Source organism: Pseudoalteromonas sp. Xi13 (genome assembly GCF_003952205.1).
Classification (GTDB): Bacteria; Pseudomonadota; Gammaproteobacteria; order Enterobacterales; family Alteromonadaceae; genus Pseudoalteromonas; species Pseudoalteromonas atlantica.
The window spans coordinates 1,465,343-1,523,013 of sequence record NZ_CP034439.1 but is presented as its reverse complement, the minus strand read 5'-3'; the positions used below and the strand labels follow the sequence as shown (position 1 = coordinate 1,523,013).

At 39.3% G+C, this 57,671-nt stretch carries 49 protein-coding genes (1 of these 49 cut by a window edge); 7 read left to right on the top strand and 42 right to left on the bottom strand.

Annotated features, from left to right (window positions below; genetic code table 11):
• The 7 genes from EJ103_RS06900 to EJ103_RS06870 form a co-directional block, all read right to left on the bottom strand.
• Nucleotides 1-279 carry the 5' portion of a hypothetical protein gene (locus EJ103_RS06900; protein WP_126006686.1) on the bottom strand. 813 nt of this gene lie to the left of the window's left edge, so 279 of the gene's 1,092 nt are visible here — the first part of the coding sequence; the start codon lies at nucleotides 277-279; its stop codon lies beyond the left edge, outside the window.
• A gap of 64 nt (nucleotides 280-343) precedes the next feature.
• Complete coding sequence (locus EJ103_RS06895; protein WP_126006684.1) at nucleotides 344-3,367, bottom strand: hypothetical protein; 3,024 nt, start codon at nucleotides 3,365-3,367, stop codon at nucleotides 344-346.
• A 525-nt stretch (nucleotides 3,368-3,892) separates the two neighbouring features.
• Nucleotides 3,893-5,059: a 2-methylaconitate cis-trans isomerase PrpF gene (gene prpF, locus EJ103_RS06890; RefSeq protein WP_126006682.1), complete on the bottom strand. Its 1,167-nt coding sequence runs from the start codon at nucleotides 5,057-5,059 to the stop codon at nucleotides 3,893-3,895.
• Between the two features lie 12 nt (nucleotides 5,060-5,071).
• The gene (acnD, locus tag EJ103_RS06885; RefSeq protein ID WP_126006680.1) at nucleotides 5,072-7,681 is read right to left on the bottom strand and encodes a Fe/S-dependent 2-methylisocitrate dehydratase AcnD; all 2,610 of its coding nucleotides are present in this window, start codon (nucleotides 7,679-7,681) and stop codon (nucleotides 5,072-5,074) included.
• Nucleotides 7,682-7,797: 116 nt separating this feature from the next.
• Entirely contained in the window at nucleotides 7,798-8,925 is a 1,128-nt protein-coding gene (prpC, locus tag EJ103_RS06880; protein ID WP_126006678.1) for a 2-methylcitrate synthase, read from the bottom strand.
• 47 nt (nucleotides 8,926-8,972) lie between these two features.
• The gene (prpB, locus tag EJ103_RS06875) at nucleotides 8,973-9,851 is read right to left on the bottom strand and encodes a methylisocitrate lyase (protein ID WP_055253209.1); all 879 of its coding nucleotides are present in this window, start codon (nucleotides 9,849-9,851) and stop codon (nucleotides 8,973-8,975) included.
• 268 nt (nucleotides 9,852-10,119) lie between these two features.
• Nucleotides 10,120-10,806 carry a GntR family transcriptional regulator gene (locus EJ103_RS06870; RefSeq protein WP_024032638.1) on the bottom strand — a complete coding sequence of 229 codons (687 nt, stop codon included), beginning with the start codon at nucleotides 10,804-10,806 and terminating at the stop codon, nucleotides 10,120-10,122.
• A 265-nt stretch (nucleotides 10,807-11,071) separates the two neighbouring features.
• Between EJ103_RS06870 and rsmF the strand changes: the two genes are divergently transcribed.
• On the top strand, nucleotides 11,072-12,523 hold the full coding sequence (gene rsmF, locus EJ103_RS06865) for a 16S rRNA (cytosine(1407)-C(5))-methyltransferase RsmF (RefSeq protein ID WP_126006677.1): 1,452 nt from the start codon (nucleotides 11,072-11,074) through the stop codon (nucleotides 12,521-12,523).
• A 220-nt stretch (nucleotides 12,524-12,743) separates the two neighbouring features.
• Here rsmF and EJ103_RS06860 read toward each other — a convergent pair whose 3' ends face one another.
• The 19 genes from EJ103_RS06860 to galU all read right to left on the bottom strand — a co-directional run bounded on the left by EJ103_RS06860 (nucleotide 12,744) and on the right by galU (nucleotide 32,666).
• On the bottom strand, nucleotides 12,744-13,463 hold the full coding sequence (locus EJ103_RS06860) for a VpsP family polysaccharide biosynthesis protein (RefSeq protein ID WP_164521614.1): 720 nt from the start codon (nucleotides 13,461-13,463) through the stop codon (nucleotides 12,744-12,746).
• Entirely contained in the window at nucleotides 13,456-14,184 is a 729-nt protein-coding gene (locus EJ103_RS06855) for a CpsB/CapC family capsule biosynthesis tyrosine phosphatase (RefSeq protein WP_126006675.1), read from the bottom strand. The genes EJ103_RS06860 and EJ103_RS06855 overlap by 8 nt, the downstream gene beginning before the upstream one ends.
• 11 nt (nucleotides 14,185-14,195) lie before the next feature.
• Nucleotides 14,196-16,418 (bottom strand): polysaccharide biosynthesis tyrosine autokinase, encoded by a 2,223-nt coding sequence (locus tag EJ103_RS06850; protein WP_126006673.1) that lies wholly within the window; start codon nucleotides 16,416-16,418, stop codon nucleotides 14,196-14,198.
• A 20-nt stretch (nucleotides 16,419-16,438) separates the two neighbouring features.
• Entirely contained in the window at nucleotides 16,439-16,963 is a 525-nt protein-coding gene (locus EJ103_RS06845; RefSeq protein WP_126006671.1) for a polysaccharide biosynthesis/export family protein, read from the bottom strand.
• Nucleotides 16,963-18,180: an outer membrane beta-barrel protein gene (locus EJ103_RS06840; RefSeq protein WP_126006669.1), complete on the bottom strand. Its 1,218-nt coding sequence runs from the start codon at nucleotides 18,178-18,180 to the stop codon at nucleotides 16,963-16,965. Before EJ103_RS06840 ends, EJ103_RS06845 begins: the two co-directional genes overlap by 1 nt.
• Nucleotides 18,164-19,567, bottom strand: a complete 1,404-nt coding sequence (locus EJ103_RS06835) for an undecaprenyl-phosphate glucose phosphotransferase (RefSeq protein ID WP_126006667.1) — start codon at nucleotides 19,565-19,567, stop codon at nucleotides 18,164-18,166. The genes EJ103_RS06840 and EJ103_RS06835 overlap by 17 nt, the downstream gene beginning before the upstream one ends.
• A gap of 237 nt (nucleotides 19,568-19,804) precedes the next feature.
• The gene (locus EJ103_RS06830) at nucleotides 19,805-20,191 is read right to left on the bottom strand and encodes a 3-phosphoshikimate 1-carboxyvinyltransferase (protein WP_126006665.1); all 387 of its coding nucleotides are present in this window, start codon (nucleotides 20,189-20,191) and stop codon (nucleotides 19,805-19,807) included.
• 40 nt (nucleotides 20,192-20,231) lie between these two features.
• Nucleotides 20,232-21,200, bottom strand: coding sequence for an acyltransferase (locus EJ103_RS06825; RefSeq protein WP_126006663.1), 969 nt, complete (start codon nucleotides 21,198-21,200; stop codon nucleotides 20,232-20,234).
• Nucleotides 21,193-22,359, bottom strand: a complete 1,167-nt coding sequence (locus tag EJ103_RS06820; protein WP_126006661.1) for an O-antigen ligase family protein — start codon at nucleotides 22,357-22,359, stop codon at nucleotides 21,193-21,195. The genes EJ103_RS06825 and EJ103_RS06820 overlap by 8 nt, the downstream gene beginning before the upstream one ends.
• Complete coding sequence (locus tag EJ103_RS06815; RefSeq protein WP_126006659.1) at nucleotides 22,356-23,396, bottom strand: glycosyltransferase; 1,041 nt, start codon at nucleotides 23,394-23,396, stop codon at nucleotides 22,356-22,358. Before EJ103_RS06815 ends, EJ103_RS06820 begins: the two co-directional genes overlap by 4 nt.
• Complete coding sequence (locus tag EJ103_RS06810; RefSeq protein WP_126006657.1) at nucleotides 23,393-23,962, bottom strand: serine acetyltransferase; 570 nt, start codon at nucleotides 23,960-23,962, stop codon at nucleotides 23,393-23,395. Before EJ103_RS06810 ends, EJ103_RS06815 begins: the two co-directional genes overlap by 4 nt.
• A 1-nt stretch (nucleotide 23,963) precedes the next feature.
• Nucleotides 23,964-24,899, bottom strand: a complete 936-nt coding sequence (locus EJ103_RS06805; protein WP_126006655.1) for a glycosyltransferase family A protein — start codon at nucleotides 24,897-24,899, stop codon at nucleotides 23,964-23,966.
• Nucleotide 24,900: 1 nt separating this feature from the next.
• Nucleotides 24,901-26,010: a glycosyltransferase gene (locus EJ103_RS06800; protein ID WP_164521613.1), complete on the bottom strand. Its 1,110-nt coding sequence runs from the start codon at nucleotides 26,008-26,010 to the stop codon at nucleotides 24,901-24,903.
• Nucleotides 26,010-27,161: a glycosyltransferase family 4 protein gene (locus EJ103_RS06795; RefSeq protein WP_126006653.1), complete on the bottom strand. Its 1,152-nt coding sequence runs from the start codon at nucleotides 27,159-27,161 to the stop codon at nucleotides 26,010-26,012. Before EJ103_RS06795 ends, EJ103_RS06800 begins: the two co-directional genes overlap by 1 nt.
• Nucleotides 27,158-28,261, bottom strand: coding sequence for an acyltransferase (locus EJ103_RS06790; RefSeq protein ID WP_126006651.1), 1,104 nt, complete (start codon nucleotides 28,259-28,261; stop codon nucleotides 27,158-27,160). Before EJ103_RS06790 ends, EJ103_RS06795 begins: the two co-directional genes overlap by 4 nt.
• Before the next feature lie 45 nt (nucleotides 28,262-28,306).
• Nucleotides 28,307-29,752 (bottom strand): lipopolysaccharide biosynthesis protein, encoded by a 1,446-nt coding sequence (locus EJ103_RS06785; RefSeq protein WP_126006649.1) that lies wholly within the window; start codon nucleotides 29,750-29,752, stop codon nucleotides 28,307-28,309.
• Nucleotides 29,743-30,642, bottom strand: a complete 900-nt coding sequence (locus EJ103_RS06780; RefSeq protein ID WP_126006647.1) for a sulfotransferase — start codon at nucleotides 30,640-30,642, stop codon at nucleotides 29,743-29,745. The genes EJ103_RS06785 and EJ103_RS06780 overlap by 10 nt, the downstream gene beginning before the upstream one ends.
• A gap of 2 nt (nucleotides 30,643-30,644) precedes the next feature.
• Complete coding sequence (locus tag EJ103_RS06775; protein WP_126006646.1) at nucleotides 30,645-31,649, bottom strand: NAD-dependent epimerase; 1,005 nt, start codon at nucleotides 31,647-31,649, stop codon at nucleotides 30,645-30,647.
• 123 nt (nucleotides 31,650-31,772) lie between these two features.
• Nucleotides 31,773-32,666, bottom strand: a complete 894-nt coding sequence (gene galU / locus EJ103_RS06770; protein ID WP_126006644.1) for a UTP--glucose-1-phosphate uridylyltransferase GalU — start codon at nucleotides 32,664-32,666, stop codon at nucleotides 31,773-31,775.
• A gap of 528 nt (nucleotides 32,667-33,194) precedes the next feature.
• On the opposite strand from galU, the gene EJ103_RS06765 reads away from it, so the two are divergent.
• From EJ103_RS06765 to EJ103_RS06750, 4 genes are all read left to right on the top strand, one after another.
• On the top strand, nucleotides 33,195-33,851 hold the full coding sequence (locus EJ103_RS06765; RefSeq protein ID WP_126006642.1) for a transglutaminase-like cysteine peptidase: 657 nt from the start codon (nucleotides 33,195-33,197) through the stop codon (nucleotides 33,849-33,851).
• A 25-nt stretch (nucleotides 33,852-33,876) separates the two neighbouring features.
• Nucleotides 33,877-35,880, top strand: a complete 2,004-nt coding sequence (locus EJ103_RS06760) for an EAL domain-containing protein (RefSeq protein WP_126006640.1) — start codon at nucleotides 33,877-33,879, stop codon at nucleotides 35,878-35,880.
• Nucleotides 35,881-35,903: 23 nt separating this feature from the next.
• The gene (locus EJ103_RS06755; protein WP_126006638.1) at nucleotides 35,904-36,455 is read left to right on the top strand and encodes a hypothetical protein; all 552 of its coding nucleotides are present in this window, start codon (nucleotides 35,904-35,906) and stop codon (nucleotides 36,453-36,455) included.
• Between the two features lie 97 nt (nucleotides 36,456-36,552).
• Nucleotides 36,553-37,860: an O-antigen ligase family protein gene (locus EJ103_RS06750; protein WP_126006636.1), complete on the top strand. Its 1,308-nt coding sequence runs from the start codon at nucleotides 36,553-36,555 to the stop codon at nucleotides 37,858-37,860.
• A gap of 888 nt (nucleotides 37,861-38,748) precedes the next feature.
• On the opposite strand, the gene EJ103_RS06745 is transcribed toward EJ103_RS06750, so the two are convergent.
• From EJ103_RS06745 to yceD, 14 genes are all read right to left on the bottom strand, one after another.
• Nucleotides 38,749-40,608 carry an alkaline phosphatase D family protein gene (locus tag EJ103_RS06745; RefSeq protein WP_126006634.1) on the bottom strand — a complete coding sequence of 620 codons (1,860 nt, stop codon included), beginning with the start codon at nucleotides 40,606-40,608 and terminating at the stop codon, nucleotides 38,749-38,751.
• Between the two features lie 3 nt (nucleotides 40,609-40,611).
• Nucleotides 40,612-41,391 carry a YchF/TatD family DNA exonuclease gene (locus EJ103_RS06740; RefSeq protein WP_029773701.1) on the bottom strand — a complete coding sequence of 260 codons (780 nt, stop codon included), beginning with the start codon at nucleotides 41,389-41,391 and terminating at the stop codon, nucleotides 40,612-40,614.
• A 352-nt stretch (nucleotides 41,392-41,743) separates the two neighbouring features.
• Nucleotides 41,744-42,070 (bottom strand): PilZ domain-containing protein, encoded by a 327-nt coding sequence (locus EJ103_RS06735; protein WP_004587696.1) that lies wholly within the window; start codon nucleotides 42,068-42,070, stop codon nucleotides 41,744-41,746.
• 11 nt (nucleotides 42,071-42,081) lie between these two features.
• A complete protein-coding gene (locus EJ103_RS06730) occupies nucleotides 42,082-42,996 on the bottom strand; it encodes a DNA polymerase III subunit (protein ID WP_126006632.1) in 915 nt (304 codons plus the stop codon).
• Nucleotide 42,997: 1 nt separating this feature from the next.
• Nucleotides 42,998-43,624: a dTMP kinase gene (gene tmk / locus EJ103_RS06725; protein ID WP_126006630.1), complete on the bottom strand. Its 627-nt coding sequence runs from the start codon at nucleotides 43,622-43,624 to the stop codon at nucleotides 42,998-43,000.
• A gap of 7 nt (nucleotides 43,625-43,631) precedes the next feature.
• Complete coding sequence (mltG, locus tag EJ103_RS06720) at nucleotides 43,632-44,618, bottom strand: endolytic transglycosylase MltG (RefSeq protein ID WP_126006628.1); 987 nt, start codon at nucleotides 44,616-44,618, stop codon at nucleotides 43,632-43,634.
• Nucleotides 44,612-45,415 (bottom strand): aminodeoxychorismate lyase, encoded by an 804-nt coding sequence (pabC, locus tag EJ103_RS06715; protein WP_126006626.1) that lies wholly within the window; start codon nucleotides 45,413-45,415, stop codon nucleotides 44,612-44,614. The genes mltG and pabC overlap by 7 nt, the downstream gene beginning before the upstream one ends.
• A 73-nt stretch (nucleotides 45,416-45,488) precedes the next feature.
• Complete coding sequence (gene fabF, locus EJ103_RS06710; protein WP_004587691.1) at nucleotides 45,489-46,727, bottom strand: beta-ketoacyl-ACP synthase II; 1,239 nt, start codon at nucleotides 46,725-46,727, stop codon at nucleotides 45,489-45,491.
• Between the two features lie 272 nt (nucleotides 46,728-46,999).
• Complete coding sequence (gene acpP / locus EJ103_RS06705) at nucleotides 47,000-47,236, bottom strand: acyl carrier protein (protein WP_004587690.1); 237 nt, start codon at nucleotides 47,234-47,236, stop codon at nucleotides 47,000-47,002.
• Between the two features lie 250 nt (nucleotides 47,237-47,486).
• Entirely contained in the window at nucleotides 47,487-48,233 is a 747-nt protein-coding gene (gene fabG / locus EJ103_RS06700) for a 3-oxoacyl-ACP reductase FabG (protein ID WP_126006624.1), read from the bottom strand.
• A gap of 11 nt (nucleotides 48,234-48,244) precedes the next feature.
• The gene (gene fabD / locus EJ103_RS06695) at nucleotides 48,245-49,171 is read right to left on the bottom strand and encodes an ACP S-malonyltransferase (protein WP_004587688.1); all 927 of its coding nucleotides are present in this window, start codon (nucleotides 49,169-49,171) and stop codon (nucleotides 48,245-48,247) included.
• A gap of 53 nt (nucleotides 49,172-49,224) precedes the next feature.
• A complete protein-coding gene (plsX, locus tag EJ103_RS06690; protein ID WP_004587687.1) occupies nucleotides 49,225-50,262 on the bottom strand; it encodes a phosphate acyltransferase PlsX in 1,038 nt (345 codons plus the stop codon).
• A gap of 11 nt (nucleotides 50,263-50,273) precedes the next feature.
• The gene (gene rpmF, locus EJ103_RS06685) at nucleotides 50,274-50,444 is read right to left on the bottom strand and encodes a 50S ribosomal protein L32 (RefSeq protein WP_004587686.1); all 171 of its coding nucleotides are present in this window, start codon (nucleotides 50,442-50,444) and stop codon (nucleotides 50,274-50,276) included.
• 10 nt (nucleotides 50,445-50,454) lie between these two features.
• Nucleotides 50,455-50,979 carry a 23S rRNA accumulation protein YceD gene (yceD, locus tag EJ103_RS06680; protein ID WP_004587685.1) on the bottom strand — a complete coding sequence of 175 codons (525 nt, stop codon included), beginning with the start codon at nucleotides 50,977-50,979 and terminating at the stop codon, nucleotides 50,455-50,457.
• 131 nt (nucleotides 50,980-51,110) lie between these two features.
• Here yceD and EJ103_RS06675 point away from each other — a divergent pair, with 131 nt between their 5' ends.
• Nucleotides 51,111-51,704 carry a Maf family protein gene (locus tag EJ103_RS06675; RefSeq protein ID WP_126006622.1) on the top strand — a complete coding sequence of 198 codons (594 nt, stop codon included), beginning with the start codon at nucleotides 51,111-51,113 and terminating at the stop codon, nucleotides 51,702-51,704.
• Here the strand turns inward: EJ103_RS06675 and EJ103_RS06670 are convergent.
• Together EJ103_RS06670 and rluC are read right to left on the bottom strand one after the other, a co-directional pair.
• Entirely contained in the window at nucleotides 51,701-52,360 is a 660-nt protein-coding gene (locus EJ103_RS06670) for an HAD-IA family hydrolase (RefSeq protein WP_126006620.1), read from the bottom strand. The genes EJ103_RS06675 and EJ103_RS06670 overlap by 4 nt on opposite strands.
• A complete protein-coding gene (gene rluC, locus EJ103_RS06665) occupies nucleotides 52,360-53,319 on the bottom strand; it encodes a 23S rRNA pseudouridine(955/2504/2580) synthase RluC (RefSeq protein ID WP_004587682.1) in 960 nt (319 codons plus the stop codon). Before rluC ends, EJ103_RS06670 begins: the two co-directional genes overlap by 1 nt.
• Before the next feature lie 756 nt (nucleotides 53,320-54,075).
• Here rluC and rne point away from each other — a divergent pair.
• Nucleotides 54,076-57,408 (top strand): ribonuclease E, encoded by a 3,333-nt coding sequence (rne, locus tag EJ103_RS06660; protein ID WP_126006618.1) that lies wholly within the window; start codon nucleotides 54,076-54,078, stop codon nucleotides 57,406-57,408.
• Nucleotides 57,409-57,671: the final 263 nt, after the last annotated feature.

Genomic DNA, 57,671 nt, shown 5'->3' with positions numbered 1-57,671 from the left:
TGCAGTATCGGGATCAAAATTAAGTACGTAGTCATAACGGCTCTGCAAACCAACTTTAAAATTGTTGTAACCCACGCCAATTTCAAAAATATTATAAGTAAATGCACTATCGCCAGACTTAATAGGCTCGTCAAAATCATCTACAAATGCTTGTACTGGCTGTGCCTCAGTGTAAATTTCGGCGTCAAAGTGAGTAAATATTTGAAATTGATTATTTGCAGAAGCTAGAGGTGAAAGTAGAGCAGTTGAAAATCCTAACAAGAGAATTTTTTTTTTCATAATTTAATCGCTTTCTATAAAAAAAGGGAAAAGCACACAGCTTTTCCCTTTTATAGTTTAAGTATTAGTTAGATGAGTCAATTAAAGTCACATCTGTGTATTCAATTACTTCATCATCAATGTAAGTAATTGAAACACCGTTTGTTACCTTAGTTGCTGTACCAAAGGTCATCATCATGCCATCGTACATAGCTTTAACATCGCCCATGTAACCAGCTGATTCAGTACCCGAGATAGACAGCGTGTAACCCATTGCAGCGTCGCCATTTACTTTAATTTCAAGCATGGTCATGTCTTCATCACCACTGCTATCCACCTCAGACATTACGCTAAAGTCTAAGTCGCCAGACATACCTGCTAGTTCTAGCATAGCCATGTCTGTCTCTTCCATGCCGCTTAAGTTAAGTGTACCCATAAAGTCTGAGTCACCGTCCATAATTTCAACACGGTTCCACGCTTGCGTCATCGTAAGCTCAGCGTCATCAACGGTATCTGCACTCACATCACCGTCAAACGTAAATACTAAACACGAATCAATTTGCGTAGAGTCAGTAATTGTACCATCAGCAAATGCTTGACACTCTTCAAGTGCATCTGCGGCTACATCACCCGTAACAAGCTCAACAGTTGCATCGGTTTCGGTATTTAGCATGCCGCCCCAAGCAACAACCAATTGGTTATCTTGATACGCTGCAGACGCTGTAATTTCGCTACCGGTCGTCGCATTAGTAAGCATTAGCGTTAAATCATCTAAGCTGTAGTCGTATGCCCATTCAGGATGCGTTGTTGAAGTACCTTCACCAGAGTTACCCATATCGGCAAGCTCTTCAAATACATCAAATAACACTTCAGCTGTGTCGTAAAGTGCATCACCACCGGTACTTGTTAATACTGTCATCGTAGAAAGAGATTCTGATGTTTCTTTAACAGATGCCGTTGCAACCGCCAGCTCTGCTTCTGCTTGAAGGCTAAGCGCAGTTACAAGTTGCTCGTTTGCAAGTTCAGCCTGAGTTTCAGCAGCTTCTGCCATCGTTTCTGCACTTTCAACTAAGTCAGCAGCTTCATCCATATCAGCTTCAGTTACTGCTACAGCTTTATATTCAGTTGCTGCTTCTAGTGCTTGTTCAATCGCAAGCTCTAGTGCATCTACAGCAGCAGAAAAATCTGACGCAGCAATTACCGCAGCATCAACTAATTCAACAGTTGCTTGTGCATCGTCACCCGAGTCAACAGCAGCTTGCGCATCAGCAAGTGCACTTGTTGAAGCAGCTTCTGCAGTATCTGCAGCGGCTTTCTTTTCATCTGCAACATCTGCAGTATTCAAAGCAATTTCTTTAGCGGCTTCTACTTCAATCTCATACTCAGTAATAGCGGCTTCTGCATCAAGTACTAACTGCGCAAGTGCTGCATCGTATGTACTTACGTTTTCTACTTCTACTAATGCTAATGCCTGTAGTGCAGTTGCAGAATCCTCTATGCCTTGGTAATCAGAGCTTTGAGCTACTAATAAAGACGCAGTGCTAACATAGCCTTGTGCTTGCACATAAACCTTGTTTGTTGCCGTTGCTAAATCCGCTGCTTCAGCTTCATTTTCAAGTGCAGCTACAGCCGCAACAAATTCAATTGCAGTAGCTGCGTCAGTTACGGCATCACCCATGTCTTGAACATCAGCAAGCATTTCTTCAGCAGTATCTATAGATGTTTGCAGAGCAGAAAGTTCAGTAGAAGATGCATCAATTTGCGCTGATAAAGCAACTGCTAAATCTGCAAAAAAGTCATCGCCTGCAACACACTCATCGCCAGTACAACCCAGCTCTTCTAGAGCTTCTTGCACAGTACCTGCAAGTTCTGCCAGCTCTGCATCGGTTGCCGCACCATTTTTAACTGCATTGTCTTTTGCTTCTTTTGCTTTAGCTGCAATACCAGCGGAGTTTTGTGCAAATGTAGCAATATCAGCAGCTGATGCATTAGGGTTATTTGCTAAGTAGGCTGCTTCTAATGCCGCTTTAATAGCATCTTCATCACCCGTTGCAATAGCTACAAACACGCTTGCAGTACTAGAAACGGCTGTTTGTAAGGTTGCTGCAATATCAGTTGTACTTAAAGTACCTGCTGCAATACCAGCTTTAATGCCCGCTATAGTATCAGAAATTGATGGTAAACCTTGAACCGAAGACGACAGCTGTGCAATCATCAACACGCCTTGCGAAAGGCTTTCTTCACCGTCTACATCACTTAAATCTACTGCACCACCGTTTGATAAGTCACCAATAAGCGCTGATAATAATACCGCTGCATCTGGTCCAAAAATTTGGATCACTGTATTTAAGCTTGTTGATGCAATAGCATCAGCGTCAACTTCACCTTCGGCTTCAAGTAGGGCTTGAGCAACCAGCGTAGTTAAAAATGTTACATTCGCTTTAAACGAACGTGCTACGTTTGCATCGCCTGCTGCGCCGCTCGTATCAGATGAGTCGGCTTCTGCTGCAGCTACATATTTAACAACAGAAAGCTCTAAGTCGGCTTTGTACCATTCACCAAACTCAATGTTAGTATCGCCATCGTTTACGTCATCTGCTTCTGGCGCATCATCGTAAGTTCCACAACCAACGTAAGCATCACAACGTAAGAAGCTATCATCGCCTTCTTCAGCAGTAGTCACTGTAATATATACAGGGCCTGTAAAGTCATCTTCAAGGTAAATGCTGTAGCTACCATTATCGCCGGTTACTAGCGCATCTGGGTTACCTGCTATTTTGCTAGCTTCTACTGCCGCATCTGCCGCATCTTGAGAAGTTGCTTCGCCGGTAAACGTTTCAGCTTCTGCTGATGCTTCTAATCTAAATGCAACTGGAACACTTTGCCCTGTTTCATCAAGTGTCATCACGCTAACAACGGCACCTTTCATTGCACCTTTAACAGCTTTACCTGTTATTTCTACGTTAAATTGAGCGTCATCAGATGAAGTAACAGATTCAACTGGAGGAACGTAAGTGTTTCTGTCGTTGTCTGAACCACAACCCGCTAAACCTAGTGTAAGTGCAACAGATGCTGCAATTGGGGTAATTTTAGTCATACGCTGTGCCATTTATTTCTCCTTGATAGCCTGCAATGAGTATCAGAAAATTATTTTATTAAATATACGCGTGAAAGTTTACAAAAAAACATAAACAGACACACAATAACAACCTTTGTTACTTATTGATTAAAGTAACATTAAGTAATGAGTTTTTGCTACATTTTTATACATTTCAAGTACAAATTTTTACCTAAATTTAAACGACGCTTCTTCATAGGCTTTACTATTTTTCAATAACATATGTTAAAACCATTAAGAAGCATCGCTCTGGCGTACCATATATCCACTATATTAAGTGAATATTACATTTAATTTAGTTTGTTAATAATATTCTTCAAGTAAATGCGTCAGATACGTTAAAAAAAAACCATCTAAGCGCTGATATAATGAAAAAGAATTAGTTTTGTAGGCTTTTTGGAAGGGGGATTTGTTAAACACAATGTTTGCGTTGTTTAGTTTTAAAACTAAACATTTTAAGAGTCAATAACCACTAGGGGTAGCGTTAATGACTCAATATAAAACGTTAAAATCGGCTTATTGCAAAGCCCTAACTACGCCCTCCATAAGCACACGAGCACTACGGCTCATACTTGCTTTGGTAACTTGCCAATCTCCAGCTGTTTTTTTAGCTTCTGCGCCTACTTTTAGCGTGCCAGAGGGGTGACCAAAGTTAACTTCGTTCAATGTCCCGCCACCTGCGGCCACATTAACAAGCGTACCTTCAATAGCGGCGGCTGCGCCAATAGCGACTGCGGCTGTGCCCATCATAGCGTGATGAAGCTTGCCCATAGACATAGCACGTACTAATAAATCAATTGTTGTAGCTTCAATAAACTTACCACTTGACGCGTTATAATCTAATGGCGCAGCCACAAAGGCTACTTTAGGTGTATGTTGGCGTGTTTGCGCTTCGTTAATATTAGCTATTAACCCCATTTTGACTGCGCCATAGGCACGAATAGTTTCAAGCTTTTTAAGTGCGTCAGTATCGTTATTAATATCGCTTTGCAGCTCAGTGCCACTATAGCCAATATCCGCGGCATTAATAAATACAGTAGGAATACCCGCGTTTATCATGGTGGCTTTTAAAGTACCAACACCTGGTACTTCTAAGTCATCCACTACATTGCCTGTCGGGAATAACGCCCCTTCACCATCTGCGGGGTTTAAAAACTCTAGCTTTACTTCGGCAGCAGCAAAGGTCACGCCATCAAGTTCAAAATCGCCAGTTTCTTGCACTTCGCCGTTGGTGATAGGCACATGAACTAAAATGCTTTTTTTAATATTAGCCTGCCATACACGTACCACAGCTACACCGTTATCGGGTACTGCGCTTTTATCAACTAAGCCGTTCGTTATAGCAAACGCACCTACTGCGCTGGATAAATTACCGCAATTTCCGCTCCAATCTATAAAGGGTTTATCTATTGCCACTTGGCCAAATAAATAATCCACATCGTGGTTAGGTTGCTCGCTTTTACTTAAAATAACCGTTTTACTAGTACTTGATGTTGCACCGCCCATTCCATCGGTTTGTTTGCCATATGGGTCGGGGCTACCAATTATGCGTAACAGTAAATTGTCGCGCGCCTCACCTGCCACTTGGGCAGGTTTGGGTAAGTCAGTTAACTTAAAAAATACACCTTTACTGGTGCCGCCGCGCATATAAGTTGCTGGTACTTTAATTTGTGGTTTAAACATAATGCACGCCCCTTATGCTGATTGCGTAGCTTCTAAAAAGTCTTGCGCAAAGCGCTGTAATACACCACCAGCGGCATAAATAGAAAGTTCTTCTTGGGTATCCAATCTGCATTTCATAGGTACTGTTAGAACCTCACCATTTTTACGTGTAATCACTAAATCAAGCGTTGCACCTGGTGTTGGCTCACCTTTTACATCAAAGCTTTCGCTGCCATCAATGTTAAGCGTTTTACGGGTAGTGCCCGGTTTAAATTCAAGCGGTAAAACACCCATACCAATTAAGTTAGTACGGTGAATACGCTCAAAGCCCTCTGCAGCTATAACCTCAACGCCTGCAAGCCTTACCCCTTTTGCAGCCCAATCACGCGATGAGCCTTGACCATAATCGGCGCCGGCTACAATAATGAGTGGTTGTTTACGCTGCATATAAGCTTCGATTGCTTCCCACATACGTGTGTTAGTACCTTGTGGCTCTAATCGTGCGTATGAACCTTGTTTAACTTCGCCGTTTTCATCACGCACCATTTCGTTTAACAATTTAGGGTTTGCAAATGTAGCGCGCTGCGCTGTTAAGTGATCGCCTCGGTGCGTTGCGTACGAGTTAAAATCCTCTTCAGGAACATTCATTTTAGTTAAGTATTCACCCGCAGCACTACTTGCCATAATAGCGTTTGAAGGCGATAAATGATCCGTTGTAATGTTATCGCCAAGTACAGCAAGGGCGCGCATGCCGGTCATGGTTCGCTCACCTGCAAGGGCGCCTTCCCAGTATGGCGGGCGGCGAATATAGGTACTTTGCTCGCGCCAATTGTATAGCGGGTCGTTGTCTTCACCGTAATCTACGGTTAAATCGAACATAGGTTCGTACACTTTTTTAAATTGCTCTGGCTTTACACTTTGTTTGATTACTTCATCTATTTCTTCATCACTTGGCCATAAGTCTTTTAGCGTTATATCGTTACCATTTTGATCTTTCCCTAGTACACCTTTTTCAATATCAAATCGAATAGTACCGGCAATAGCGTAAGCCACCACTAATGGCGGTGACGCTAAAAACGCTTGCTTAGCATACGGATGTATACGCCCATCAAAGTTACGGTTGCCCGAAAGTACCGCTGTTGCGTATAAGTCGCGATCAATCACTTCTTGTTGAATTACAGGGTCAAGCGCGCCGCTCATGCCGTTACAGGTAGTACAGGCAAAGCCCACAATACCAAAGCCAAGTTTTTCAAGTTCAGGGAGTAATTTCGCTTCTTCTAGGTATGATTGCACCGCTTTTGAACCCGGTGCTAATGACGTTTTAACCCACGGTTTGCGCATTAACCCTTTGGCATTTGCGTTACGCGCAAGTAAGCCGGCAGCAATTACGTTGCGCGGGTTACTGGTGTTAGTACAACTGGTAATAGCGGCAATAATACAGGCGCCATCTGGCATTAAGCCTTCTTCGTTTTCAACAACGCCTGATATACCTTCTTTGGCTAAATCGCTCGTGGATACACGACGATGTGGGTTTGAAGGCCCAGCAATGTTACGTCCAACGCTTGATAAATCAAATTTAAGCACTCGCTCATATTTTGCGGTTTTTAAACTATCGCTCCAAAGGCCAGCCGTTTTAGCGTAGTTTTCTACAAGCGCTATTTGCTCTTCATCACGCCCTGTTAAACGCAAATAATCAATTGTTTTATCGTCTATATAAAACATGGCTGCAGTGGCACCAAATTCTGGTGTCATGTTTGAAATCGTTGCTCTGTCGCCAAGGGTTAGTGCATCAGCGCCTTCGCCGTAAAATTCTAAATAGGTCGATACAACACGCTGAGCGCGTAAAAACTCTGTAATAGCCAGCACTATATCGGTTGCGGTAATCCCTGGCTGGCGAGTGCCTGTAAGCTCAACTCCTACTATATCAGGCAGGCGCATGTAAGAGGCGCGGCCAAGCATTACGCTTTCGGCTTCAAGCCCACCAACACCTACAGCAATTACGCCAAGTGCATCCACATGCGGGGTGTGGCTGTCGGTGCCAACTAAGGTATCGGGGAATGCAATGCCATCGCGGTTTTGAATAACAGGCGACATTTTTTCAAGGTTAATTTGATGCATAATGCCGTTACCAGGCGGAATAACATCAATATTTTTAAAGGCGGTTTTAGTCCAGTTTATAAAATGAAAACGGTCATCGTTGCGTCTATCTTCTATTGCACGGTTTTTTTCAAACGCGTCAGGGTCAAAGCCTGCATGCTCAACCGCTAATGAGTGATCAACAATTAGCTGTGTTGGCACAACCGGATTCACTTTTGCCGGATCCCCACCTTTTGCAGCTATTGCATCGCGCAGGCCTGCTAAATCAACTAATGCAGTTTGGCCTAAAATATCGTGGCACACCACGCGCGCCGGATACCACGGAAAATCTAAATCTTGCTTACGCTCAATAAGCTGATTAAGCGCATCGGTTAGCATATCTGGCTCACAGCGGCGCACTAAGTTTTCGGCAAGTACACGCGATGTGTAAGGCAATGTGGCATAAGCACCAGGCTTTATTGCATCAACGGCTTCTTGCGTATCGTAGTAATCCACATTTGAGCCGGGCAATGGTTTTCGGTATTGGGTGTTATTAATTATGGTCATAATATCTGTTCGCTAATAGGTGACGGGAAATAAAAGGCAAGAGGTGAGCGTATTGCTCACCCTATACCAATCCGCTTAATTAAGTATTATTACGGGTTGGTATTATGTGTAACTAATCAGCCTCTTGATTCAATTGGCGTGTAGCTGCGCGCCTCTGGTCCTGTGTAATCAGCACTTGGGCGAATAATACGGTTATTAGCGCGCTGCTCTTTAACATGTGCCGTCCAGCCTGTAACACGGCTCATCACAAATATTGGCGTAAATAACTTAGTTGGAATACCCATAAAGTGGTACGCCGATGCATGGAAAAAATCAGCATTACAAAACAGTTTTTTCTCGCGCCACATAACCTCTTCACACCTAACCGACACTGGGTAAAGCACATCATCGCCCACCTCTTTAGCTAGTTTTTCAGAGAACTTTTTAATAATAACGTTACGTGGGTCTGACTCACGGTAAATAGCGTGTCCAAAGCCCATTATTTTATCTTTACGCTCTAGCATACCCATGATTTCTTGCTCAGCGTGATCTGCACTTGTAAAACCCTGAATCATATCCATAGCGGCTTCGTTTGCACCACCATGCAGTGGCCCACGTAGCGTACCAATAGCGCCCGTTACACAAGAATGAATATCAGAAAGCGTTGATGCACACACTCTCCCAGTAAATGTAGAGGCATTAAATTCATGCTCTGCGTATAAAATTAGCGAGACGTTCATTACTTGCGCAAAAAGCTCGCTCGGTGCTTTGTCGTGTAAGAGGGTTAAAAAGTGCGCGCCCACTGAGTCGTCATCAGTTTTTGTTTCAATACGCACGCCATCGTGAGTAAAGCGGTACCAGTAACAAATAATACTTGGGAATACTGCAACCATGCGGTCAATCGCATCGTTTGCTTGGCTAAAATCAAGTTCCATTTCTAGGTTACCCAGCATTGAGCAACCGGTACGCATAACATCCATTGGATGCGCGTCTTTAGGAATATTTTCAAGCACGGTTTTTAGTGCATCTGGCAGGCCTCGTAAGCTTTTTAATTTAGCTTTATACTCGGCTAGTTCATTGGCTGTAGGTAGTTCGCCACGTGAAAGTAAAAAAGACACTTCTTCAAACTGTGCTTTTTCGGCAAGTTCGCTAATATCGTACCCACAATACGTTAAACCTGAGCCTGTTTGCCCTACTGTACATAATGCTGTTTGCCCTGCAACTTGCCCGCGTAAACCTGCTCCGCCTAATGCTTTATCTACCATGATCTTCTCCTATCTAAATTTGTGTGTGTTATCTATTTTAATAGTTATTATTTGTCAGATTTTGATGAAAAAAGGTTATCGAGTGTGTTTTCGTATGTGTGGTAATCTAAAAATTCGTAAAGCTCGGCGCGTGTTTGCATGTTCTCAATTTCGCTTTGCTGCGAGCCTTCATTTAAAATGGCAGAGTACACATTAAGCGCGGCTTTATTCATTGCTCTAAACGCACTAAGTGGATAAAGCACCATTTCAACACCTACCTCACTTAACTGCTCTTTGGTGTAAATAGGCGTTTGGCCAAACTCTGTAATATTAGCTAAAATTGGTACATTGATCGCTTTTGCAAATGCTTGGTAGTCGGCAAGGTCGTGCACGGCTTCTGCAAAAATAGCGTCAGCGCCCGCTTCAACACAGGCAGCTGCACGGTCAATCGCGGCGCTTAAACCTTCTTTTTGAAACGCATCAGTACGCGCCATAATGTAAAAATCGCTATCGGTTTTTGCATCAACTGCGGCTTTAATACGGTCGACCATTTCACCTTGGCTTACAATTTCTTTATTAGGACGATGGCCGCAACGCTTTTGCGCTACTTGGTCTTCAATATGAAAACCCGCTGCTCCTGCTTTGGTCATTTCTTTAACGGTACGCGCAATATTAAACGCCCCGCCCCAGCCTGTATCGGCATCTACCAGTAGTGGTAAATCGCTGGCACCAGTAATACGGCGAATATCTTCAAGTACATTATCAAGGCTGGTCATGCCTAAATCGGGCATACCGTAAGAGGCGTTCGCAACACCGGCACCTGAGAGATAAATAGCTTGGTGGCCCATTTTTTCAGCCATCATGGCTGTGTAGGCATTAATAGTACCCACTACTTGTAATGGGCGGTTATTCGCAATGGCCTGTTTAAATTTTAATCCTGCTGACATTATTTTCTCCTCACTTTGAACGGTTGCTACATGGAGTAACTTATATTTTTAATCTGACATTGAGACTGTTTAACTGTTACTAGCTTTAGCTTTTAGCTTTTATAAAATTTTTGTTTATGACAAATACCAATCTGTATGTGTATGAGGTCTATTTAACGCTAAGAAAATCGTTCTGTAACTAGGCAATAATTTTTATGTTTAGTGGTTCTAAATAAAAAATTCTTAACAACGTTATAGAGCGGTTTAATCAGTTAAATTGTTCGAATACTCATATTGATTGGTATACATCAAATTTGGTTTGAATATTTGCTTGCGATGCACTGATATGTCGTTTCATCAGCATTTCGGCAAGTTCACCATCGTGGTTTTCTATCGCGTTAATAATAGCTAAGTGCTCGTCAAACGCTTTTGATACGCGCGGACCTACCATGCCCATTTGTACACGGTACATACGTATTAATTGGTAAAGCTCGTTACATAACAAATGGATTAAATGAGCGTTTTTGCTGCCTTTAATAATGCGATAATGAAAGTCTAAATCGCCCGCTTCTTGATAGTACGACTCGCCCTCTTTAACGCGTTGCGTTTGCAAATGTTGGTTAAGTAATTGCTTTAAGCCTTTAACTTCGTCAGCTGCCATATTGTCGGCAGCAAGCCTACATGCTAAGCCTTCAAGCGAGCTGCGTACTTGGTATACTTCAATTAAACGCTCTGCGGTTAGCGCCACTACTCGGCAACCTACATTGGCTTTACGCTCCACTAAGTAACAGCTTTCTAAGCGATTAAGCGCTTCTCTAAGCGTCGCACGGCTTACACCGTAGCGCTTTGCAAGCTCAGGCTCCGATATTTTGCTGCCCTGCTGTATGCTGCCTTCTACTATTTCACGGCGCATATCAACAAACACTTGATCAGATGCTGTAGTAATAGGTGTATCGTTTAAAAAAGGTTGCGTCATGGCTTTATAAATAAATTGTCGACAATTGATGGGTTAACTATGTGCTTAATAAAAAAACATGTCAACCCCACCTAAGGTGAAAATGAGTAAAAAACACACTCATTGTCGACACTGTTAATCTAAAGTCGTATAAAATTACTTTAAAATTAAACTAAAAACACAATGTGTCGACACACCAATAAATTATAAAGCCGCTATTTAACACTGAAATAGTGCTTTAAAAGTGCTAATATCGCGCTTTATTTTTTAATGTACGAGCCAACGCGTGAACGCCAACACTTTTATTCCTGAGCATTTTATTGACGACGTAAAAACCTATTTACCTGCGCACCTCAATTTAGACGACTTTATAAACGCGTGCCGTCGCCCTCTCAGAAAATCTATTCGTGTAAATACATTAAAAATTAGCGTTGCCGAATTTAAACACCGTGCAGAGAAAAAAAACTGGCAACTTACACCAATACCTTGGTGTAGTGAGGGTTTTTGGCTAGAACGCCCAAGCGATGAAGAGCAAAGCTTAGCATTAGGCAATACCGACTTACATTTAAGCGGCGCCATGTACGTGCAAGAGGCAAGCTCAATGCTGCCGCCTATGGCACTAAAACAAAGTATTGAAAACTCAGATTTACAAGATAATTACGTACTTGATATGGCATCAGCGCCTGGCTCTAAAACTTCGCAACTTGCCGCAATAATGAATAACCAAGGCGTACTTGTTGCCAACGAGCTTTCGTCATCACGCTTAAAAGTACTTAGCGCTACGCTTAAACGTATGGGCGTTGGTAACTGTGCGCTTTCGCACTTTGATGGCGTCATATTTGGTAACTATATGTTTGAATGCTTTGATAGCATTTTGCTTGATGCACCCTGCTCTGGCGAAGGTACCGTACGTAAAGACGCCGATGCACTTAAAAACTGGTCAATAGAATCAAATATAGAAATTGCTCAAGTTCAAAAAGATTTAATTAAAAGCGCTTTTTACGCATTAAAACCAGGCGGTACGTTGGTGTATTCAACCTGCACGCTTACCCCGCTCGAAAACCAACAAGTATGCAACTACCTACTGAATGAATTTGGCGACTATATTGAGCCGCAATCGCTAAGTGATTTATTTGAAGGGGCAGAAAAAGCCACAACCGCCGAGGGCTATTTACATGTATGGCCGCAAACATTCGACAGCGAAGGTTTTTTTATCGCTAAGTTTAAAAAACTTGCAAGCAGCAATAACCCAACCCAAAGCGTTAAAAAAGGTGCGTTTCCGTTTAACGAGTTTGATAAAAAACAAACCACTTCTTTTATGAGCGAGCTTAAAAAACAGTTTGGCTTAAAAACACTGCCAGGTAAGTTAATGCAGCGCGATAAAGAACTGTGGTTATTCCCTGATGGGTTTGAAGCCGTTCAAAACAAAATAAAATACGCACGTTTAGGTATTCAACTAGGTATTATTCATAAAAACGGCGTAAGACTAACTCACGAGTTTGCTACCGTGTTTGGTAATGAATGCAAAAGCAATACATATGCTTTAACAAACGAGCAAGCAAGCGACTACTTTAATGGTAAAGATATACGCCTAGAAGACGTTACAAAAGCCAGCGGCGAAGTAGTACTAACCTTATGTGGCTGCCCGATAGGACTGGGGAAGTGGCAAAAAAATAAGGTCAAAAATTCTTTGCCACGCGATCTAGTGCAAAACACCCAGTTAATAAGCTGGGCATAAAGCACCCAACACAAAGGGTAACCTGTGCACAATATTATTAAGTCTTTGTTATCATTTGCGGTTAATAAACAAACAAAATTTAGAGTTTTGCAAATTAGTTAACTACACTTAAAGGTACTTTCTTCTTCTCCCTAAGAATTGCGAAAGTGTATTTAGTTAGCGCAAGGCTCAACTAAGAGCCATTTGTAGCCCAGAGCGTATACAATGGCTCTGGGCGTTTTTATAAACAGTTTTGTTTATATATATAGCGCTCTTTAATATGGTCAAACGATTTACCAAATTGTAGTGATAGGCAAAGAGTAGACATCGCATTTAGGTCATTCGCTATTTTATAAACCTTATTAAACCTATAGCCATATTGCGCTGCTTTGATTAGCGATTTAACGTATTGTGCTTTGTATTGGGGGGTTAGCTGCTGCCAATTGGCTAATGCTATTTGTATAATTCCTAGGTGCACTTCTAGTTTGTATGGACCTGTATTTAAAGCTTTATTTATGTACTCAAACACTTGTTTGCTAGGGCCTTGCTGATAACTAACCACTTGTGCCAATAATATCCACGATTCAGCCCACGAACCACGTAATTTAACAGAATTTAATAAACTAACCTCAGCGCTTTTATACACAGATAAAGCGTTTACAACACCAACCTGCTCATTATCTAAACTTAGCAGATTAAGATACGCTAAAAAGTGCCAGTAATGGGCTTGATGTGGTTCTAACGTTAAAGCTAAATTTATCGCTTTTGTAGCTTGCTCCACTTGGGCATTTTGTACATCTATGAGAGGAGTTGGGTTTTCTACTACCGCGTGAGCTAGGTTTAATGAATTAAAATACCACGAGTTTGCACGCATACTCTGCACCGATGAATAACATATTGTCATTATTAAAAGCGCCAGTAAAAAAATATGTAAGTGCTTAATAGTTTTTAAGTTAACCACTAAATAGGGCCTCTGTAAGCTTAGCAGGGTTAGCTACAAATAAATCATGTGCTTTATCAGGCCCAAGTAAATCACATACTGTTTGCTTGGCTTTGCTTAATATAGGTGGCCTGCGCTTAACTGAATGGGCATCGCTTGCAACATAACTAACCCAGCCTCTTTTGAGCATATCAATGCTAATTTTTTGGGCTTGCTCGCCCCACTCACCCTGAATACTCGAAGCGGTTAACTGAAACTCACAATTAAGTTGCTGTAGGCGATCAATATAATACGGGTTTGCCTGAATATCTCGATTTCGCTCGGGATGTGGAATAATTGGCTTAATATTATTTTTATGTAACCATTTTATAAATTGCTCAACCCCTTGGGGTACGTGCGAATGTGGCAGCTCTAACAATAAGTAATTAGTGTTATTAACCTGCCCTATAAAAGGAAGTTTATTGTCAATAATAAGACTCATTAACTCTACATCAAGCCTTACTTCAGCCGCCAGCGCAATTTTAATGCTAAGGCCAGCCGATTTAGCTTCATTTTGTAAAAAGCTTAGATTTTTTTTTAAACTAGGGGCAAAGTTATTAAATCGGCCTAGGTGTATATGCGGTGTAGCAACCATGTGCGTAATTCCATCACACTGAGCCATATGCAATAACGCTAAAGACTCAGACAAGTCTTTAGCGCCATCATCAATCTCAGGTAAAATGTGCGAATGAATATCAATCATACAAACTTATATTACGCTTTAGGTTGCTCAGGCTTTTGAGAGTAATCGTGGTAATCGTAATACCCATAACTATGCTCATCAGCCGATTTACTCATATCAACCTGATTTAATACAACGCCAGCAACATGAGCTTTAGATTCAAATAACCTTTCTAGCCCTGCTTTAATAGGCTTAATACGTGTAACATCCGATTTTACAACATAAATTACTGAGTCAGCACTTTGTGAAATAACAAGCGCATCACTCACTGCTTGTGTAGGCGGGGTATCAATAATTATATGATCATACTTAGTTTTAAGTATTTCTAATAACTCCACATAACGAGAGTTAGATAAAAGCTCTAAAGGGTTTCCCGGTATTTGACCACTGGGCATAATTGCCACCCCAGATTGCCCATCAATATGAACACATTCACTAAACTGCTCTGTGCCCGTTATTAAATTAGTTAACCCAGGGTGATATACAGGTATTTCAAAACGTTTAGCTATACTTGGCTTACGTAAATCACCATCAATTAAAAGTACTTTACCCATTTGAGCCAAAGAAATAGCGAGGTTAGAGGCTGTAGTGGTTTTACCCTCCCCTGGTGAGGTAGAAGTTACCGCAATAATTTTATGAGCTTTGTCGAGCTGGGTTAATAACAAGCTAGTTCTAAATGTACGTACTGACTCAGCAAAACGCCTATATGTGTCGTCAAGGTAGGCGTGAATAGGCAGTACACTTTTTCTTGGTAGCGCTACCTGAGGTAATAAACCTAACATTCTTTGAGCTAACTGGCCCTCTACACCGGCCTTATTTTTAACTGTATCATTGAGTGAATCAAACACTAAGCTCATAACTACAGCAAAAATAAAGCTACAAATAAATGAAACCACTACTATTGCTTTTTTATTGGGCTTGCTTGGTACGTTCGGGGCATATGCTCGATCACTAAACCGCGCTACTGCAGAACTAAAGTCACTAGTTACCTCTGTTTCTTTAGAGCGAGATAAAAATGTATTAAAAATATTTCGATTAGTTTCTACTTCACGCTTTAGCTGGTTATACTCGGTTTCTTTACGAGTTATGTCTTGGTATTCGGCACGTATTTTTTTTACATCGTTTTCTAATGTATTAACAGTTCGCGTTGCACGTCTAAGCTCTTTTTCTATGCCCGTAATTAAACCCGCAACCTGATTATTAAGGTTGGTTTTAACGGTTAAAAGTTCGGCCTTAGCAGAAATAATATTAGGATGCTTAGGACCATACACTTCGTTTAACTCACTCAGCTTACGTTCCACGGCGATAACATCTCTTTTTGCATCTTGAATAACACTATGGTTAGTAATTTCTGGCATACTTCCTAGCGTGTCAATGTCGTAATCGCCAAACTCGTTAATCACACGATTAATACTTTGTAAGTTATTTTTTTCATTACGTGCTTCAACCAGCTGTTGCGATATTTGCTCAAGCTCTTGAGTAGCTAACCCTGCAATACCCTCTATATCAACAAGCTGCTGGGCTTCTCTAAATGCTTGTAAGCGTGCCTCAGAGTCATCTAATTGTATACGTAACTGTGAAAGGCGAGTATTTAACCAGTTAGATGCTTGCTGAGTTATACCTAGCTTTGCTCTCATTTGACTTTCTATATAAACATCACCAACAGTATTAGCAACTAAAGCAGCTAACTTTGGATCACTCGATTCAAAGCTTAAGTTTACAAGTTGCGTTTTTCTGATTGGAGATACTGAAAGACGTGACTTAAAATTCCCTATCAAAAAAAGCATATTGCGTTCTTTTAACTCCTCTGGAGAAAAGTTTTCTTGCTTTTTTTGATTTAAAAAAGGTAAGTAAGACTCTAATGTCTTCATAACCTGTTTTTTTATATCGGATGAAATAGAAGCCTCAGCTTTAAAATCTCGATGGTTTGCCAAGTTAAGTTTAGTGATTACTTCCCTTGCGATACTATCAGACTTCATAACTTCAAATTGAGTTAAATAATATTCTTGTTGGTTAGAATCTAAGCCGTATATTTCTTCGAAGCTAACTGCTTTAGCCGGTTCTGACTCAATCAACAATGTAGCGGTAGCAGTATAAACGGGTGGCATAGTGAGTGTAATCATTGCCGCTAATATAGCTACAATAGTTGAGAAAAATATGATCTTCCATTTTGATCTAGCAACTACAGTAAAGTAAGTTTTAAGATCAATAATTTCTTCATTACTGCTTATAATATTTGTTTTTTGTTCGTTCATTTAATCTGTGCCTTTACTGCTTAGAACAAGCGCTGCTCTATTTTTATTGTATCGCCTGCTGCAATTTGGCTATTTAAAGTGCCTTTTTGTTGCTGCTGTTTAGTTTGCTCTTTAAAAATAAAGATTTTATCTACCGAAGCGCGCTCAGTTAAGCCCCCTGCAAGCGCTACCGCTTGGTTAACGGTCATAGCAGGTTGATAAGGGTAGGCTCCTGGTGCTTTTACCTCTCCGTGAATATAAAAAGGCCTATATTCAACTACCTGTGCATACACATTAGGGTTTATTAAGTAGTCTGGTTTTAAACCTCTACTTATAGTTTGTTCAACCTGCGAAATAGTTAGCCCTGTTAGTGTAATTTTACCTAAAAACGGATAATTTATTTCACCACGGTTACCAAGTAAAGCGCTTACCTCTAAATCAGGCTCGCCAAATACTTTAATCTCTACTTTATCGCCTGGGCCTAACACATAATCTTTTGCTGTTTGTGCAAAACAGGCATTACTCAATAAAACAATGGCAATACCTAAAATATACTTCAACTTCATTAATTATTAGCCCTAAGTGCAAACGTAAAGTTAATGCCAACAATGACACGGTCAAATGGGATTGTGGGTTGGTTAGAGTTTTTATCAATAAAATCTATGTAAGTAGAAATCATACCGTAATTACTAGCGTTATAATTTAAACCTAAGCGAGCGCTTTTAGTGGTATCTTTACGGCCAACATCACCAGTGTACTGCTCATCAATGTAACCTAAGCCAGCAAGTGTGCTTAAGTAGTCGTTCCAATCGTGAGTCCAGTTGGCGCTGTAAGTGCTTTCTTTAATGTAATCACCTTCAAGAAGCGGATCTTTCGCCGCACGGCTGGTAGTAAATTCAAAGGTAGAATACGTTAAAGGCTGCCATGTCACCCCAGCTTCCCAACTAAGGCCACTAAAGCTTTCACGCTGAGAGTTACTAAAGTCTTTATTTTGATAACCCACTTTAAAAGAACCAGACGTTAAAGACGTGGCATCCCATTCCATACCTATTAAGGCAGTAAGTGTTTTGGAATCGCGCGATACACCGCTTGGCTCTATAACATCGTAATTATAGTCTTCACTGGTTACCTCTGCTAAAACACGTGTTGCGGCTTTAGTGTTGTAGTATAGTGTTGCCCCAACAAGCGATTTATCGTAGTCGCGGTATTGCGATGTTTCTCTAAAATTTTGGTATTTTTTATTGTAAAAGCCAGCTTCAAGTGCCAGCTGCGCTCTAGACGATGGCGCACCATACTCGTAACCTGCTATTACTTCTTGTTGTTGATATTTTATTAGCTCATCAACAATATCGGCTAAACCTTCTGTTAAGCCTGTGCCTCGTGGCTCATAAAGCCAATCGGCAGTGGCGTTTATATCAAGCCTATGCTGGCTAGTAAATTCTTTATGAACGCCGGCGCCAATATTAATTTGTGTGAAGTTATCGGCGGTATCTTTATTATGTAAAGAACTACTGGTGCCCAAGTTTAGTGTGTAAGAATCAGGGCCATCATCAATAGCGGCTTTAATCTTAGGCGTAATAGTCCAAATTAGGCGCGACTCTTCGTTACTTGGAGTGTTAAAAAAGTTATCGTTACTGCTCATGCCAAGTGTAAGGGTAGGCGTTATTTCAGCGCCATCTTGGGTCATAAAACTGCCTGGCTCAAGCTGTGCATAAGCCGGAGAAGCTGCACACACTGCAAGGCACAAGATTGATTTTGCGATATTTTTAGTAGGCATTATCATTTTTAAATCCTTTAAAAATTGTCATAAAAATAATTTTTACATCTAACCAAAGTGACCAATGTTTAATATAGTGCAGGTCAAATTCAACGCGTTTTTCCATTTTATTTAGGGTGTCGGTTTCGCCTCGCCAGCCATTTATTTGTGCCCAACCAGTAATACCGGGTTTAGCTTTGTGCCTAAACATATAAAAGTCTACTTTTTTACGGTATTCCTCGTTATGGGCTACCGCATGCGGGCGTGGGCCAACAATCGACATATCGCCTTTTAGCACATTTATAAACTGCGGAAGCTCATCTAAGCTAGTACGGCGTAAAAAACCACCTAGCGGTGTAATACGTGCATCGTTTTTAGTGGCTTGGGTAACTACATCGCTGTTTTCAGTTACCGTCATCGATCTAAATTTCCACACTTTTATGCGTCTGCCATCAAGACCATAGCGGTCTTGTTTAAAAATAACAGGTCCTTTCGAGGTAAACTTAACTGCAACTGCAATGGCAATTAATATAGGTGAAATCAATAATAAAATAATAGAGGCAACAACTATATCTTCTGTGCGCTTTATAAATTCGCGCGCACCAATAAACGGCGATTCAAAAACACTTAGCGTATCTACATCACCAACATGTTCTATGCGAGCATGTATCAGGTTAGAAAGTAAAAAGTCAGGAATAATATGTACATCAACCGTGGTATCGCCAAGCTGCGATAATATTTCAGCAATACGTTTATCGGCTTTCATTGGGAGTGCTATGTATAAAACACTAATCTCACCGCTTCTGGCCGCATCAACAGCATGTTGTATTTTACCTTCAAGTGCATGCTTTTTTGAATTTTCAAATAAACGCTCTGGTTTACGGTCGTCATAAAAACCTAAAAATTTAAAGCCTAGCTCGTCATTTTTGGTTATTTCATCGTACAAGTAAACTGCAGATTCTGTAGCGCCAATAATTGCAACATTACGAAGGTTCATACCTAGCTTTCGGCGGTTTCTTTTATAGGCATGAACACCTAAGCGCCAAACATATAAAAATGTAACGCTTAGTAAAAACCATAACCCTAAACCAATACGCGAAAAATCATCGGTAAACTTAAACGCAAACGATACAAAAAATAAAAACGTAAAAGCAACGGCCAAGGATCCCCAAGCGCACAACACCATGGTTTTAAACTTGCCAGCCCGCCAAGAGCGGTACGTAGAAAATAGCTCAGCGCTGTACATGTAGCTTAATGCAACACTTAATATTGCAACCATATAAAATGGAGTTAGCTCAAAGCCGTAAAATAAAGCAGAGCACTGAAAGGCTAAAAAAAGCGCAAAAATATCGAATAAACGGTAAAAATTTGCATCAGACGAACCAGAAGGTTTGAACGTCCTTGAAGATGTCATACTATTATTCCTTATAGCTATCTTAAAAGTGGATAAAGCACCACAAAACTATGAATAAATAATAACGTATTGCTACTAAGTATTCAATGCCGCTGACCTATTAAACTAGATCAACTATAACAAATAAAATACCTACGCGCCTTTAATTGCAAAAAGCAAAACAAAAACAAACACGCTAAACAAACACAAACACAATAAACAAAATATTTAATAAATATGCAACAAACCAATAACCAACTAAACGAACAACTCTTTAAAATATGTCCAAATACCAAACGAAAAGCCCTGAAATATGTTTATCCCCAGTGCCGACTTAATTAAATAAAGTATTAACAAAATTATAAACAAACTAATAGTCACAACGATGGCTTGTGCTACTCTAGATGCTTTTTTTTCAGCTTGGCTAAGTTGTCGCCTATTTCGCCCAGCCAGCACTACAAAATAATACCTATATTTGAAAAACCTTATTACACCACGGCAATCAAGGGCATGTTCACCCCACTGCCTAGCCCCTATCGCAACTTTTAAATGGCTAAGTTGCTCATCACTAAAGCTTGCTTGTACATGTTTAGGCATTCTTTTTAATAAATTTTGAACAGCAGGGTCATATTTAATACTAGGCAAGTTTGTTCCTCATTTTTGTTAAAGCATTTATAAAATCTCTTTAGTTAAAGAGTTTTTTGCAGTAAGAATTAAGTTTGAGTTCAATTAAAACATACACCAGATGCCCAACAATTATTGATATAAATGTTAACAAAAAAAGGTAAAGCTCTTTACCAACATTCGGCATTATCAAAAGCATAATTTTATTCAACACGACCAGGGTAAACGCATGAGATAAATACAACGAATAGGATGAGTCTCCTAGCTTAAATAATAGATTTTTAAAGCTTTGTAATTTACTAACTTTAATTAATTGCTCTAAAACTAGAGAGCCATGGAATATAAACCACATTATAAAAGCATAATAAAATACAACAGAATCCACCTCTAAAAGATGCATTGCCAAAAGAGAAAAAAACATAAAAAACAAAAGTATTAGATTATATTTAACAGCGACTTTATTTTTATACATAATGAAAGATATAACACCCATTGCAAACTCGATAAGGTAGCTATCAAAGTAAAAGTGCGCATTATTAAAGCAGCCTATCAACGCTAACAATAGTAAAGGCAAAAACACTAAACTTCTTTTAATAAAAAATACAGCAAATAAAGCAAATATAAAGTAAAAATAAAATTCGTAGCTTAGTGTCCAGCCATTTCTTACCAAGTATTTATCTTCAGTTGGTACTAAAAAAAATGACTTCCAGATCACGGTTTCTCCGCCGCTACTATTAACCAAGTTGGGTACAACTAAAAATACCAATAAGGCTAACAATGTAAAAAACCAATATAAAGGGATAATTCTCAGGACTCGAGATTTTAAAAACCTACCCGCAGAAAACGTGTGCTTATCTGTAGAGAAGCAAATTATAAAACCAGATATTATAAAAAACAAATCTACGCCAGCTTGACCAAAGTTAAATACTTCAGCTGCAGGTAAGTTATTTTGTACTGACTTTATGGTAGCGTGATAATACACCACTAAAACTGCAGCTAAACCTCTTAGGTATTGAATAGAGTTAATCATGATTTAAAAACATATATGGATTAAGAAAAGGCATAAAAAAAACTAACATAACTGCTTGTCCAACAGCCATAAACGTTACAACAAACATGCAATATATATAAAACAAAAAGAGTTCTTTATGATAACGATTTGATGCATAACATGAGTATATACAATATAATGACCAACTAATTAGTAAAGTTAGCCCTACCCCTCCATATTGAACTAACATATCAAGATAGAAATTATGAGCGCCATTAATTAACCTTTCATCCCAATAATAGTCAAACATATAATACACAATTTGATCAGACCCCACCCCAAGCAAAGGATTCGATTTAATAATTTGGATAGCATTTATTAATAGGTTTTCTCTGTGTACATTAGATGTATATAAGGCAATTGATTCATCTAAAAAATTAGACTGATAAATTTTCTCATCTATAAAACCTTGGATATCGAAAAAATAGAAAGCGGATAAAAGTAGAGTTAAAGAACTAACAAAGATTAGTTTCACCTCACCAGCAGACGCTTTAGCCCTGATGGGTCTTATAAAAAGAAGCAATAAAAAAATCAGCAACACTCCAAATATGCCTTTACGTTCCATAGACATAAACAAAGGGATTAAGCTAAGCAAAAACACTTTAAACGTACGCTTATCATTAAACATACTCGACTTTAATAAGAGTAATAAGGATAAAAGGCCAAAGGCATATTTACCATCGTTTGCTGATTTATACCGAGTAAGGTGACCTAATGAAAAATGATATAAAACCGTATATAGAGCTGACAATATTAAAAATGCAATTGTTAAATCTAAAAATAGTTTACTATTTTTTTTTGCATACTCTGAAGCAATAACAAAGTAGGTTACTACCCATACTAATTGTATACATTCCTTTATAGATGCTGCGATGTTATCATTATATAAGCCATTGAATAAGATATAAGAAATATAAAACCATAATGGTAATATTCTTATTTGCGCAAAATTATAAAAAACTTTAGGTGTTGTAATTAACTTAAACGACACTAAGCTTAACAATAACAAATCGGAGAGCCTAATTAGTGCCCCAGCCACGCCATACCTAAACATAGAAAAATATAAAGGTAATATAGCGCAAACAACCAGAAAGCCTAACATCTCTTTTTTTGAGTAATTATAGCTTGAAAACATCATATATTGCTTACCAACACTGATTTATATATTTTCGTATGTTCAGTAGCCGTACTTTGTATTGAAAAACATTGAGCTTTTTTAATACATAAAGCAGATTGCTCGTTATAATTTCTTATATTATTCAGTAAAGCATTAATTTTTTCTGCTAATTTTTTAACATTTCCGACCTCAAACAAAGCAGTTTTATCTACTACATGATTGAGGCCTTCTACGTCAGTTGCAAATGTAGGTAAACCAGACGCCATAGCCTCAACCACGGCAATACCAAAGCCCTCCCAGTGCGAAGACTGTATGTAAATGTCTAATGAATTTAAAAATGAAGGCACATTGTTTACTTGTCCATGAAAAACAATTTTATTGTCAACTTTGAGTGTTTTAGCTAGTTGTTCGTACTCGGCCCGTAAATCTCCATCACCTGCTAAGTGCAACTCAAAGCGAGAATCAAGTAAGGTCATTAATTTTATGAGTGATTTAATATCTTTTTGTGCTGCAAAACGCCCTACCATGCCTAACTTTATTGCAGGTTGTTCTGCAGTAATAGCTTTAGGCTGTTGAGCAAAGCGTGATAAATCAACACCGTTATGAATCACTTTAGTTAAAGCTGGGCTTACTTTAATACTTTCTAAAAATTTTTCTTTAACACCATCAGAGATACATACTATTTTTTTAAATTTTTTATAAATTATACGCTCTAATGTTTTTACAAAAAGAATATCTCGCCTTCTGTAATGCGGGTTATGCTCGGTAACAATAGTCGGCGTACGAGTAAAGTAAGCAATATAAATAGACGGATACAAATGCGTATGCACTAAATCAGCTTTATTTAATCTTTTTATTACACCAAAAAAACCCAAGTCACGTTTGTGGTAAACATCTACACCAAGCGCTTTTAGCTCATCGGCGTATTCATTTTCACCGCGAGTTAAAATAACTTCAAATTTAAATACGTTTTTTTGTAGACTCATTAAGTCTACAAGTAGGCGCTGCACCCCACCTAAACGTTGTAAGTCGTTAGTTATATGAACAATTTTTTTCATTTACCTAGCATCCTTGCCCATTTATCGTCACATAAGTTATCGCTATACATCGCGATATCTTCTACTTTCTTTATCACTTTAGCTGGGGCACCCACTACAACACAGTTATTTTCAACATCTTTAGCGGCAACGGTGCCGGCTCCTAACACTGAATTACTGCCAACTTTAATTGCCCCGACTAAACAAGAGCTTGGTCCTATATAAACGTTATCGCCAATATCAGCTGACTTTCCATAATGGATAGCCCCAACCGAAACAAACTGCAAAAAGCTACAATTGTTACCTATGCTTGCCTGAGAATTTATAACAACATTTCCATGGGGTATATATAACCCGTAACCTATAGCAACATTGTGATTAAGCTGAATATTAACTTTTTTTCCTAGTTTTGCTTTTAAAAACCTAAATACAAACGAAAGTGCATATACATCGGATTTTGCCATTCTTAAATAAACTTGAAACCTAAAATAGCTATTTTTAAATAAGGTTTTTAAAAACTGCTTATCATTACCATTAAAACGATATAGATCAGACTTTATATATATTTTTATCTCAGATAACTTCATCTTATCGCTTTCCGTTAATACAAATAATATTAGATAAATTGAATTTAAGTTTAGCAACTATCGATTTATTATATTCTTTAAATATACTTTTAAAAATAGAATTTATATTCCTACATTGCTTAAAAAACACCTTGCGATCTTTTTTATCCTCTATCGAGTAGCCCTTAAGACTAACAAGTAAAGAATATCTTGCAACTTGCGCTACTACTGTTTTTTTATCATCAAACTTATCTATACTTTCCTTTACTGAATTCACCATATTAAGCAGCAAATCAGAATAAGATGATGTTCTCTTACTCGTAGTTGAACCTAAACGTTTTCGGTAAAAAACAAGTGTTTTTGGTGTTTTAACAATACTCGAAGCATGTGAGAAAGCCTGTATATTAAAGTGAATATCCTCATATATAACACCTTCTGGAAAACGACATTTATCTAAGATGTTTTTTTTATAAAGTCGGGTCCAAACAAAAAAACCACTTTTAAATAAATCCGTTTTAACTAGCTCAACATCCCTATATTTTCCCCAATCAGGAGTTGGTAGCAGTGTTGTAAACTCTTTAAAATCAAACTCAATAATATCATTAGCTGCAGAGCCGACATGAGTCGAAAGTGCTTCCCAATAATTAGGGGCAATAGCATCATCAGAATCAATAAAACCTATATAAGTACCATTGGCAACAATTAAAGCAGCATTGCGAGCTGCGGCCTGCCCTTTATTAATAGGTTGCTTAATTATTGTTGTACTAAATTTTATAATGCTTTTATTTTTAGCTAAAAAATCTTCACATAATTTAATTGAGTTTTCTGGGCAACAGTCGTCTACAAAAATAACTTCTACGTTTTCAGTATTAACCCCTGCAACTAAGCTATCCATCAGTTCAGGTATAAATTCAGCAACCTTATAAACAGGGCATATTAGCGTTAATTTAATAGCCATATTAATTTTTTTCGCTCATATTTATTACGCCATATTCATGTGCATAATTATTTAGCATTACTGGTAGAGAATATTTTTGCATATACAACTTATAAGCATTATCACCATGCTCTACCGTTTTTTGTTTATCGCTTATATATTCGCTCATTACGCTTGCCATTGTTGCATTGTCACGTATTGGGACTAAAAAGCCAGACTCACCTTCTAATATAAGCTCAGAGCAGCCCCCTACGTCTGAACTTATCACTGGCTTTTTACACGCCATGGCTTCAATAATACTGCGTGGTAAGCCTTCCCAAAAGCTCGATAATATAAATACGTCGGCTAATGCTAACTTTTCGGCAAAGTTGTCTACCACACCGCAAAAATTTATAACCCCTTCAGGAAAATGTGCAAACAACGCTTTAACTTTAGCCTCGTACTGGCCATCGCCATAAATACTTAATTTAAACGGCTTGTTTTGCTTTAATAAGGTGTCGCAGGCCTTTCCTAACGTGGTGTAATCTTTTTGGTCTTCAAAGCGGGCAGCAGTGATAAAATGTACCGGGTTATTATTTAGCTCCCACATATCGCTCGACTTCCCTAACATGCCGTTACGTATTACCAATAATTTTTTATTGGGTACGCCAATACGTAAATATTCATTTTTATCAAACTCACACACGCCAATAATTTTAGAAGGTAAATAAGACAGAAGTTTTTCAAGACACTGATATTTTTTAAAGCCTTTATTTTCAGGTGTATTAACAAAAGGCACACCATGAGGAACATAATAAGAGCGCTTAAAAGTAAACATAGCAGCAATTCGCCCCAGGGCACCTATTTTAGCTGTATGCCAAGAGCAAACTTTGGGGTTTTCTTTAATAATGATCCACATTAGTTTAATTAGCGACAATAAATCGCTTAGCGGGCTTAAATCTCTTTTTAAGTTTGTTAATTCATGTACCTTAAAACCAGCCGTGCGTAATTTTGTTATAGCCTCGCCATTGCCACCTAAGGCATAAACAACCTCTGCGCCCTCGTCTCTAAACTTTTCACCTATTTGGCAAATATGTTTAAACGAGCCAGATACTATTGTATCTGAACGGGTCATCCCTATTAAAACCTTCATTAAGAAGCTCCATATATTTTTTTATAAAGTTTTACGTATTCTTTTGCAATAACATCAACAGTAAAATTAGCGTTTATTAATTGCTCTGAAAAAGCTGCAACCTCACCTTTGTTTTGTTTGTGCAACTTTATTCCTAACTCAGTTGCTTTAGTGATATCTTGCGCGCTAAATCCAGTTGCAATATAACCGTTTTTTTCTGTAAAAATTGCATCGCTAGCCCCACTTACAGGGGTCGACACTAACACTTTTCCTGCTAATAATGCCTCTAATAATGAATTAGAAAAACCCTCGGCCTCTGATGCATTAACAAAAATATCAAACTGCCTTATAAAGTTTACGGGGTCTTGTACTTCGCCGTAGAAGGTTACTCTATTTTGTAAGTTATTAGCGGTAATATATTTTTTTGCTGGCTCTAAACAGCTACCACTGCCAATTAAATGAAAATGTACTTGTTCGTCTTTACATGCAAGCAAAGCAAACGACTCCATTAATACATCTACTTTCTTTATTTGCTCTAACCGGCCATGATAAAATAGGTTTAGTTTTGAGCTATCTACACTTTTAACTTCGCTGTAATCACTGCTTAATAAGCTTTTATCTATACTGTTAGGTATATTAACAATGTGTTTAAAGCCGAATGCTTTGCAGTTTTTAGCAATTACGTCAGATATGGCAACAACTGTGGGGTTGGTATTAAGTACAAACTTGGCCATTAAAGGCCCAACAACCTTTTTGGCCTTTAACGCATTAAAATCCATAAATTGGTTAGAGTTACCTACTTTTATTAATATGGGTTTGTTAAATAAACGTGCTATACAACAACCTACAAATGCGCCAAACTTCCCCTGATGGCAATGTATAATATCAAAACTATTTTTATTAAATGCCGCCCAAATAAGTACTCTTAATAGCCAATAAATCGAAAAAGGTAGCCAACGCCCAAGTAAATCGGGGCCTACAGGTGAATATAAACGTGTTACAGGTACATCGTTCATTACCTCTTTTGCTTTACCTGCGATTTTTTGCCGAGATGTTAAAATTTGTACATCCAAGTTTTGTGCTTGTATCCCTTTAGAAACGCGCCCACACTGTTTTTCAGCCCCGCCAAATACATCTGGCATATATTGACAAGTAAGCATTAAAATTTTCATATAGCTTTAGTTACATCCTTGTTATTAAGACTTTTTGTAATAAGTTTATTCTTTAGTAAATTAAATACGGGTTTTTCAAAAATATAATGTGCCACAACCCCCCCTACTACCCCTAAAGCTATAATAACAGCCCAAGTTATAACAGGAGAAATAGAGCTTGGAGGCAGCAAAATTCCCCGCTTCCAAAGGCCAGAAAGAACCATTAAAGGAAACATATGAAAAAGATAGATTGAGTAAGATGCCTCTCCTATAACTTTAAAAAATTTACCATAGCGGATATTTTTTAACCTTGGATGAAAAACAAATAAAGCAATGATTAATACAGCAATACTGCTTCGACTGATTAAGGTTGGCATATTTAAGCGCCACGCATCTATAAATACAAAAGCAATTATAAAAGCAAGAAGCAAACTAAGCGTGATATAGGTATATGCTGGGATCCAAGCTAAGCCCTCTTTTTTGGTAATTACAAAAAATGCTAGCCAACCACCTAAAGCAAAAGACAAAGTGCGAGGATTTGTAATCACCGCTAATATAGGAGTTTTAAAATCTATTAATAAACCTATTAATGATAAAAATATAAATAGCACTGTTAATAGAGATAAAATTTTTAAGGAACTTATATTGAAAAGCATTAATAAAGCAATTACCGCATAGTAAAAAACAATATAATGTAGTGTCCAACCAATTTCTAATATTGGTTTTATGTCACCATCTATATATATTGGATTTAATAGAATAGAGTTAAAAATTTGATATGCGCTATAACTTGCCGAGCTACCAGGTACAAGAGAAAGGCAAATAACACAAAATAATGCAAACCACCAGGTTGGATAAATTCGTATTACTCTTTTTTTAATAAAATCTAAGCCATTATTACTTTTATTCCAAGTGGTATAAAAAGCAAAAAAACCCGATAAAACCAAAAACAAACCCACACCCATAGCACCAAAAATTTTTGTATAGCCTTGTTCAACCTGCCAAAAATGATCATTATAACCTAATGCTTCAAAACGCTTTCTTATTAGACCGTGTGAATGCGACACAACTATAAAAATCGCTCCCATTGCCCTCAAAAAATCTAGGCTCGTTAACCTCATTTTATTTCCTATTAAAATATATTAGTTGGAATTATATTCTTAATTTTAAGAGCGTATTTTTTTTATATTTTGCATTAAATTCGAAACGTCCTTTGGAAAGAGTAATTTATATATAAGTATATAAGTAATAGCCCCCACACTACCACTTACTATAATTTTTACTAATGGACTAAAATTATGAAGCTGATTTTTTACACCAAAATAAATAATACCGGCCATAAATAAAGATGAAACAAACGATGGAAAAAGTCTGTTAAAAACGTCAGTTAAGGAAAACAAGAACTTTTGCCTTAAAATGGCCATCATTATTAAACAGATTACCGTTGCAACAGCTACAGTGGAATACGCCACGTAATAAATCGACAACTGCGAAAATATACCGACAAGGGATATAACTGTAAAAAACTCAAAGATGCGTATTCTAAATGGAATGTTTGAGTTCCCTGTTGCGTGACAATATTGAGAAAAAAAGTAATTTAACGAAGCACTAATACCACTTAAACATAAAATTGAAAAAACAACCCCGCTTTTTTCCCACTGTGCACCAAAAATCAAATTTACCATTTCAGGGCCAATCACTAACGCTCCAAAAAACGCCGGAAACGAAAACAGAGCACACGTAGAAATAAAATTTAAATAACAGTCTTGTAATTTATCGGGTGTATCTTTTAACTTAGCAAAAGCAGAAAATGATACATCTACTATAGGCTTAATCGTAAACTGCACAATCGCATCAAGTAATTTACCTGCTATTTTAAAAATACCTAGCGCTGCAACCCCTAAAAAATACCCAATTAATAATTCTACAAACCGAAATATGCCTTGACCAATGAGTGAGGTTAAGACAATTGGCTTACCTTGTTTGAGCGTAGATAATATTTTAACGGAATGAAATGTAAAGCTAGGGCGCCATTTAACAGACTTCCATACTAAAATCAGCTCTAACACTACTGTAATTACTTTTTGAATGATCAAACTATAAAAACCGTAGCCATGATAAGCTAAATATATAGCCACCCCACCTGCAATAAGTGAAGAAACCAGTAATCTTAAAGCTAAAGCCTTAAATTTAAATAAACGCCTCAAAATACCGTTTGGTACAGTCGTAAGCGACTGCATAATAGGTATAATACTTAGTATATGTAAAGATACGGCTAACCCTGGTGCTTCAAAGGCTAACTCTAAATAAGGCGCGCCTATAATAAAAATTAAACTAGTAATAACACCTAAAAGTAGTGTACTTTTAAACACGTTATTTTGTACTTCGTTTTCCTCATTTGCAGCAGTACGAATAACAATTTGGTCGAGGCCAAATGTGACTAATACTTTAGTTAACTCCACAAATACAATAGCTAAAGCGGCGGTACCAAAATCAACTGGAGACAACATCCTTGATAGTATTATAAAAATAATTAAACCAGATAACTGATAACCTACACTACCGATCCAACTCCAAAGCGAGCCTTTAATTATTTTTTTATTTAAGGACATATATTTCTTTTTTCTTTGTATTTTTTAGGATTCAAGATTTTTTTTATCCACATTTCTCTTAAATATTCCTTTGCGACCCTCAGCTTTGTCACTTTTACGTTATCTGTTCTAACAATTTCATAGCCGAGTAGTTCTAACGTGTTCTGACCATAATATTGAAAGTCAGCTATATTTTGCAGAGTAAGCTTTTTTTTCCACGCATACGCTCGGGTTACATCAGGTTTTTTCCCCACCAAAGAATGCTGATTTTTAGTAAATTCTGGTAAAAAGTTATTTTTAATATTTAATTCGTTTTTTGTGTTTGGATTACCTAAAAAAGTGTGTATTTTTTTAAGTTCGGCCTCACTATTAGTGAGTAAGTCTTCGTACCTAACCATAATAGTTTTACTTGGGAATAAACTTTGGGTAATAAATCCATATAAAAGCTTATTTTGCCATGCTTTTGCTGCATCTAAATACGTATTAGACCCCCACTCCAAAGGAATTTGAGATTGCGCTACAGCCCTTCCATCCCTAACTATATGAATAAAATAACAGTCATCAAAAACAGAGTTTAATAGTTTTGAATGTGCAAGGTTATTTGGAGAGTGATCAATCCAGTAATGAACATTTTCACCTCCCTGATACAGTTTAACTAAGTCTTTATAAAAATCTCGGTACCCGTTATGTGACTGCGCTTTAAGCTCTGAAATATCGAGCTGCCATTGTTTAAACCTTAAGTTTTCTTCTAAGCTATTGCAGTAACTTTTTGTGCATAAAGGCTGCTGAAATGGAATTTCAGTTTTAAATAATGACTCAGGTGTTACTACACTCTGTTCAATATTTGAAAGCAGCGACGCTAACATTGTAGTGCCGCTTCTATCTGCTCCGCCTATAAATATGCATTTCATAATTATTTCGTAGAATTATAGCTACGGTACCAATCTACAAACTGCTGCATACCGTATTCAATATTAGTATTAGGCTTAAACCCTACCTCTGCATTTAAGCTATCTATGTCGGCAAATGTTGCCGGTACATCACCTGCTTGCATTGGCATATAGTTTTTATCTGCTACTTTACCTGCCGCTTTTTCAATTGACTCTATAAAGGTCATTAACGCTATTGGCTCGTTATTACCAATGTTAAATACACGGTACGGCGCTTTGCTTGATTCTGGAGAGGTGTTGCTATTATTAGGATTGCGAACTGGTACTACATCTTGAATACGAATTATGCCCTCAACAATGTCGTCTATGTATGTAAAGTCGCGTTTCATTTTACCGTTATTAAACACTTTTATTTCACGGTCGTTTAATATTGCGTCGGTAAATAAGTATGGCGCCATATCTGGGCGACCCCATGGGCCATAAACAGTAAAAAAGCGTAAGCCTGTTGTTGGTAGGTCGTATAAATGGCTATAGCTATGTGCCATTAATTCATTCGACTTTTTAGTAGCCGCATAAAGCGATACAGGGTGGTCAACCGCATCATCTGTAGAAAATGGCATTTTTTCGTTCATACCGTACACAGAACTTGATGATGCATACACTAAATGCTCAACATTGTTGTGTCGGCAGCCTTCTAAAATAGTAGCTGTACCCACTAAGTTAGAATCTATATAGGCCATTGGGTTTTCTATGGAGTATCTAACACCTGCTTGTGCAGCTAAATGTATAACGCGGTCAAATTTTTCATCACTAAAAAGTTTAGCTATGCCATCTCTGTCGGCCAAATCCATTTTTACAAAACGAAAGGTTGTTAAGTGCTTAATGCGTTCAAGCCTGGCTAATTTTAATGCGGGATCGTAATAATCGTTTAAATTATCAAGGCCAATAACTTCGTGCCCTGCATCACATAAACGCTCTGCCACAAAATTGCCAATAAAGCCCGCTGCACCTGTTACTAAAAATTTCATTTGATATATCCCTACTATGCTCAACTTACATAGTTTTTACACGCTAAATAACAGAAGCAAACATTAGTTACTTCTGTTATTGATATGATTTTGCTAATGATATTAGTTTGTTAAACAATTACTTTAATTTGAAAGTAGCTCTTTAACTTGCTTAGTGAAGTCTTCGCCCATGTGGCTAGACTGCATAGCGTATTCTACATTTGCCAGCATATAACCTAGTTTAGAGCCACAGTCGTGTGATTTACCTTTTAAGTGATAAGCTTCTAATGTTTCTAGGTGACGAAGTTGAAGTAGTGCATCGGTTAGCTGTATTTCGCCGCCCGCACCTGGTGGTGTGTATTCTAGTAAGTCCCAAATAGCCGTAGATACAACATAACGCCCCGTAATGGCAAGGTTGCTTGGTGCTTCGTCGTTATTTGGTTTTTCGACCATGTTTTTAATGGCGGCGCTTTCGCCTTCTTTTATTTTTTTACCCGCTAAATCTACTACACCATATTGGTGCACTTGCTCTTGTGGTACGGGCTCTACCATAACTTGGTTATGGCCTGTTTTATCAAAGCGGTCGATCATTTGACTTAAGTTGTCAGTTTTTGAATTAGATTTATATTTATCAATAATTACATCGGGTAACATTACCGCAAACGGGTTATTACCCACTATTGGACGCGCTGCAAGTACTGCGTGGCCTAAACCAAGGGGCGCTGATTGGCGTACAGAAATAACTGTTACGTCTTTTGGTACAATAGAGCGAACTTCTTCTAATAGGCTGCGTTTTACACGTGCCTCTAGCGTGGCTTCTAGCTCAAAGCTGGTATCAAAGTGATTTTCTATTGAATTTTTTGATGCATGAGTAACAAGTACTATTTCTTTAATACCCGCCGCTACGGCTTCGTTAACTACATACTGAATGAGAGGCTTATCTACCAATGGTAGCATTTCTTTTGGGATGGCTTTGGTCGCTGGCAACATGCGCGTACCTAAACCTGCAACCGGTAATACTGCTTTTAAAACTTTCACTTTAATTCCTTTTTAATCTGCTTTGTAAAAGCACATAAAATGGGCTAGCAAAAGCTAAACTCCTTCTTACGTACTTCACTCACCGTGTGATTTTTTTATTATACACAACACAATAATCTACTCAATAATAAAAGCGTACTTTGAGCTTGTTTTTTTGTTAACTTTATGTTGCACCAAAATAAACAAAACATGCTTTATTATGATGCAAGATTAAAATATAAACATATGTATATATTTTATAAAAATGTAAGCTTGGTTTAGCTCAACCATTTATATTTTTAAAGTATAAAGTTTATCACTAACAATAAACTTGTTTTAAAACATTAGCCTTAACATTTAGCTCAAAATTAAATGGCTTTATTGCTTAAAATAGCACTTAGTGCATACGGCTTAGCCATTTGTAAATACCTAGCAAATACTAAGCCGTTATTTGGCTTTAAATATAAATACGCCTTCTCTACCTTTTTAAATTTAAAAACACTATACTTGCTGTGTGTTTGTTTAAGGTATTTTTGTTATAGGAAGCATGTGCGCATAAAATATTGCCTTGTATTAATAGTGTCGTTTTTTGTATGCGCACAAGATATGCTTTTATACTTACGTAATAGCGATATAATTGCGCGTGCAGAACAACAATACGGCGGTAGCGGGCATAATCGTATAAAAAACTGGCTTACCTTTATTGATGACTCTGCCGATAAAAGTGAGTGGCAAAAAATCCACCTCGTTAATGACTTTTTTAATAAAAATATTAAATACAAATCTGACGATGAACTGTGGCAAAAAAAAGATTACTGGGCCACACCATTAGAAAGCTTAGGTGTTGGTATGGGCGACTGCGAAGACTATGTAATAGCCAAATATTTTACACTTATTGCCCTTGGCCTACCTGAAGAAAAAATACGGTTAATGTATGTTCGTCAAAAAACGGTTAACCAGCCTCATATGGTATTAATTTACATTGAACAACCTAACCAAGTACCTTATGTACTTGGTAATTTTAATACTAAGCTTTTGCCTGCCACTCAGCGCCCTGACTTAACGCCAATATACAGCTTTAATGGCCAAGGTTTATGGTTAGCTAAATCGAAGGGGTTAGGTAACAAAGTAAAAAACAGCCGTGGTGTATCTGCTTGGAATACAATGCTAGAGCGAATTGAACAAGGTGAGCTAGCTCCCATATAGAATAACGTTAAAGGAACTATTAGTTATGTCGTCTTTTTTTAAAAATGGCTTGAGTTTAAAAACGCAAGTTTATGGGTTAATTATAGTCATTTCATTGATTTCATTTTGTGTTCGGGTAGTTACCGATGTAGATACCACTCGCCAGTATTTGCAAACCCAAATGGGCAGCCACGCTCAAGATACCGCCACAAGTTTAGGGCTTTCTATTTCGCCCTACCTTGAAGAAGACAGCATAATGATTGCTCAAACAATGGCAACGGCCATTTTTGACTCAGGTTATTATAAGCAAATAAAGTTTACTAATGCCCAGGCTGAGGTGGTTTTTGAACTTGTAAACCCTAAGCGTGTTGAATCGGTACCTAATTGGTTTATAAGTGCAGTTAAACTAAACGCGCCAACTAGGCTGTCTGAACTAAACAATGGCTGGATTATGGCGGGCACGCTTGAAGTAACAAGCCATGTTGGGCAGTCGTATCTAACCCTTTGGGAGCATACTAAACGCAGCTTTTATGGATCGTTTTTATTATTAGTAGCGTCACTGGCTGTTGCATTTTTAATACTGCGTGCTGTTTTTAAACCACTTAGAGCTGTAGAAAACCAAGCCCACCTAGTTACACGTAAGCGCTTTACACTCAACGATGAAATACCTGTTGCGCGCGAGCTGCGCACTGTAACTAAAGCCATTAACAATATGGTTATGAACCTGCAAAGTACGTTTGACTCGCTTACTAGGCAAACACAAGCCCTGACCGAAGAAGTATATATAGACCCTTTAACTGGTTTAGGTAACCGAAAGTCGTTTGATAACCATTTTAACTCGGTAGTTGACTCTATAAGTGACGAGACACCTATTACTGCAATGATGATTACCCTGCCCTCGCTTGCAAACATTAATAAAACGGTAAGTTATCAAGACGGTGATGAACACGTAAACGAAGTGGCAAACATACTCAAAACCACGTTTGGCGAGCTTACTAATGCAAAAGTGTTTAGGTTAAATGGCAGTACTTTTATTGCCCTTGCCCCCTACGATAGTGATTTTTTAAATAGAACTCGCCTTGAAATTACTGATGCATTTAGCCAGCAAAAAAATAGTTTGCATGTTAATGGCTTTGCTAACTTTGCGTTAGTAAGTGTAGAAAAAGGAATGCCTGTAGGTCGCGTATTATCAGCGTTAGACACGGGCTGTACAATTGGTGACACAAACAATAATAAAATAGATAAAGACACTTTATTTAGTGTTAATCAGTGGCGCTCACTTATTCAGTCTATTTTAGCATCAGGTGAGGTGAGTTTTTCAGTGCAACCTGTAAAACGTGCTAACTCACAAAATAAGCAATGCTATTTTGAGGTATTTGCTCACTTTATTCATGAAAACGAGAAAGTGAATAACGGGCATTTGTTTGCTATGGCCGAAAAGCTTAATTTGACTGAAGAATTAGACAAAAAAATAATTCGTAATTTTGTTAATGTTAAAGAGCAATATCCAAACGATGTATTTGCGCTTAATTTAAGTAAAGCATCATTATACTCTACTGAGTTTATTGAATGGTTAACACTTTACGCCCATACTAAACCTGTTTTAAAAACTAATCTGTTATTTGAACTACATGAGATTAGCTTGCTTTATAATGTTCATATTGCTTCACAACATATAGACATAATAAAAGACATAGGCATTAATGTATGTGTTGAACATTTTGGTACTAGCCTTACCTCGTTTAGATACTTGCAAGGCTTAGATATTGAGTATGTAAAAATAGACGGTAGTTACATACAAGACTTACTAGATAACAGCCAAAGCCAATTTTTTATTCAAACAGTTAATAATATTTGTCATGGCTTTGGTATAAAGGTGCTAGCTTGTTTAATTGAAAAACCTGAAACATTACACATGCTTGAAAACCTAGGGTGTGACGGTGTACAAGGTAATTTGATTATGCCGCCTTCGAAAGTTATAAAAACCACACAAAGTAGCACGAATAAACAGTTTACTTTTTGTGCTGATACGCTAAAATTCTGTAATTAGATAATCTCTTAAAGGGACACAAGATGAAATCACTTATACTTGCTAGCTTGTTTGTTGGCGCTTCGAGCTTTGTAACATTTCCTGTTTATGCTCAAGCAGACAACGATGTAATTGTGCAAACAGATAACCTAGATACTTTAATAAATATTTTAACTAATGCGACTGCTGACACCCCCTCAGAAGAGTTACAAGAAGAACTAGTAGTAGCCATTGAGCAACTTTGCCAAAATACCGGCCCAGTCGATTTAGACTCACCTATCGCTAATGGAACGTGTTCTGCTGAGCAGCTTGATATAATTATGAATGCAGTTATTGCAGCCATTGGCGCAGATAGCCCGTTTATCTCTGATTTTTTAGCTGCCTTAGTTACTGCAGGCGTTGATAGCGATGCTGTAACGCTTGCTGCAATAACAGCTGGAGTTGATGCAACTATTGCGTCAGAAGCAACAGCAGCTGGTCCTACAGAGCCTACAGCACCAGCTGGCCTTGTAATTGTAACCTTGCCTACAACAACCGTTCCTCAAGGCGCAGGCGGTACCGGTGGTGACGCTGGTATTTCTGAAGTTGGCAACTAAATAATAACTAGTTTTATAATACAAACGCAGCCTAATGGCTGCGTTTTTACTTTAAACACTATTGTTTAACTATTAGCTCGTTTTTTTTGAGAAAGCTGTGAATCGTTTTATATTTTTTTTGCTGTGTGCAATTGTTTTTTTGCTGCCCCTTCCTTTAGGTAGCTACCGACCCTGGGCCATTATGGCAATGGGTATTTTAATTTGTATAACCTTTGTTTTTCACCTAGTTAATAGCGCTGTAAATAACCAAACGTTGTACCCTCCTCGCTATTCTTTACCCATTATTTCTGCTTTATTATTAGTATGCGCTATGTGTACTTTGCAATTTTTTACTGTGAGTTTAGACCCCTTTCAAACAAAACAAATGCTGTTAAAAACGAGCTTTATGGTTTGCTTTTGTTGGCTTATATTTATTTATTGCAATAATAGTGAGCGTATAAAAAAGCTTATTTATACCATTATTGCAGCGGGTGTTTTTCAGGCTTTGTATGCAACTTACCTAAATCTTTCGCCTGACATGCTTAGCCCTATTTTTGGATATAGGCACACGCAACGCGCCATAGGTACGTTTACTTACTCTAATTTTTTAGCTAACTATTTAGCGCTATGCTTATGTTTGGGTATTGGTGTATTAGTGAGTGAATTAAAGCGAGGTAGTCATGCAAGTGATCTTACATTTAAACAAACTTTGCGCGCCTGGACTGAGATTTTATTAAGCTCAAAAATAATTTTGCGTATATCGTTAATTATTATAATTATTGCGCTAATTTTAACGCGCAGTCGAATGGGTAATTCAGCCTTTTTTATAGCACTGATGGCTGTTAGCTTGTTGGCTTTGTTTGTTTACAATAAAAAACCTAAAGCGTTTAAGTTACTTATTATTAGTTTTTTTATAATTGATTTGATCATTATTGGTGCAATATTTGATGTAGAAAAAGTAAAGCAACGTATAAGCGAAACCAGTATTCAATCTGAAACACGTGATGAAGTAGTTCGTGATTCAATCCCGTTAATACTCGACAAGCCTTTATTGGGTTCAGGTGGCGGTACGTTTTATACAGCTTTCCCTGCGTATCAATCTGAGCCGTACTCTGGCTATTACGATAATGCTCATAACGACTATATTCAATTTGCTGTAGAGCTAGGTATACCCGTAACATCAGCTTTAGGGGCGCTTATTTTATATTGCTTATGGTTATGTATTCAAACCATGCGAAAACGCAAAACAGCGTTATTTCAGGGCGTGGCTTTTGGTTGTGCTATCGCTATTGTAGATATGCTGTTACATTCGTCGGTAGATTATTCGCTCCAAGCAGGCGCTAATTCAATGTTGTTTATGGCTATATTATGTTTGGCGATTTTAAGTAATAAAATAGTTGTTAAGCGAGGGCGTGATTTTAAATAGCTATTTTTAAAAATATTTGCACAAAGAGGTCTAGAGACGCTGCGCTTTAGAGTAGTGATAAATAAAATGCCAGGATTAGTTGTGTTTTCTCATTTACTCCTCTTTGTGCAAATTTTTATATTATTTTAATCACAAAGAGGTTTAGAGACGCTCCACTTTAGAGTAGTGGTAAATAAAATGCCAGGATTAGCTGTGTTTTCTCATTTACTCCTCATTCACTTCTCTTTGTGCAATTAGCTTAAGTTACTTTTTCACAAAGAGGTGAAGAGACGCTACGCTTTAGAGTCGTAATAAACAAAGTAAAATGTCTGCATTAGTTGTGTCTTCTCTTTTACTCCTCATTCGCTTCTCTTTGTGCAATTGAACTTAGTTATTTTTCACAAAGAGGTTTTGAGACGCTCCACTGTAGAGCAGTGATAAATAAGATGTCTGGATTGGTTGTGACTTCTCATTTACTCCTTATGCTCTTCTCTTTGTGCAAATTTTTATATTATTTTAATCACAAAGAGGTTTAGAGACGCTCCGCTTTAGAGTCGTGATAAATAGATGCCTAGATTGGTTATGTCTTCTCATTTACTCCTTATGCTCTTCTCTTTGTGCAAATTTTTATATTATTTTAATCACAAAGAGGTTTAGAGACGCTCCGCTTTAGAGTCGTGATAAATAAAATGCCTGGATTAGTTGTGTTTTCTCATTTACTCCTCATTCAGTTCTCTTTGTGCAATTGAAATTTGTTATTTTTCACAAAGAGGTTTTGAGACGCTCCGCTTTAGAGTGGTAATAAACAAAGTAAAATGTCTGCATTAGTTGTGTCTTCTCATTTACTCCTCATTCGCTTCTCTTTGTGCAATTAAGGTTTTTAATTCACTCAACAAATTTTTCGCGGCTTTACTGCTCTTCTAAATCAAACTCGGTGGTGTGGCCGTCGCCGTGGATTAGTTGATAACGCGCTAAGTCTCCTTGCTTCAGTGTAATTAAACTAATAGCTGAGTCGCTTACTAGGTACTTTTGGCCTTCACCTTTGGTTTGGTGTTTATCTACTTCCATATGCCAGCGTTTGGTGAAAAAGTTAAGCGGGCTTTTGGGGCCGTATAATATTGAGTCGAGCTTATCGAGTACATTAATTAGCTTACGCGGAAATTCGTTTTTAATACCACTGGCGGTGAGCTGCCATATGCGGTTTGGGTGATCGCCAAAGCGTTTTTGCACCGAAAAACAAAAAGAATAATGCACATCACCCGATAGAATAAGCGTTTCGTTAGGTGTGTCTGTACGCCTAAAGGTATCAAGCAGTTTTTTGGCCGATCCTTCGTGTGCCATCCAGTTTTCTACATCAACCATAAGCGGCTGGCCGCACATATTAAACGCCGCCTGTATTGCTTCTATTGATTTAACGCCAAACACTGGCGCTGGCGATACAATAATTACTTTGCTGTGGCTCAGCAGGCTTTCTTCAAGCTCTGTTAAGCGCTCCCAATCAAGTAAGCCTGAGGGTTCATTAAAGTTACTTTCGTTACGCCAGCGGTGTGTGCGGGTATCAAGCACAACTACTTTAGGCGTGGTGGTAAGCTCATAATGCCAATAGTTAAATTCGTTCAGAGGCTTATCAAAATCTTTAAACTGCCAACTATTGTTGGCGTTACGGCTTTGTTTAAAATCATCTATAAGCGCGCCGGTTTTATGTAGCGCGTCGTTGCCCAGCCCTTGAAATAGCCAATAACTTATTAGCCCATTATTAATGATGCGTTTACTACTTGGGTTTTGATTTATAGCTTGCTCCCACCCTGCTGTTAGGTTCCAATCATCGGTAACATCGTGATCGTCAAACATCATCAAGGTAGATACATTAGCAAATAAACGCTCTACGCGATTTAAGCCTTTTGCATAGTCAATTAACGCCTTTTTTTCGGCGTTAAAAATGGTGTTATTTTTTTCATTGCCTTGTGTGTAATGGCTATTTTTAATATCAACGCATTGCCACGCGGCGGCACTAAAGTTAAGTAAATACAGCGCTATAAATTCTTCAAAGTGAATTAAGTGATTATGCGCTTTTACGCTAGAAAAATGAGGCTCGTCTTTTTTTAGCCAGTACCCAACGCCCAATTTTGAACGTTTTTGCCATGGCGTTTTTGGTAAGTAATGATGGCGGTTAAAAAGCTGCTCATTTATATCTGCTGGTAAATTGAGCTCAAGCGGTTGCTCTTTATAAAGTCCTAATGCATCTATTAGCTGATGAATAGCCAATAGCATAGGGCCGGCAACATCATCGGCGTAAACTTGGTCTCCGCTAAGCAGTAAAAGCTGTGCGCCCTGCAGTTTATTACTGCGCTGGGCATTTTGCCATTCACTTGCTGATACTAAGCTGTCTTTTGCGGGGTGATGTGCGTTGCGACACGAGCCATGTAAAATATGCGTAAGCTTATTGGCAATTGCAAACGAAGGCGCTGCTTGCCCTTCAAAGCACCAAGGAGTTAAGTCAATTTTTTGCTCGTTAATATGCAGTGTATAAGCTAATAATGTGTCGAGCGGAAACTGGCTATCAACAGGTTTTATAATTATAAAATGCAGGTAAAGGTGTTTACCTAATGCAATGCTTTGCTGCTCGCTGTAGCTTTGTTGGTTTTCAAGTGTGATTTGGCAATTGCCAGGGCGTGAAGTAGCAAACTGTATACATATACCACTTTGCTCAGCTCGGCGCACCATAGGCCCCATTAATAAAAGTGGGAGTTGCGCCGATTGAGTAGTCATGTGTTAGCCTTTTGCTGCTAATTTAAAAAGTGAATAAAAGTTATCCGTTGTTGCTTTTGCAAGCTCGTTAAAGCTAATACCTTTAAGCTCACTAATATAGTAGGCAACATCTTCTACATACGCAGGCTGATTTGTTTTTCCACGGTACGGCACAGGTGCTAAATAAGGCGAGTCTGTTTCGATGAGTAATCTATCGAGTGGGATTTGTTTTACAACTTCTTTAAGCTCTACGGCATTTTTAAAGGTAACAATGCCTGAAATTGAGATATAAAACCCCATATCAATCGCTTTTTTGGCCATATCCCAATCTTCGGTAAAACAGTGCAGTACGCCACCGCAGTTTTCTGCTTTGTGCTCACGCATTAAGTTAATGGTATCGGCTCTGGCGTCACGGGTATGAATAATCAGTGGCTTTTGTAGTTCGTTTGCTACTTCAATATGGCCAACAAAACTGGCTTGTTGTACTGCATGCGTGTCTTTTGAATAATAGTAATCTAGGCCTGTTTCGCCAATCGCGACTACTTTTTCATGCGATGCTAAATCAATGAGTTGCTGTTTATTAAGGGCATCTTTTTGATCAAGCGGATGCACGCCACACGATGCCGATACATCGTCGTAATGTTTAATTTTTTCAAGCATGCTTGGAAATTGATCAAGCGTTACACTTACACATAAAAAGTGCTCTACTTGCTTTGCGCGGGCGTTGTCGAGTACTTGATCTAGGTTTAAATCTAATTTGTCAAAATCAAGACGATCTAAATGGCAATGAGAATCTACAATCACTATACGGCCTGTATGGTTTTGGGTGTTAAATTATACTAACCTGCAAAATACTTAGTTATACCAATTTGCAATAATACCTAATCATTTTGCGAAGCTAAACGTGTCGCTGCCTGCGATAAAAAATTTTCATTTACGACTGCATGAATGCAGAGCAATTGCCGAGAATAACTAAATAGCGAATTTTTTACCTAGCTATCAACACGTTTTTCCAGCCTCAAAGTAAATCACTTAAGTAAGCGAATGGGTATTAAACGAGTTGGAATAAGCAAGTTAGTATTGCAAGTTAACGAGGGTTAAGCGCTCGCTAACCGGCTGCTTTATGCATATCACTATTAAGCAAATGCGTTTAAAACTACATGGTATATGTAGGATTACCAGAGTTTAACATAGTGCCTAATAGCTTTTCGATTTTAGCGTTTAAATTTGTTTTATCATCTAAAAAGCTAATGCCTATACCTGGTGGGTTAGAGCTTTGTGCGCCTTGTGGTGTGATCCAGGCAACTTTACCCGTTACCACGTCATCTTCTAGCGCATCAGGTAAAGTCACTCTGAGCGCTAAAGAATAGCCGATTTCGTAACGCATATTGGTACGTACAAATAGGCCGCCTTTTTTTAAATAAGGCATGTAGCAACGATAAAGTTCGTCAAGGTTATCTACATCAACTAAAAGCTCTTGCATATGTATTCCTATTAAATGTTACGCAGGGCATGCGCTAAACGCGACACTGCTAGAGGTAAATTAAGCCCGAGTACCTCTGTGCTATTTTGTAAAAATTCATTCAACGCTTGCTGAGCACTTTGGTACGCGTCAAAGCTTAAACCCATTATAAGCTGCTGTTTTAATTGCTCGCTTAAAAATAATGTAAAAATGCGTATTAGCTCAGGTTGTTTGTTTATAATATTTACAAGCGGACTAAAATTATGGCTTTGTTTAAACTCAGTTGCAAATTTATATAAAGTATCAATGTGTTGAAGCTGCTCTTGCGCTTGCCACTGTTTAATTAAAAGTGGTTGCGTATAAAATAAAGGCAGCCACACATAGTCACTAATATTTAAATCGGCTAACCAGGTTTTAGCCGCTTCTGGGTTTACGACTTTTATGTCTGTTTTAGCACAGCGGCTTAAAATGGTGGCAGGTAACTGCGCAGTGTGGCTTGTGGTTAAAATTAAAAAACGGCTATTACTGGGCTCTTCTAAGGTTTTTAATAACGCGTTTGCTGCTGCCGTGGTCATTTTTTCACAGTTTTCAATAATGGCCACTTTATTACCATTTTGCGCAGCAGAGTGGTTCATAAAATCGCTTATCGCACGAATATCGTCAACACCAATGCTTTGCCCTTCAACTTGCGTTAGCCGTTTATCAGGGTGGTTACCCGCAAGTGTTAATGAGCAACTTTTGCACTGCCCGCACGGGGCTAACTTGCTACCTTCGCTTTGCATATGGGTATTAATATTTTGACATAATAAGCTATTAGCTAATTGCTCGCTTAGCTCAAACTTACCAACGCCTTTTGGCCCGCATAACAACTGCGCGTGATGAAAACGCTGCGCTTTATAACTTTGCGCAAGCTGTTGCTCTACGTTATTAAGCCATGGCAATGGCATGTTATTTTAACCCTTCAAAAAAGGTGCGCAGTACATTGGTTATATCGCGGTGTACTTTATCAATGCTTTGGTTGGCATCTACGGTTTTTATTGAGCTATCGTCATTTGCCAGCTCAACATAACGCATGCGCGTACGCTGAAAAAACTCAATGGCTTCTTGCTCAATTCTATCAAGCTCTCCACGGCCTTTAGCACGCTCAAGGCCTATTACGGGGTCTATGTCTAGGTAAATTGTTAAATCAGGTTTTAACCCTTTTAATATCATAGACGACAAAGACGCTAACGTATTAGCGCTAATGCCACGCCCACCACCTTGATACGCTTGAGATGATAAATCGTGGCGATCTGCTAATACCCACTGCCCTTTATCAAGCGCCGGGTTAATTACATTATGCATAAGCTGCGAGCGAGCTGCGTACATAATAAGTAGTTCGGTTTCAAAGGCTATGTCTTCTTCATGTTCGGCTTTTACTAAAGTACGTAAAGACTCGGCAAGCGGTGTACCACCAGGCTCGCGTACGTTAATAAAGTCTATTTGTTTTTTATTTAAAAAGTCTTGGCATAACGAAATAGCCGTTGATTTACCTGCGCCTTCAAGGCCTTCAATAACAATAAATTTTGGTTTCATATAAAGTTTAATTCGTTTTATTTAATATATACGTTTTAACTGCCGCGTTGTGTTGCTTTAACGTGGTTGAAAATTGGTGACTGCCATCGCCCTTCGCCACAAAATAAACATACTGTGTTTTAGGCGGATTAAGCGCTGCTAAAATAGCCGCTTTTGAGGGCATGGCAATGGGTGTTGGCGGCAGCCCTTTAATGCGATACGTATTATAGGGTGTGTAATCGCGTAAATCTTTTCGCTTAATGTCACCGTCAAAACTCTCCCCTAGGCCATATATTACGGTGGGATCGGTTTGTAGGCGCATATTTGCGTTTAATCTATTTATAAATACGGCGGCTATTAACGGGCGCTCACTGGCAAGGCCTGTTTCTTTTTCGATAATAGAGGCCATGATAAGTGCATCATATGCGTTTTTATACGGTAGGTTTTCTGCACGTTGTGACCATGCTTGCTCAAGTGTTTGCTGCATTTTAACGGCCGCACGTTTTAATAAACTACTGGCAGTATCACCGCTGTGATAATGATACGTATCTGGAAACAGCCACCCTTCTAAATGGCCTTTTTCTCCTACTATTTGCTGCGCCAGTTGCTCTGTATTTAAGTTATTAGTTAGATGCGGCGCACTACTAATGGCTGCTATCACTTCGCGTAAGTTTTGCCCTTCGATAATAGTAAAGCTAAAACTGATTTGCTCACCGTTGTTTATTTTTTTTATATTATTAATAACGCTTGTATTCGTTAGCTCGTACAAGCCGGCTTTTAAGTCGGTTAGTGTTGGGTCAAGCTTTGCAATTACTTGGTAACGCCAGCAGCTTTTTAACCAATTATTAGCTTGCCATTGTTTACATAGCTGGTTAAAGCCCATGCCTTTTTTAACTTCAAACTGGGTAGGCGTTGTTATATTTAGCGGGCTAGTTATTGTTGCTTGTAATTGCTGATACCCTACTAGCGTTGTAACTAAAGCTAACAATAATACCGATAAAATAACTTTTAACACTTAGCCTCCTTGGCTAATAATTCATTTAATAAACACATGCTTTGCTCAACATTAAATGTATGTTGTTCTATACGACTAACGGGCACAGCGCCCATTAAGCTATTACAAATAAATACAGCACTAGCTTGGGTTAATTCATTTAGGCTTACTTGCTTAAATTCAACCGCTAATTTATCACATAACGATTGCAGATAAACCCCTTTAATACCGCATTGCTCAAGGCTTGGCGTATATACCTTATTATCACTAATAGCAAAAATATTAGCTGCCGAGGCTTCAATCACATTGTTTTGATGATCGAGTACTAAAACATCGTCACATTGCTGTTTTGCCATGGCATTTTTAATCAGCACTTGTTCTAGTCGGTTAAGTGTTTTTAAACCGGCTAATAAAGGTTGGGCTGCTAATTTTATTGGGCTTAGGGCTAAACTCACCCCTGTTTTAGCTAATGCTGGGTAGCTTTGTGGAAACTCTAACACGGTAATTAAAATGGTTAAATGGGTGTGTTGCGGCAATCCATAGCCTCGCCCACCTTCTCCGCGGGTGATCACTATTTTAAGCACATTTAATTGGCAGCCAGTAATCGCCTTTGCAATATGTTGCTCAAGCTCAGTAAAGTTAATTGCAGGAAACGCTAAGCGTTCTGCGCATTCTACCAAACGTGCTTTATGGTACTGCCAGTGCTCTACTTGCCCAGCAATTACTTTGGCTGTGGTAAAAAAACCATCACCGTAGTTAAGGCCTCTATCGCGTGTATTAATCGCACTTGTATCATCGGTTGTTATTATTGTTTGCATATTGAATGGCTTGCATAAAAAAAGCCCAGTTAAACAACTGAGCTCTTATAATGTGGTTCGTTGTTAAAAAGGATTATACCTTTTTAAATAGCAACGAGCCATTAGTCCCACCAAAACCAAATGAGTTACACAATGCAAAGTCGAGTTTTGCATCACGTGCAGTGTGGGCTATGTAATCTAAGTCACAGCCTTCATCTGGGTTGTCTAGGTTAATGGTGGGCGATACTTTTTGATCGGCCAGCGATAAAATAGAAATAATAGACTCTACAGAACCCGCTGCACCTAATAGGTGCCCCATCATCGATTTAGACGAGCCTACCATTACATCTTGCGCTGCACTGCCAAAAATAGTTTTAACAGCTTGCGTTTCGGCTTTGTCGCCTGCATTAGTAGATGTACCGTGTGCGTTAATGTAACCAACTTGGTCTGCATTTACTTGTGCATCGTTTAATGCATTTTGCATAGCAAGTGCCGCACCTGCACCGTCTTCCGGTGGCGAGGTCATGTGATACGCATCACCGCTCATACCAAAGCCAACAAGCTCAGCATAAATTTTAGCGCCACGGGCTTTAGCGTGTTCATACTCTTCTACTACAACAACACCTGCACCATCAGATAGTACAAAACCATCGCGGTCTTTGTCCCACGGACGCGACGCAGCTTGTGGGTCGTCGTTACGGGTAGAAAGCGCACGTGCAGCATTAAAGCCACCCATACCAATCGGTGTACAGGCTTTTTCTGCGCCACCGGCAACCATCGCATCGGCATCGCCGTAAGCAATCATACGCGCTGCATGGCCAATATTGTGTAGGCCTGTAGTACATGCCGTCACAATAGAAATATTAGGACCACGTAAACCATGCATCATTGATAAATGGCCCGAGATCATATTAATAATTGTTGATGGCACATAAAATGGCGAAAGCTTACGTGGGCCACTGTTAAGCAGTTTTATGTGGTTTTCTTCAATGAGGGTCAATCCACCAATACCTGAACCTACTGCTACACCAATACGTGTTGCGTTTTGTTCAGTAACTTCAAGGCCTGAGTCTTGAAAGGCTTGAACACCCGCTGCAATGCCGTACTGAATAAATAAGTCCATTTTTTTAGTATCTTTCGCTGACATGTATGCAGTTGCATCAAAGTCATTTATGAGTCCAGCGAATTTAGTACCAAATTTTGATGTATCAAAGTGGGTTATATTTTGTATACCACTTTTACCATCTAATAAGCCTTGCCAGGTAGATTGCACATCATTACCTAGCGGCGTCAACATTCCTAAGCCAGTTACGACGACTCGACGTTTAGCCACGGTTTGCCTCCAATAAGGGATATTTAAACCAATTGATTAAAATAGTATTATTTTAGTAAGCCGTTTAACTCACTAAGTTTAAATCTATTGGCATTACAAAGGGAATTCATACCCAAGCGACCTCAAAGTGCGAGTCTCAAATTCAACTAAAGATGTGCTATTACAAATGAATGCAGTAGAGAGTAAAAGCGGGTGAATTTGAATCATGAACTTTGAGGTGGTTTGGATATATAGATTAAAGGCAGCGAATGCTGCCTTTAATATGCGATTAATTACTCAGCGTGAGCTGATACGTAATCGATTGCAGATTGCACTGTAGTGATCTTTTCAGCTTCTTCATCTGGGATCTCAGTATCAAACTCTTCTTCAAGAGCCATAACTAGTTCAACAGTATCAAGAGAATCTGCACCTAGGTCGTCTACGAAAGAAGCTTCGTTTTTAACTTCTTCTTCTTTAACACCTAGCTGTTCGATGATAATTTTTTTTACGCGTTCTTGGATATCGCTCATTCTTCTTTCCTTTATTAAAAACGCCAATGCGTTATTTTCAGATTGCGGCGTAGTTTACGCCGCATAATTCTCTGATTCAATGATTTGACCATAAATAATTGTCTGGTCAAACCTCTGAGTGTTTGTTTTGTCTTTTATCGCTTATTTTCACAGCGATTTCAAGTATGTTTAAAGCAAGATCATAAAAATTTCAATGTTTTTGAGGTCACTTACTTAAGTTATTTTTAGCATTTACTTTTAACAATGGCGGTTAAACCATGTACATCGCGCCATTTACATGCAAAGTCTCGCCAGATACATACGCAGCCGCGTCAGATGCTAAATAACACACTGCCGCTGCTATTTCATCAGGCTGACCTAACCGACCTGCTGGTACATTAGCAAGGGTGGCCGCTTTTTGATCTTCTGTTAGCTCATCGGTCATATCAGTTTGAATAAAACCTGGGGCTACTACATTTACTGTAATGCCGCGCGATGCAACTTCGCGTGCAAGCGATTTAGAAAAGCCAATAACACCCGCTTTAGCTGCCGCGTAGTTAGCTTGGCCTGCATTACCCATAGTGCCCACAACTGAGCCAATATTAATAATACGGCCGTTCTTTTTCTTCATCATTGGGCGTAATACCGCTTTAGATAAACGGAAGATAGAGCTTAAGTTAGTGTCGATAATATCGTCCCACTCACCGTCTTTCATACGCATTAATAAATTATCACGGGTAATACCTGCGTTATTTACAAGTACGTCAACATCGCCAAAGTCGGCTTTTATTGCTGCTAATGTAGCCTCAATCGATGCAGGATCGGTTACGTTTAAAGCATAACCCTTACCGTTATCACCTAAGTAATCGCTAATTTTAGCCGCGCCTGACTCACTCGTAGCAGTACCTGCTACTTTTGCGCCTTGCGCTACTAAAGTGTTCGCAATTGCTTTACCAATACCACGGCTTGCGCCAGTAATTAGGACAACTTTGCCCTCTAATGAAAATAAATTAGTCATTTTATATTCTCTTATTTTGCAGCGTCGATAGCAGCAGCGTCATTTACTGAGCCACATACCATTGCTTTATCAATTCGTTTTGCAAGGCCAGTTAATACTTTACCTGGGCCAAATTCGTAGCTTTGCGTAATGCCTTGAGCAACTAAAGCCTGTACTGTTTCTGTCCAACGAACTGGGCTGTATAGTTGACGTACCAATGCATCTTTAATTGCATCAGCCGAGCTTTGTGCTTTTACATCAACATTATTAATTACATCACACTTAGGTGTATTAAATGTTAAAGCGGCTAAATCGTTGGCAAGTTTTTCAGCCGCTGGTTTCATTAGTTCACAATGTGAAGGTACGCTTACACTCAGTGGTAAGGCACGTTTTGCGCCGGCATCTTTACACGCTTGTGAAGCTCTATCAACAGCAGCTTTATGCCCTGCAATAACCACTTGCCCTGGTGAGTTATAATTTACCGGTGAAACAACCTCGCCTTGTGCAGACTCTTCACATGCTGTTTTTATTTGCTCATCACCTAAACCAATAATGGCAGCCATAGAGCCTACGCCCGCAGGCACAGCTTCTTGCATGTATAAGCCACGGTTTTCAACAAGTTTTACCGCTTCACCTAGGCTAATAACGTCACTACATACCAATGCAGAGTATTCACCTAAGCTGTGACCAGCCATAACCACATCCACATCTGGGTTTGCAGCTAACCAGTGGCGGTAAATTGCCACGCTTGCTGTTAATAAAGCAGGTTGAGTGCGGTGAGTTTGATTAAGTTCTTCTTCTGGGCCATTTAGTACAAGCGCTGCTAAATCGTAGCCAAGTGCGCTTGACGCTTCGCTAAAGGTTGCTTTTACAATGTCAGAGCTCTCTAGTAGCTCGCTTAACATGCCAACGCTTTGTGAGCCCTGACCAGGAAATAGAAGTGCAATTTTTTGTGCCATACTTTGCTCTTTTTAATTAAACAAAAATTTAGTGTAACTACGGCACCTAAACGTTATTCGGCCGCCGAGTTTTTAGAATGTGTTTTTTCGAAAATAGCGGCTATTTTATCTGGAAGTTGACGTTCAACCTCTTTTACCGCTTCATCGATTGCTGCTTGAAATGCTTTTGCTGATGCATTTCCATGGCTTTTAACGACAATACCGCGCAATCCTACCAGAGAAGCACCGTTATACTGGTCGGGGTTCACCCGATTATAGAGTTTTTTTATGATAGGACTTAAAATAAACGCCATGCATTTGTAAATTAAGTGCTTTTCTAGGGCGCTTGTAAACTTTTTCATGATCAGTTTAGCAATGCCTTCGCAGGTTTTTAATGCAACGTTTCCGACAAACCCTTCACACACAATGACATCGGCTTTCCCCGAAAAAATATCACTGCCTTCACTGTAACCCGTGTAATTAATATAAGGGCTTTGCTGCATAAGCTGCGCTGCTTGCTTTATGCCTTCATGGCCTTTTATGTCTTCAGAGCCAATATTAAGTAAACTCACTTTAGGGTTGTCGCAGCCAAGAGCTTGGCCTGCTACTACCGAGCCCATAATGCCAAATTGATAAAGTATTTCTGAATCACAATGTACATTAGCGCCTAAATCAAGCAGATAAACTGGATTTTTTCGCTCTGTAGGAACGGCCGATATCAATGCAGGGCGTTTAACGCCAGGCAGCATTTTTAATACGTAATGAGCCATAAAAAATAAAGCGCCGGTGTTTCCCGAGCTTACACAGGCTTGTGCTTCACCCGATTTAACTAAATCAAGGGCGACACGCATAGAGGAGTCTTTTTTAGAACGCACAGCTAAAGCGGGTTCGCAGGCATTAGTGACAACTTCGCTGCAATGGCGAATAATTAAACGTGGGTGTGAAAGTGAATCGAGGGATTCTAATTGATTAGTAATTACTTGCTCGTTGCCACATAAAATGAGTGTTAAATTGGCATGAGCATTTACTGCGCAAACGGCAGCGGGGATAGATGAACGGGGGCCATAATCGCCCCCCATCATATCTAACGCTATGGTTAGATTAGTCAGCATAAAGCAATCTCTTAGTTAGAAATTACTTGAACGCCTTTGTAGTAACCGTCAGCAGTTACATGGTGACGACGATGAGTCTCACCTGAAGTTTGGTCAACTGTTAAAGTTGGACCGTTGATCGCATCGTGTGAACGGCGCATGCCGCGTCTTGCACGAGACTTTTTGCTTTTTTGTACAGCCATTAGTCTTCTCCTAAGAATCTTTCTTAAGTTGTTTCAAAATATCAAATGGATTTGGTTTATCATCTTCCGCCTTTAGTACACCAAAGCTAGCAGGCTTTGATGAGTAATTGCACGAAGCTTCGTTGTGTGTAGGCACTAATGGCACTGCTAAAATTAGCTCGTCTTCGATTAACTCAAACACGTTAATTTCACCGTTTTCATCAAGCGCTACTTCATCGTAGACTTCAGGAAGATCATCTGACTCAGCATCCAAACCAACAGGCGAATACATAAAGTCTTGATCCAAATCCAACCCTAAATCATCATTACAACGCTGACAAGTTACAGTTACGTGTGTAGACAAATTGCCACTAATCACAACTAAACCTTGCTCATCGGTTTTGCACTGAATTTTTACCGCTATTTCACCTACTTCTTCCTGTACAACACCTCGTAAACGAGCAAGTTTTTCAAGCGGTACAATACCATCGTAAGTTAAACGGTGTTGCGCTGCTTTCCCAGGATGAAGAGTGATGGGAATTTTTACCTTTTGCATAGGGGCTGCATCATATAGATAGTTAATTGGTTAGTCAAAGCAAAAAAGCATTTTTACATGGTTTTTCACGTGTTTTCATTACGGATCTGATTTATCCTAACTCAAACTAATTTTAATTAGGATAATAATTTATGAAGCACCCGCTTATATTAGCGTCAAGCTCGCCATTTAGGCAGTCTTTATTGCAAAAATTTAATCTGCCATTTAGTACTTTTTCGCCTGATATTGACGAAACAGCTATACCAAACGAAACCCCTGAGCAACTTGTTAAGCGCCTAAGCGAGCGCAAAGCGCGTGCCGCTTGCGATCATTTTGTTAAAGGCCTTGCAATCGGCTCCGACCAAGTGGCCGTATTTGATGGGCAAATACTTGGTAAACCTCATAATAAAGAAAACGCCATAAAGCAGCTTTCTTTGTTTAGCGGCCAAACTGTCACGTTTTTAACTGGCCTGTGTGTTTACGATATTGCTAGCGATAAAGCAAAAACGTTAATAGAGCCTTTTGAGGTAGTATTTAGAACACTCACCAAAGAGCAAATAGAAGCCTACTGCGATGCAGAGCAGCCATATAACTGTGCTGGGAGCTTTAAAAGTGAAGGATTAGGGATTTGCTTATTTGAAAAATTAAACGGAGACGATCCTAATAGCTTAATAGGCTTGCCTCTTATTAAACTCAGCCAGCTATTGGCTGAGTTTAATCTCGACATACTCGCCGCTCAACCTTAGCCAAGTAGTATGCGTTGCAGCTGCTGGTAATTATCAACGGTTGCAACGGGGCTAAACTCACTTAACTGCGCTGCACTGTGTACGCCCATGGTAACGCCAATTCTATCTATGTTGGCTGCCTGTGCCATGGCCATATCTATTTTGGTATCCCCAATCATGAGTGCTTCGTCGGCATTTATTGCTAATTCAGCTAATAGTTGTTCAAGCATATCGGGGGAAGGTTTAGAGCGCGCTTCATCGCTTGTGCGCGTGGCACTAAAGTAATGCCCTAATTGAGTTTGCTCTAATAAACGCATTAAACCATCACGCCCTTTACCGGTGGCAATCGCTAAAATAACCCCTTGTGCTTTTAACGCACTTAGTACATTTTCTACATTATCAAATACAGGAGTGGCAGTCGTATCAACACGGTATTGCTGTTTATAGCCGTTAACTAATGCGGGATGATGCGCTACCTCGTCAGGAAATAGCACCTCAATAGCAAGTTCAAGCGACATACCAATAATATTTTTAATTGCAGTGTCGCTCGGCGGCTCAATATTAAGCGCCAGCGCACTGTGACGAATACAATTAACAATTTTGCTAATTGAGTCCATTACAGTGCCATCCCAATCAAAAATAACCAGTTTATATTTTTTTAATACAGCGGTGGTCATTACGCTTTAGCATCTCTTAATTTTAAAATACAACTTTTAAGTGCGTTATCAAGCGGTGCCTCTACACGCATGGTAGTTTCGTTTTTAGGGTGATAAAAGCTTAAATCGTGGGCGTGTAAAAATAAGCGGTTTAAGCCTATTTTGCGCATTGATACATCAAACCCTTGGTCGCCGTATTTATCATCGCATGCAATAGGGTGGCCTTTACACTGTGTATGAACACGAATTTGGTGAGTACGTCCAGTCACAGGTGAGGCTTGCACTAACGAGCACTCGTTAAAACGCTCAAGTACTCTAAAGCGAGTATGTGAAGGTTTACCTTCGTTATTATCTACACGCACCACGCGCTCGCCCGACTTGAGGGTGTTTTTACGCAGCCCTTCAGTTACATTTTTAACCGACGAATCCCACTGCCCTGTTACCAACGCCCAGTAATTTTTTTCCATTGTTTTTTCACGCAGCTGCTCATGCAATGCGGTAAGTACCGAGCGACGCTTAGAAATTAATAAACACCCCGATGTGTCTCTATCAAGCCTATGTACTAGCTCTAAACTGCGCTCATCTGGGCGTAATACGCGTAGTGCTTCTATTAAACCGTAGCTTAAGCCACTGCCGCCATGTACAGCCATGCCCGAGGGTTTATTAATTACAATAAGGTATTTATCTTCAAAGAGTATAGCGTCTTCTAATTGCTTTACTTTATCAAGCTTTTTAGGCACAAACTCTTCGCGCTCTGCTACTTTAATTGGCGGAATACGCACTACATCATCAAGCTGTAATTTGTAAACTGGCTTAATACGCTTTTTATTAACGCGTACCTCGCCTTTGCGTAAAATTTTATAAACAGCGCTTTTAGGCACCCCTTTTAAATGGGTAATAAGAAAGTTATCAATACGCTGACCTAAATGGTCTTCGTTGATTGTGACAAAAGTTACTTGTAAGCCGGTTTTTTCTGACATTGCCTAATCACTGATTTAAGTAAAATAATTTAGTTGCTAACACGGTTATAATAGTGGGATAATCAGCAGCGCAAATATTTAGTATTTGCAAATAACAACGGTGCTTTTTAACACATTAAAACATTCGTGATGCACATTCTGGGTAGCCGATCATACAGATCCGAGTTAAGTTTTCCAAAGCTTTTATGCCTACTCAGTTAACACGTGCGATCAACTAACAGTAATGCGCGTAATATATTACTGGTTAAGTTTGAACATGAATTTACATTTAATGTAAAAATAAAAGCAATGAACAAATAATTTGTTTGATAGTGACGACGTAAAAACGTTGTTCAGCATTTGCTCACACGTAGTACCGTATAGCAGCTTATTTAGAACTAAAAATCTAGTAAATAAGCGTTTATTAACATTCGGCAGCGAACTTTGCTCGCAAGTACTTAGAAAATACTCATCGTATTTAAGTTACTTAACGAGCCCTACGCGCCTAACATAAACGTACTAAAAAGATTGATATGACAGGCCAACTTCTGGGTAAAACTTGTAAAGAGCGTAAGAGCCGACAGTTTTAGCACCATAAAGAATTTAATAACGTAAGCGTACGTTATTGTTAGCCAGCATTTAAAAAATACTGCATACACATTACAGAGCGTTCCGTTACAGACCCAGTCGTGAGGCTGCACATTCTAAAAAAAGGAACAACTGAACAGGCGAACACGTTTCGTCATGTCAGCGACAAAAAATAAGTAGAGTAACAATATGAAACGTATGCTAATCAATGCAACGCAGCAAGAAGAAATGCGCGTAGCACTGGTTGACGGCCAGCGCCTATATGATTTAGATATAGAAAGCCCAGGTCACGAACAGAAAAAAGCCAATATTTATAAAGGCAAAATCACACGCATTGAACCCTCTTTAGAAGCGGCTTTCGTAGATTACGGCGCCGATCGTCATGGTTTCCTTCCTTTAAAAGAAATTGCCCGTACTTACTTCCCACAAGGTTACACTTTTCATGGTCGCCCAAATATTCGCGACGTGATTAAAGAAGGCCAAGAAGTAATTGTACAAGTTGATAAAGAAGAGCGCGGCCAAAAAGGCGCGGCCCTTACTACCTTTATTAGTGTAGCGGGTAGCTACTTAGTGCTAATGCCAAACAACCCTCGTGCAGGCGGTATTTCTCGTCGTATTGAAGGCGATGAGCGTACAGACCTTAAAGAAGCACTTAGCCGTTTAGAACTTCCTAAAGGTATGGGCTTAATTGTTCGTACAGCAGGTGTTGGCAAATCGTTTGAAGAATTAAACTACGATTTAAAAGCACTTTTAGTACATTGGGAAGCAATTCAACAAGCAGCCGACAGTGCTAAAGCACCGTTTTTGATTCACCAAGAAAGCAATGTAATTTTCCGCGCTATTCGCGATTATTTACGTCGTGATATTGGTGAAATATTAATTGATAAACCACGTGTATTTGAAGAAGCTAAAGCGCACATTGAGCGTTTTCGCCCTGACTTTATGAGCCGCGTAAAGCTTTATCAAGGCGACACGCCATTGTTTACGCATTACCAAATTGAAAGCCAAATTGAGTCTGCGTTCCAACGTGAAGTACGCTTACCTTCAGGTGGTTCAATTGTAATTGACCCAACAGAAGCGCTTACCTCTATTGATATCAACTCGTCTAAAGCAACAAAAGGCGGAGATATCGAAGAAACAGCACTGAATACTAACTTAGAAGCGGCTGATGAAATTGCGCGTCAATTACGTCTTCGCGACTTAGGTGGCTTAATTGTTATCGACTTTATCGATATGACACCGCCACGCCATCAGCGTGAAGTAGAAAACCGCTTAAAAGATGCCGCTCGTCCAGATCGTGCGCGTGTACAAATTGGTAAAATTTCGCGCTTTGGTTTACTTGAAATGTCGCGCCAGCGTTTGCGCCCTTCACTAGGTGAAGCAAGCCAAGGCCCATGTCCGCGTTGTAGCGGCCAAGGTACTATTCGTTCTAACGAGTCTATCGCCTTGTCTATTTTGCGTTTAATTGAAGAAGAAGCAATTAAAGACAACACAGCACAAGTAAATGCACAAGTGCCTGTAGCGGTTGCCGCTTATTTATTAAACGAGCAGCGCAGAAGCGTTCATCGTATTGAAAAGCATCATAAATGTGATGTGGTTATTATTCCTAATCAACACATGGAAACACCGCACTACGAAGTGATGCGTTTACGTAAAGACGAAACACTAGAAACAGTAAGTTACGAGCAAGTTGTTGCACCTGAGCCAGAATCGTTCGAAATGGCTAAACCAGCAGCTGCGCCTGTTCGTGAAGAGCCGATGCTTAAAGGTGTTGTTATGCCTTCAACGCCAGCGCCACAAGCTAAAGTAGACAAACCAGCAGCGCCTGTTGCTGTACCTAAGGTTGAAGGTGGCCTATTGGCTGCTATTGGTAATTGGTTTAAGTCGTTATTTGCTGGTGAAAGCGAAGAAGAAAAGCAAGCAAAAGAAAAAGCTGAGCAAGAAAAGCAACAGCAAACACGTAATAACAATCGCCGTGGTAACAGTGACAACCGTCGCCGCAATAACAACCAGCGTCGTCGTAATAACTCTCGCTCTAAACCTCGTGGTGAACGTCCTGCTGAAGAAGAAGTGAAAACTGAGTCTACCGCGAACGAAAGCCAAGAGAAAAACGAGAACCGCAATAAGCGCCGTCGTAATCCTAACTCGCGTAAGCGTAACGATAACCGTAATAACGACAATCGTACCGCAGACAAAGAGCAAGTTAAAACGGACGTAAAAGCGAATGAAACTGAGGCTAAGCAAAGCACTGAGCCTAAAGAGCAAAAGCCAAAAGTTCGCCGTCAACGTCGTAATGTTCGCAAAAAAGTACGTATCCAAGATGAAAATACTGAGCAAGTAAAAGCATCTGATACTACTGAGCAAGCGCAGCAAAGCACTGAAACAGCTCAAGTAGAGCAGCCTAAAGCGCAAGAGCAAGCGCCAGCAGCAAAGCAAACTACAAATGAGCAAAAGTCAGAGCAAACAAAACCTGCACCTGTGAAAGAGCAAGCGCCTAAGGCACAACCTGAGCAAGAAGAAAAGCCAATAGCTGCAGCGTCAACTGACGAAGCAAACTCTGAAGATGAGCAAGGGCAAACACGTACGCGTTCACGCCGTTCTCCTCGTCACCTTCGCGCTTCGGGGCAGCGTCGCCGTCGTCCTGAACAAAGTGAAGCTACAGAAGAAAAAGCAGATGAAGCTCCGGCATTTGTGCCAGTAGCAGATCAAGCTGCCGCTGAGTATGAGGCAGAGCTAAAAGCAAAAGCTGAACAGCCAACCTCAAACGATGCAACAGAAAATGTTGAGCAAGCGTTAGCTGTAGAAGATTTAGCTAAAGTTGAAGCTGCCCCTAAAGCAGAGCAACCAACAGCCAATGACGATGCAGTACAAACTGTTGATCCTGAAACAGCTGAAGAGCCAGTTGTTGTTACTGAGCAACCAATAACAGCATCTGAGCCTGTGAAATCAGAACCTGAAGTAGCTGAGCAACCAGCAACACCAGAGCCTGTTAAAGCAGAGCCTGAAGTAGCTGAACAACCAGCAACACCAGAGCCTGTTAAAGCAGAGCCTGAAGTAGCTGAACAACCAGCAACACCAGAGCCTGTTAAAGCAGAGCCTGAAGTAGCTGAACAACCAGCAACACCAGAGCCTGTTAAAGCAGAGCCTGAAGTAGTTGAGCAAACAGCAACACCAGAGCCTGTTAAAGCAGAGCCTGAAGTAGTTGAGCAACCAGCGAAACCTGAACCTGTTAAAGTAGAGCCTGAAGTAGCTGAGCAACCAGCAACACCAGAGCCTGTTAAAGCAGAGCCAAAAGCAGCTGAACAAAAAGATGCCAATGCAAAAACGGTTATAAGCAAAGGGGCGGCAAGCGCACCTATGGCTCAACCGACACCAGTTGCTGATAGCGACGTAAAGCATACATCAGTTGCCATGGCACACGATAAACGTGAGTTAGTTCCTGATAGTGGCTTACGCGCAGGGTCAATTAAACCTGCAGGTCGTGCTAGTTCAGACATGACTAAAACAATGAGCGCTGAGTAACCCTTAGCCTCATTAAAAAGCCGCGCTATGTAAAAATAGCGCGGCTTTTTTGTTTTAATACCTGTCTTGTCCTGAAATATGTTTTGTCATTTACCCCTCTTTCGCTTCTCTTTGTGCAATAGATCTTCATTTTTTTATTAGTAAAAAATTGAAAAAACCAAAACGCTGATTCTCGCGTGAGCAAGCTTCACGCCTACGGGCGAAATTTCATACAGTGAATTTTAAATTGTACACTCAGCTTGTTGGCGTGATGGGCAAAGCCC

Excerpts from the sequence above, each read along its gene's own strand:
- prpB (WP_055253209.1), bottom strand. The coding sequence starts at position 9,851 with ATGTCAGCAGGATTAAAATTTAAACAGGCCATTGCGAATAACCGCCCA.
- EJ103_RS06815 (WP_126006659.1), bottom strand. The coding sequence starts at position 23,396 with ATGAAAAAAATTGTTCATATAACTAACGACTTACAACGTTTAGGTGGG.
- EJ103_RS06895 (WP_126006684.1), bottom strand. The coding sequence starts at position 3,367 with ATGGCACAGCGTATGACTAAAATTACCCCAATTGCAGCATCTGTTGCA.
- EJ103_RS06780 (WP_126006647.1), bottom strand. The coding sequence starts at position 30,642 with ATGAAATGCATATTTATAGGCGGAGCAGATAGAAGCGGCACTACAATG.
- EJ103_RS06810 (WP_126006657.1), bottom strand. The coding sequence starts at position 23,962 with ATGAAGTTATCTGAGATAAAAATATATATAAAGTCTGATCTATATCGT.
- EJ103_RS06850 (WP_126006673.1), bottom strand. The coding sequence starts at position 16,418 with ATGAACGAACAAAAAACAAATATTATAAGCAGTAATGAAGAAATTATT.
- EJ103_RS06785 (WP_126006649.1), bottom strand. The coding sequence starts at position 29,752 with ATGTCCTTAAATAAAAAAATAATTAAAGGCTCGCTTTGGAGTTGGATC.
- EJ103_RS06855 (WP_126006675.1), bottom strand. The coding sequence starts at position 14,184 with ATGATTGATATTCATTCGCACATTTTACCTGAGATTGATGATGGCGCT.
- acnD (WP_126006680.1), bottom strand. The coding sequence starts at position 7,681 with ATGACCATAATTAATAACACCCAATACCGAAAACCATTGCCCGGCTCA.
- EJ103_RS06795 (WP_126006653.1), bottom strand. The coding sequence starts at position 27,161 with ATGAAAATTTTAATGCTTACTTGTCAATATATGCCAGATGTATTTGGC.
- pabC (WP_126006626.1), bottom strand. The coding sequence starts at position 45,415 with ATGCAAACAATAATAACAACCGATGATACAAGTGCGATTAATACACGC.
- EJ103_RS06870 (WP_024032638.1), bottom strand. The coding sequence starts at position 10,806 with ATGACGCAACCTTTTTTAAACGATACACCTATTACTACAGCATCTGAT.
- fabG (WP_126006624.1), bottom strand. The coding sequence starts at position 48,233 with ATGACTAATTTATTTTCATTAGAGGGCAAAGTTGTCCTAATTACTGGC.
- plsX (WP_004587687.1), bottom strand. The coding sequence starts at position 50,262 with ATGCTGACTAATCTAACCATAGCGTTAGATATGATGGGGGGCGATTAT.
- EJ103_RS06775 (WP_126006646.1), bottom strand. The coding sequence starts at position 31,649 with ATGAAATTTTTAGTAACAGGTGCAGCGGGCTTTATTGGCAATTTTGTG.
- rpmF (WP_004587686.1), bottom strand. The coding sequence starts at position 50,444 with ATGGCTGTACAAAAAAGCAAAAAGTCTCGTGCAAGACGCGGCATGCGC.
- rluC (WP_004587682.1), bottom strand. The coding sequence starts at position 53,319 with ATGTCAGAAAAAACCGGCTTACAAGTAACTTTTGTCACAATCAACGAA.
- EJ103_RS06840 (WP_126006669.1), bottom strand. The coding sequence starts at position 18,180 with ATGATAATGCCTACTAAAAATATCGCAAAATCAATCTTGTGCCTTGCA.
- EJ103_RS06675 (WP_126006622.1), top strand. The coding sequence starts at position 51,111 with ATGAAGCACCCGCTTATATTAGCGTCAAGCTCGCCATTTAGGCAGTCT.
- EJ103_RS06755 (WP_126006638.1), top strand. The coding sequence starts at position 35,904 with ATGAAATCACTTATACTTGCTAGCTTGTTTGTTGGCGCTTCGAGCTTT.
- EJ103_RS06805 (WP_126006655.1), bottom strand. The coding sequence starts at position 24,899 with ATGGCTATTAAATTAACGCTAATATGCCCTGTTTATAAGGTTGCTGAA.
- EJ103_RS06825 (WP_126006663.1), bottom strand. The coding sequence starts at position 21,200 with ATGATTAACTCTATTCAATACCTAAGAGGTTTAGCTGCAGTTTTAGTG.
- EJ103_RS06760 (WP_126006640.1), top strand. The coding sequence starts at position 33,877 with ATGTCGTCTTTTTTTAAAAATGGCTTGAGTTTAAAAACGCAAGTTTAT.
- EJ103_RS06820 (WP_126006661.1), bottom strand. The coding sequence starts at position 22,359 with ATGATGTTTTCAAGCTATAATTACTCAAAAAAAGAGATGTTAGGCTTT.
- acpP (WP_004587690.1), bottom strand. The coding sequence starts at position 47,236 with ATGAGCGATATCCAAGAACGCGTAAAAAAAATTATCATCGAACAGCTA.
- EJ103_RS06790 (WP_126006651.1), bottom strand. The coding sequence starts at position 28,261 with ATGAGGTTAACGAGCCTAGATTTTTTGAGGGCAATGGGAGCGATTTTT.
- EJ103_RS06735 (WP_004587696.1), bottom strand. The coding sequence starts at position 42,070 with ATGCAAGAGCTTTTAGTTGATGTAGATAACCTTGACGAACTTTATCGT.
- EJ103_RS06745 (WP_126006634.1), bottom strand. The coding sequence starts at position 40,608 with ATGACTACTCAATCGGCGCAACTCCCACTTTTATTAATGGGGCCTATG.
- EJ103_RS06800 (WP_164521613.1), bottom strand. The coding sequence starts at position 26,010 with ATGAAGGTTTTAATAGGGATGACCCGTTCAGATACAATAGTATCTGGC.
- tmk (WP_126006630.1), bottom strand. The coding sequence starts at position 43,624 with ATGAAACCAAAATTTATTGTTATTGAAGGCCTTGAAGGCGCAGGTAAA.
- EJ103_RS06845 (WP_126006671.1), bottom strand. The coding sequence starts at position 16,963 with ATGAAGTTGAAGTATATTTTAGGTATTGCCATTGTTTTATTGAGTAAT.
- EJ103_RS06670 (WP_126006620.1), bottom strand. The coding sequence starts at position 52,360 with ATGACCACCGCTGTATTAAAAAAATATAAACTGGTTATTTTTGATTGG.
- prpC (WP_126006678.1), bottom strand. The coding sequence starts at position 8,925 with ATGGTAGATAAAGCATTAGGCGGAGCAGGTTTACGCGGGCAAGTTGCA.
- prpF (WP_126006682.1), bottom strand. The coding sequence starts at position 5,059 with ATGTTTAAACCACAAATTAAAGTACCAGCAACTTATATGCGCGGCGGC.
- rne (WP_126006618.1), top strand. The coding sequence starts at position 54,076 with ATGAAACGTATGCTAATCAATGCAACGCAGCAAGAAGAAATGCGCGTA.
- yceD (WP_004587685.1), bottom strand. The coding sequence starts at position 50,979 with ATGCAAAAGGTAAAAATTCCCATCACTCTTCATCCTGGGAAAGCAGCG.
- EJ103_RS06835 (WP_126006667.1), bottom strand. The coding sequence starts at position 19,567 with ATGACATCTTCAAGGACGTTCAAACCTTCTGGTTCGTCTGATGCAAAT.
- EJ103_RS06730 (WP_126006632.1), bottom strand. The coding sequence starts at position 42,996 with ATGCCATTGCCATGGCTTAATAACGTAGAGCAACAGCTTGCGCAAAGT.
- fabD (WP_004587688.1), bottom strand. The coding sequence starts at position 49,171 with ATGGCACAAAAAATTGCACTTCTATTTCCTGGTCAGGGCTCACAAAGC.